Consider the following 54431-nt stretch of genomic DNA (forward strand, 5'->3'; position numbering starts at 1 on the left):
TCCAGAGTCAAGCCGCCGTGCGTCCCCGCCTTTGTGGGAGCGGGCTTGCCCGCGATTCGGTGTTGGTTGAGGGCGATGCGCTGCCATCGCGGGCAAGCCCGCTCCCACACCCAGGTCACCGAGCGCGCCGCGCGCCGGGTCATTACCATGGCCCCATGAAGATCAGCGAACTCGCCCAGGCCACGGGCACCCCGGTCGACACCATCCGCTACTACGAGCGCGAAGGCCTGCTGCCCGCGCCGGCACGCGGCGACAACAACTACCGCGTTTACGGCGCCGAGCACGCCGAGCGCCTGGCCTTCATCCGCCAGGGGCGCGGGCTCGACATGTCGCTGGGCGAAATCCGCACGCTGCTGGCCTGGCGCGACCAGCCCGACGCCGACTGCGGCGCCGTCAACGATCTGCTGGACGAGCACATCGGCCACATCGCCACCCGCATCCGCGAGCTGCGCGCGCTGGAGCGGCAACTGAAGGATCTGCGTGCCCAGTGCCGCCAGGCCAGCGACACGGCGCACTGCGGCATCCTGACGGGCCTGGCGCAGGCCGCCGAGCCACCCCCAGCCCGTGCGCACGACAACCACGTGCACGGCACCCACGGCCGGCCCTGACTGGGCCGGTTCGCCCGTACCATTGCGCCACTTTCCACAAGACGAGGAGCGAGGTATGAGCCTGTTGAGCTGGCAGGAGCGGCCGGCGTCGGCGCTGGCCGATGGCGGGGTGATCGGGCCCGACGAGCGGCTGCCGTGGCCGCAGACGGCGGCCATGGGCGTGCAGCACGTCATCGCCATGTTCGGCGCCACGGTGCTGGCGCCGATCCTGATGGGGTTCGACCCCAACCTGGCGATCTTCATGAGCGGAATCGGCACGCTGATCTTCTACTTCGTCACCGGCGGCAAGGTGCCCAGCTACCTGGGCTCGTCGTTCGCCTTCATCGGCGTGGTGATCGCGGCCACCGGCTATGCGGGCCAGGGGCCCAACGCCAACATCGGGGTGGCGTTGGGCGGCATCATCTTCTGCGGGCTGCTGTATGCGCTGATCGGCGCCATCGTGCAGGCCGTAGGCACGGGCTGGATCGAGCGGCTGATGCCGCCGGTGGTGACCGGCGCGGTGGTGGCGGTGATCGGCCTGAACCTGGCGCACATCCCCATCAAGAACATGGCGGCCAGCAACTTCGACAGCTGGATGCAGCTGGTCACCTTTCTGTGCGTGGCGCTGGTGGCGGTGTTCACGCGCGGCATGGTGCAGCGGCTGCTGATTCTGGTGGGGCTGCTGATCGCCACGCTGATCTATCTGGTGCTGGCCAACGGCCTGGGGCTGGGCAAGCCGATGGACTTCTCGGGCATCGTCAACGCGCCCTGGGTGGGGCTGCCCAAGTTCACCGCGCCGGTGTTCGACACCAACGCCGCCCTGCTGATAGCCCCGGTGGCGCTGATCCTGGTGGCCGAGAACCTGGGCCACATCAAGGCCGTGGCGGCCATGACGGGCCGCAACCTCGACCCCTACATCGGCCGCGCCTTCGGCGCCGACGGGCTCGCCACCATGGTGTCGGGCACCGCCGGCGGCACGGGCGTGACCACCTATGCCGAGAACATCGGCGTGATGGCCGCCACGCGCATCTACTCGACCGCGGTTTTTTTGGTGGCGGCCGTGATGGCGCTGGTGCTGGGCTTCAGCCCCAAGTTCGGTGCCTTCATCCAGGCCATTCCGCTGCCGGTGATGGGCGGCGTGAGCATCGTGGTGTTCGGCCTCATCACCATCGCCGGCGCCAAGATCTGGGTCGACAACAAGGTGGATTTCAGCAACCCCGTCAACCTGCTGGTGGCCGCCATCACGCTGGTGCTGGGCACGGGCGACTTCACGCTCAAGTTCGGCGACTTTGCGCTGGGTGGGATTGGCACCGCAACCTTTGGGGCCGTTCTCCTACACGCGCTGCTGCGGCGCTGAACCTAGCATGGGCGTTTGCCAACCCTGGTCCACAAGGAGAACGCCCCATGCTGAAATCAACCGCTTTGCGCAGCGCCGCGCTGCTGGCCGTGGCCGCCGGCCTGGGCGCCTGCAGCAACATGAAGAACGCCGAGGTGAACCCGCGCACCGTGGCCATCGTCAAGCTCACCTCGGCCGCCGGCGGCACGCCGCAGCCCAACCCGCAGTCGCCGGTGCAGGGCGTGATCAACTTCTCCGAGCTGCGCGGCATCACCAGCGTGACCGGCACCGTCACCGGGCTGAAGCCGAACGCGCCGCACGGCTTCCACGTGCACGAGAAGGGCGACTGCTCGACGCCCGACTTCAGCAGCGCGGGCGGCCACTTCAACCCCACCAACCAGCCGCACGGCGCGCACGGCAGCGGCCTGCACCACCTGGGCGACATGCCGCAGCTGATGGCCGACGCCAGCGGCGCGGCCAAGGTGTCGTTCAACAGCCAGACGCTGAAGCTGCGCGGGGTGAACAGCATCATCGGCAAGTCGGTCATAGTGCACCGCGACCCGGACGACGTGAACCACCAGCCGGTGGGCAACGCCGGGCCGCGCCTGGCGTGCGGGGTGATCATGCAGAACTGAGGCGCGGCCGCGTCTTGAACCCGAGAAAGCGCCTGCGGGCGCTTTTTTGCTGCTGTCTTGATAGCTGCCGGCGCCCGCTCCGTGGGCGCAGAAGGCCGTTTGGACCCCAAAACGCCTGTAGGAGCGGGCTTGCCCGCGATGGCAGCGCATCGCCCACCCTGCACGCCCATCGCGGGCAAGCCCGCTCCCACAAGAGGGCAGCCTCAAGAATAGTTGGGGTATATGGATTTTGCGCCCGTCATTCGGGCGTTAGCAGCATGGATGCATGGGAGTATTTGGATGTGAACACTGCAACCACCCCGTTCCCAGCCCTTCCCAGCGCCTTACCCCGTCCCGCAACGCCGCCCGTGCGATAAGTCACCCCCAGCCCCCGCGTCGCCACCCCGCTTGACCTGCCTCAAGCCCCGCCGTGAACCCGCGCGGCCACCCGTCCTCTACACTAGGGTTAACCCTGATGACCCGCCTGCGCGCGGGCGGCTCGCTTTCAAGGATTCACCCATGCTGACCAACCCCTCCGCCCCCACCTCCCTGGCCGCCGGCCGCATCCAGCACGCCGGCCTGCGCACCAAGCTGATGACCGCCGAGCAGGCCGCCGCCCTGATCCAGCCCGGCTGGAACGTCGGCATGAGCGGCTTCACCGGCGCTGGCTACCCCAAGGCCGTGCCGCTGGCGCTTGCGCACCAGATCGAGGCCGCGCACGCGCGGGGCGACAAATTCCGCATCGGCCTGTGGACGGGCGCCTCCACCGCGCCCGAACTGGACGGCGCGCTGGCCAAGGTCGACGGCATCGACATGCGCCTGCCCTACCAGAGCGACCCCACGGTGCGCGCGCAGATCAACAGCGGCCACATGCAGTACGTCGACATCCACCTCTCGCACGTGGCGCAGTTCGTGTGGTTCGGCTTTCTGGGCCACCTGAACGTGGCGGTGATCGAGGTAGCCGGCATCCTGCCCGACGGCCGGCTGGTGCCCAGCACCTCGGTCGGCAACAACAAGACCTGGATCGACCAGGCCGACCACGTCATCCTGGAAGTGAACCACTGGCAGAACCCCGGCCTGGAGGGCATGCACGACATCTACTACGGCACCGCCCTGCCGCCGCACCGCCAGCCCATCATGATGACCGAGCCTGGCCAGCACATCGGCGAACCCTACCTGCGCTGCGACCCGGCCAAGGTCATCGCCGTGGTCGAGACCAACGCCCCCGACCGCAACAGCAAGTTCGCCGCGCCCGACGCCAACTCGCAGGCCATTGCCGGGCACATCATCGACTTTCTGCAGCACGAAGTGGCCAAGGGCCGCCTGCCCAAGGCGCTGCTGCCGCTGCAATCGGGCGTGGGCAACATCGCCAACGCCGTGCTGGCGGGGCTGAACGCCGGCCCGTTCGACAAGCTGAACGCCTACACCGAGGTGCTGCAGGACGGCATGCTCGACATGCTCAAAAGCGGCAAGCTCGCCACCGCCTCGGCCACCGCGCTGTCGCTCAGCCCCGACGCGGCCAAATACTTCAACGAGCACATCGCCGAGTTCAAGGACCGCATCGTGCTGCGCCCGCAGGAAATCAGCAACCACCCGGAAATCATCCGGCGCCTGGGGCTGATCGCCATGAACGCGATGATCGAGTGCGACATCTACGGCAACGTGAACAGCACGCACCTGATGGGCAGCGCCATCATGAACGGCATCGGCGGCTCGGGCGACTTCGCGCGCAACGCCTACCTCTCCATCTTCATGACGCCCTCGGTCGCCAAGGACGGCGCCATCAGCTGCGTGGTGCCCATGGCGTCGCACGTCGACCACACCGAGCACGACGTGCAGGTCATCGTCACCGAACGCGGCCTGGCCGACCTGCGCGGCCTGGCGCCCCAGCAGCGCGCGCGCCTCGTCATCGACCGCTGCGCCCACCCCGACTTCCGCGACGCGCTGACCGACTACCTGGAGCGCGCCAAAGCCGGCGCCAACGGGCAGCACACGCCGCACCTGCTGGACGAGGCGCTGTCGTGGCACCAGCGGTATTTGAAGCAGGGGAGCATGAAGGCGGGCTGATGCCGCTTCTGGTTTGATAGCTTGCAGCGCATGGTGGGCGGGCGCTGCGGGCCGATTTGGCTTGGAATGTTGTAGACTGGATTAGCGCGGCGCAACCCGGCCACGCACCGAAGAAGAGCGCTGGGTTTCGTTCTTCAGCCCAGCCTACGACCTACACCGCTGAAGGCAGTTTTATACCGAATATCGGTAAACGGTATGCAATGCTCGCAAACCATGGCGGCCCTCTCGTTCAAGTGTCCGGACACGCAGCGCCTGTTCACCAGCGGCAAGACCCGCCGCTTCGCCAACATCCACAGCGTGGCCGAGCGCAAGCTGGCGCAACTGGACGCGGCGCAAACTCTGGACTTCCTGCGCAGCCCGCCCGGCAACCGGCTGGAACCGCTGAGCGGCGACCGCCAAGGCCAGCACAGCATCCGCATCAACGACCAGTGGCGGCTGTGCTTCGTGTGGACCCACCAAAGCGTGGCCGACGTGGAGATCGTCGATGACCACTGAAGCCGCCACCGCAACGCAAGGAGAAACCCATGTTCAAGAACGGCATGCGCCCCATCCACCCCGGCGAAGTGCTGCGCGAGGATTACCTCAAGCCGATGGACATGAGTGCCAACGCGCTTGCCAGGCAATTGCACGTGCCCGCCTCGCGCATCAACGACATCGTGCTGGAGCGGCGCGGCATCACCGCCGACACCGCGCTGCGCCTGAGCCGTTTCTTTGGCGGCGACGCGCAGTCGTGGCTGAACCTGCAAACCGCCTACGACCTGCGCGTGGCCGAACTGGATGAATCGCTGCAGGCGGCGGTGATGACGGTGCATCCGCTGGCCTTGCGTCCTGCTTAACAGCGTAGACGAAAAAATTGTAATCTGACCCCAATTTCCGCCAGTATGCCTCTATGCCCTCCGGGTCGTCCGTCTCAATGACATGAACATGCTCAAGCTCCTCGGGGAGCAGGAGCGAGATCTCTCGACGTCGGCGAGCCGTGTCGTTGGAGCGGCCAATCTTGTAATGCTGCCCGTGCTTAAGCAGGTACACGTAGCCAGTGACGGCTCGGCTGACCGACTTTGCTTCCGGGCCAACTGACGCTTTGCTTTGAGGAATGAGATGCGAAATGTCGGAAATGCCGTTGGCCTGGCAGAACGCCAACGCGACACGTGGCAAGTTGGAGAACGTGCCGCCCGCAACAGTGACAAAGGCCTCATAGCTCGGAAAGGACTTGTCCTTGGCACGAGCAGCCTTGATGTGCCCCTTGGTCGGAAAGCGTCCGATGCCGCGAATCAGCTCCATGAGTGATGCCAGAACGATCTGAGGGTCTGACGCAGGATTTAGCTTGTTCTTACCGAAGCCGGCTGCAACCAACGCATCGCTGTAGCTGGCAAAGCCGGCCGACCAAAGCGCAGAGCGACTCAAACCAGTGCTGGCCAGGAAGAGCTTCTCACCGAGCGGCTTGTGGCCATTCTCGCGAGCAAGTCGCTGAATCTCGCTAGTGACTTCTTCGGGACTCATGAGTGCATCAAAGGCCGTCTAACGTTTCGCTTGAGGGGCGCGGAGACAGCAAGCATAGCTTGCTGGCGGAGCGTCCCTCTCGAAGCGATTGTTAGGCCATAAAACTTCCATTACTCACCGGCATGGGCAGTGAGAAACAGCGACTTTTCAAGTGACGCGAAGAAATCTTGATAGTGTTTTGGATCCTCGATCGGCGTGATGTTGAATTGAGCATTTGCTCTCACCAACATGCGGTCAGTGCCCTTGGGGCGAACCGATACTGTGATTTTAATTTGGTGACCATCAAGCTTGGTGCCGCTGACGCTACCAAGCATTAGGTCTGCACGATCAATGACGAAACCGAGGTCCTGAAGGGTGGAAATTGTTGCTCGTAGAACCTTCTCTTTGTCTGCTGTCTCGAATATACGTGACTGATAGCTGCGCTTCTGAAGTTGGGTTTCATCGCCGGAATCTAAAACACGTTGATTGGTTGTCGCGCATCCGCTAAGAAGTGACAGAGACAGAAGAATTGCAGTGAATAGGTATCTCATATTTTTTGTGCCTCAAGAAAAACGGATTTCGATACACGCTCGTAGAAGTCTTGGTACAGCTCGGGCTCTCGAAGGGTTTGAGCTATTGTGGAATTGTCAGTGCGCCGCACCAATCGCTGAAAGGTGACACGCACAAAATGACTATCAGACATTGCTTTGCCACTGCTGTCGTTAACAGGCCGCACAACAAGTGCAACGCGAATTGTTTGGTCTTTGCTGATTGCCATTGCACCACCGCCAAGAAGAGCAACAATAATTGCTGCTGCAACCTCGCCGCCGTTAGTGGCATCACGTTGTTTGCTGGCAGTTAGAACTCCGAGTTTAGTTTCTGAATTTTCAAGATTGAACCCAAGGTCTTGAAGCACATTTGCACTTGCCGTTATTAAATCGGCTTCTTTGATACCGTCATAACGACGGGTTTCCAATTGCCGTTGCTGTAATAACTCTGGGGTAACAACAAAAGTGTTCGGCGGAACGGTCACGCATCCGGCAAGGAAAAGCGCGCCAATAAGGATTGGTAGCTTTTTCATTTGTTAAAACCTCGAAGTGTGATATGCGAAGTCACGAACTTTGCCGTCCTTATCAAATTTGATGATGACGGTAAGCGTGCGTTGACTTGTTGAAGAAGCTCCTGCCGAAGAACCGCCGCCAACACCGACACCACCTGCGGCACCACCGCCAAAACCAAGGATCAGAGCATTGACACCGCCACTGCTGGACGAATAAGCGCGGTCGGTAGCGATCTTGTCGTATATCCAGACCTCTCGGCGCTCTTCGTCGGTAGATACGATATTGGGCGAACCAAGTGCTTGAGCAACATCAGCACCACTCATTCCGACACGGATTTCCTTTTGTACCTTGCCGACGGTCATACGATCTGTCGAGTTGTCTTGAACATCCGCCCTGTGGAAGGCTGCGGATTGACACCCGGAGAGTAAGGCGGCGGTAAGTATTGCCAGGAAAGAAAAGCTTCTTCGTTTATTGAGCATCTTTGTATCCCCTTTCATAAAAACACGATTAATCATATGCCTACTGGGTTCGATGTAGGCGGCCTAACTTGATTTATCTTGCATATCCGCGCAATAACAGTTAACGCGACAGCGCACGGATGTACGACACAAGAACGTAACCCATTGAGGGAGCTCGAGTTTTCGGGTTCATCTGGATGTAAGCCCGGTATAACCTGCACGCAAGACTCATTCTTTGGCGTTTACCAACCGCTCACTCTTCCAATACACATCATCTCCCACGCTCCCATCCGCCCGATGCCGGTTCAGCACGCGGGCCAGCACGAACATCAGATCGGACAGGCGGTTGAGGTAGCGGCGCGGGGCGGCGCGCACGGCCTCGTGCTGCTCCAGCGCCACCACGCTGCGCTCGGCCCGGCGGGCGACGGTGCGGCAGATGTGGGCCTGGCTGGCGGCGCGGGTGCCGGCCGGCAGGATGAACTCCTGCAGGCGCGGCAGGGTGGCGTTGTGGCGCTCCAGCGCAGCGTCGAGCTGCGCCAGCGCGTCGTCCTTGAGCAGCTCGAAGCCGGGGATGGACAGCTCGCCCCCCAGGTTGAACAGCTGGTGCTGGATGTCGATGAGCAACTCGCGCACGTCGGCCGGCATGTCCTCGCACAGCAGCAGGCCGATGTGCGAGTTGAGTTCGTCCACGTCGCCCATGGCCATGGGGCGCGCGCTGGCCTTGGAGACGCGCGTGTTGTCGCCCAGGCCGGTGGTGCCGTCGTCGCCGGTGCGGGTGGCGATCTGCGTCAGGCGCTTGCCCATGGTCAATTCCTCATTTTTTGATAGCTGCCTGCGCAGCACTGGCGGCGGCCCGCAGCCCCAGAAGGTATGAATCCACACCGAAGCCGCTGATCTGACCCCTGGCAATGTCGGCGATGTAGGACTGCTGGCGGAACGGCTCGCGGGCGTGGATGTTGCTCATGTGCACCTCGACGATGGGGCACTTCAGGATCGCCAGCGCGTCGCGGATGGCGACGCTGGTGTGCGTCCACGCGCCGGCGTTGATGACCACCGCCGCCACGCCATCGCGGTGCGCCTGGTGGATGCGCTCGCACATGGCGCCTTCGTGGTTGGTCTGGAAGCATTCGACCGCCACGCCCAGCTCGCCGGCCAGCGCGTGCAGCGCCGCGTCGATGTCCGCCAGCGTCGCCGTGCCGTATTGCGCCGGGTCGCGCTGGCCGAACATGTTGAGGTTGATGCCGTGCAGGACGAGGAGGTTCATCATGCCCGCCATTACATCAGACCAGCGGCACGGTAAGGCGAGTTAGCGCCTCGCGCGTGTCGGGGCGCACGCCGCGCCACCAGGCGAAGGCTTCGGCGGCCTGCTCGACCAGCATGCCGACGCCGTCGGCAACGCGGGCGGCGCCTGCGGCCTGCGCCAGCTTCAGGAAGGGCGTGAGGCCCTTGCCGTAGACCATGTCGTAGGCCAGCGCGCCAGGGGCGAAGGCGGCGGGCGGCACGGCGGGGGCATCGCCGCCCAGACTGGCCGAGGTGGCATTGATGACGACGTCGAACGGCGCTTCGCCCGCCAGCGCGTCGAAGCCACCGCCGGCCAGCGGCACGCCGCCCAGGTGCGGGGCCAGTTCATGCGCCAGCTCCTCGGCCTTGGCAGCGGTGCGGTTGGCAATGACGATGCGCGCCGCACCGGCGCGGGCGATGGGCAGCACGGCGCCGCGCGTGGCGCCGCCGGCGCCGAGCAGCAGCACGCGCCGGCCTTTCAGCGGCAGGCCCAGGTTCGCCTCGATGTCGCGCACCAGGCCGACGCCGTCGAAGTTGCGCGCCTCGATGCGGTCGCCGTCGAAGCGCAGGGCGTTGGCGGCGCCGGCCAGGCGGGCGTCGTCGCTGGCTTGCGTGGCCGCGGCCAGGGCCTGCAGCTTGAAGGGCAGCGTGACGTTCATCCCCTGGCCGCCCGCCGCGCGGAAGGCGGCCAGCGCGCGGGCAAAGCCGCCCTCATCCGCGCCGCCGTCGATGGCCTCGTAGGTCATCGCCTGCCCAGTGGCCTGCGCGAACAGGCCGTGGATGAGCGGCGACTGGCTGTGGGCGATGGGGTGGCCGATGACGGCGTAGCGGTCGGGCATGGCGTGCGGGTAGTGGATGGCAGACGGGGCCATCACTGTAGCGCAGGGTGGCAGGGGCACGGCTTATGAGCCAAATTGGCCTTCAGCGCCCGTCCAGCAAGCGCTAACAGCTATGCAATCAGGAGTACTCACACCCAAGCCCGCTCCGAGCGCGCTGCGCCCGATCGGCTTAAACTGGCCGATCCCCCGATTGCCGCGGCCGCGCCCGCCTGGAGACACCTGCCATGAACGCCCCCACCCAGCTTGCCCACGTCACGCCCGAGATCAAGCCGCGCCCGGCGCCACCGGCGCTGATCGAGGCGCTGAAGTCGCGCTTCGGCGCGCAGTTTTCCGAAGCCATGGCGGTGCGCGAGCAGCACGGGCGCGACGAGTCGGCCTTCACCACCGTGCCGCCGCCGGCGGGCGTGGTGTTTGCCGAGAACACGACCGACGTGCAGGACGCCATCAAGCTGTGCGCGCAACACAAGGTGCCGGTGATTCCGTACGGCGTCGGCTCGTCGCTGGAGGGCCACTTGCTGGCCGTGCAGGGCGGCATCAGCCTGGACGTGAGCCGCATGAACCAGGTGCTGAGCGTGAACGCCGAGGACCTGACGGTGACGGTGCAGCCGGGCGTGACGCGCAAGCAGCTCAACGACGAGATCAAGAGCACCGGCCTGTTCTTCCCCATCGACCCCGGCGCCGACGCCAGCATCGGCGGCATGGCCGCCACGCGCGCCAGCGGCACCAACGCCGTGCGCTACGGCACCATGCGCGAGAACGTGCTGGCGCTGGAAGTGGTGACGGCGCAGGGCGAGGCCATCCGCACCGGCACGCGCGCCAAAAAGAGCAGCGCCGGCTACGACCTGACGCGCCTGTTCGTGGGCAGCGAGGGCACGCTGGGCGTGATCACCGAGGTCACGCTGCGCATCTACCCGCTGCCCGAGGCGGTGTCGGCGGCGATCTGCTCGTTCCCGACCATCGCCGACGCGGTGACCACGGTGATCCAGACCATCCAGATCGGCGTGCCGATTGCGCGGGTGGAACTGATCGACGGCAACAGCGTGCGCGCCGTGAACCAGTACGCCAAGCTGAGCCTGCGCGAGGAGCCGATGCTGCTGATGGAGTTCCACGGCTCGCCGGCCGGCGTGAAGGAGCAGGCTGAAGTGGTGCAGGAGATCGCCCGCGAGCACAGCGGTGCCGACTTCGAATGGGCCGACACGCCCGAGGAGCGCACGCGCCTGTGGACGGCGCGGCACAACGCCTACTTCGCCGCCGTGCAAAGCCGCCCGGGCTGCCGCTGCATCACCACCGACACCTGCGTGCCCATCAGCCGCCTGGCCGATGCGCTGCTGGACACGGTGGCCGAGGCGGACGAGAGCGGTATCCCCTACTTCCTGGTCGGGCACGTGGGCGATGGCAACTTCCACGTCGGCTACCTGATCGACCCCGACGACGACGACGAGCGCGCCCGCGCCGAGGCGCTGAACCACCGCGTGGTGCAGCGCGCCATCGCGCTGCAGGGCACCTGCACTGGCGAGCACGGCGTGGGGCTGCACAAGATGGGCTTTCTGATCGACGAAGCCGGCGCCGGCGCGGTGGCGATGATGCGCACCATCAAGCAGGCGCTGGACCCGGACAACATCATGAACCCGGGGAAGGTGTTTGCGCTGTAGGCCGTGGGCCCAGCGATTTCAAGCCAAATTGGCCTTCAGGCCAATGCTGGCGAGCGCCAAAAGCTTCTGATTCGATAGCAAACGACGGCTGACGATGCCCTCAGCGCGGCGCCGTCAGTGCCTGGCGCGTGGCCTCGTCGAGCCGGCCGCTGTCCGGCAGCCCGTGGTCGCGCTGGAAGGCGCGCAGCGCCGCCGCGGTGCGGCGCCCGACCACGCCGTCGGCCGGGCCGGCGTCGTAGCCCATGCCGTTCAGCCGCGTCTGCGCGTCGCGCAGCGTGAGGCGCGCGGGGGCGACGACGGGCGCCGGCTCGGGCCGGCCGGGCAGCGGCGCGGTGACCACGCGGCCGTGCGGTGGCAGCAGTTGTGGCGGCGGGGTGATGGGGGCCGGCGGCGGCTGGGCCGGATCGGGCTCGGGGCGCGGCGGTTCGATCGACTGGCAGGCGGCCAGACAGGCGCAGCAAAGCAGTGCGGCAAGGGTGCGGGCGGCGATGGGGCGGTTCATGGCATCGGGGTGGCGGTCGGACGACACCGATGCTATGACGGTTTCATGACCACGGCATGGCGCGCCTTGCCGCCCGATGCGGAACGGCCCATGCAAAAAAACGGCCGCTGACGCGGCCGTGATGGCAGTGGAATCGCCCGCGCGCTAGGCGATCAGCGGCGGCGCTGGGTGCGGCGCGTGGGTGCGGCCTTGCGCGGCGCGTTCTCGGGCGTGTAGGTCTGCGACGGGGCGGCGCCACCGTCCACCCCCAGGCGGCCACCGCCGCCCAGGCCCTGGCCCTGCACGCTTTGCGCGCGGTAGTTGCGCACCGAGCGCACCATCTGGTTGTAGGCGTCCATGAAGGCGGCCGCGATCACCTTGCCCTGCGGCGTGTTCTGGTAGCCGCCCAGCGAGCCCCCGGCGCTGCTGCCGAACAGCTGGCCCATGCCACCGAAGTCGGTCTTGGAGGCACTGCCCTGCGAGGCGCCGACCTGCACGCCCGAGCGGTTGTCCACCAGGGTCAGCATGGCGGCGGCTTCGCGCGTCTTGGTGCCGGCCGAAAGCCCGCCCAGCACCGAGCCGGCGCGCCCGCCGATGATGCCGCCGAGCGCACCGCCCAGGCCACCGGTGTTGCCTTCGCTGAAGACGATCTCGGGCGACAGGCCGTAGTCCGAGGCCACCATCTGGCCGCCACCGAAGTTGCTGCCACCGCGCATCTGGCCGGATTGCATCAGCTCGCGCTCGCGGCTCATGGCGCGCATGCCGGCGGCGCCGCGCTCGACCACGACGAAGCAGTTGGACTGCTGCACCATCAGGCGCAGCAGGTTGGCGGTGGGGGGCAGCCGGTATTCATCGCGCAGGATGGTGTACCAGCCGGCGTTCTGGTTCTCGACCAGCGACACGGTGCCCAGGGGCGAGGCGCATTTCTCAAGCTGCGAGTTCTCGCCGCTGCTGGTGGCGCCGCCGGCGCCGCCGGTGGCCACGGTGTCGGCGCCGCTGCCGCTGCCCATCTTCAGGTTGGTGGTTTCACAGCCGGCCAGCAGCATGGCCGCGCCTGCGGCGGCCAGGACGGCCAGTTTCTTCTTCGACATTGCTTCTACTCCTGGGTATGCCTTCTGCGACGAAGGCCAGACAAAAAAGGCCGCAGGATCGTGCCACGAAGCGGGGGCTATGCCTACCAGCCATCGGTAGGGTGCCCGCGCCTCGCCTCCTCACTCCAATGGGCCGTGCCAAGCGGGCGATGATAAACCCAAGGTGTTACTTGATCTGTCCTACGCTGGGAGTATGCGGGCAGCCACGGCCGGTTTGCCGGGTCAAGCATGAAAAACGGCTGCAGCGCCCGTCAACAGGGCGCCAAAAGCTATCATCAAGATAGCATGTTTGCCGTCAGTTCGGCGCCACGCCCAGCGCGCGCACGGTGTCGACGTCGAGGTAGCCATGCACCGGCAGGCCGCGCGCCTGCTGGTAGCGCGCCACGGCGGCCAGCGTGGGGGCCGCCAGCACGCCGTTGACGGCGCCGGGATCGAAGCCCACCGACTGCAGCGCGCGCTGCACCTCGCGGATCTTGTCGGGGTGCGTGTTGGTCTCGCACATGACTTCGCGCTTTTCCTCGCGCGGCTCGGCCACCTTGACCTGCCAGGTCAGGGTTTCGTACTGCGCCGGCACGTCGACCCAGCGCGTGCTGGCGGGCTGGTCGATGACCTGGCGCGTCTCGGTGCGGTAGACGGCGGGCACCACCTCCTCGCGCACGCCGGCTTCGCGCGTGACGATCTGGCGCGACAGCGGCTGCACCAGCTCGGGCACGGGCACCTGGCGCAGGCTGGCGGGCTGGTCGAGCTCGTAGCGGGTGATGGCCTGCACCTCGGGCGGCACCGGCACGGCGCGCGTGGTTTCGGCGCGGACCAGCACCTGCGTGGGCACCGTCTTGTAGGTGGCGGGCACCACCACGGTTTCGGTGCGGGCGGGCTCGACCATCACGCGGCGCTTGGTGGTGCGGTAGGCGGCGGGCACGTCGACCACGCGCACGGCAGCGGGCTGCTCGGGCACGTAGCGGTTGACGTTGCGGTATTCGGCCGGCACGCGCACTTCGCGCACCCAGGCGTCGCGCCCCAGGGCCAGGTACGAGCGGTCGATCTGCACGCCGGGCTGGTGGGCGATGGCTTCGGCACGCACCAGGCGCTCGCCGCTGGGGGTGGCGATCAGCTCGCCGCTGGGGTCGAACTTGTAGCCCAGCGCGCGGGCACGGTCGAAGTCGACCTCCTGGCGGTACACGCTGTGGTAGACGGCGGGCACCGGCACCACGCGCTGGGTGCCTTCGCGCACCACCACCTGCTTGGTGACGTTCTTGTACTCGGCCGGCACGGCGATGTCGCTGGTGGTGGCGGGGGCCTTGAGCACCTTGCGCTGCACCGTCTGGTACTGCGCCGGCACCTCGACCAGGCACCACACGTCGTCTTCCAGCTGGCGGTTGTCGGCCGGCGTGGCGCCCATGTCGATCACGCCGCGCGAGGCGCCACCCGTGGCCGCCGGCACCAGGCTGCGGCCGGCCACGTTGTAGCCCTTGAACTGGCCCGTCGGGTCGACCACGAAGGCGCGCAGCGGCACCACCTCGATGGCCTGGCCCACCCAGGCGCGGCCGCGGCGCCATTCGCGGTAGGGCTCGCTGATCTTGACCTGCTCGGTGACGATTTCGTAGGCGGCCGGCACCTCCATCTTGCGCACGGTGGCCGGGCGCACCTCCACGGGCTCGACCACCGTCTGCAGCACCGGCGGCACGGCCTCGATGCGGGTGGTGGCCTCGGCGCGCAGGCGGCGCTCGGGCACCTGCTTCATGGGCAGGCGCACCGGCACGTAGCGCACCACCTCGGGGCGCACCAGCACGCGCTCAACCTCGGTGCGGTAGCGCGGCTCGGCCACCTCGGTGCGGGTGGTGTCGGGGCTGACCATCACCGTCTCTTCGACTTCCTTGTAGACGGCGGGCACCACGCGCTGGATGGTGTGCTCGGGCACGTCCACCACGCGCGTCATCTCGGTCCTGTAGACGGGCGGCACCACTTCGACATGCTGTGTCGCCTCGCGCGTCACCATCTGCTCGGTGCTGGCCTTGAAGGTGGGCGGCACCGGCTCGTCGCGCACGCCGGCGGGGCGCACCACCACGTTCTCGGTCACGGTCCTCAGCTCGGCCGGCACGGCGACCTGGCGGCGCGTCTCGGGCTGCACCAGCACCTGCTCGGTCACGGTCTTGTAGGTGGCGGGCACCACCTCTTCACGGCGCGTGGCGGGGGCGATCAGCACCTGCTCGCTGCGCGTTTCGAAGCGCGCCGGCTGCAGGATGTTGGCAAAGCACTGGTTGGGCAGGGGCTGCGGCGGCGCGACGACCTGCTCGGCCACCGTGGGCAGCGGCGGCACCGGGCGCGGCAGGTTGCCGGAGAAGCCGTTGTCGCACTGCGCCATGGTGGCGCGCACCGGCTGGCCGGCGGCGTTGCTGTACAGGTTGAGCGGCATGTCGGGGCTGAACGGCACCCACTTGCCCACCAGCTCGGGCGTGATGTCGGGCCGGCCCTTGACGTGGCGGATGCCCAGGTCGCAGGCGCCGCGGGCGTAGTCGGCGGCGCTGTAGCGCAGGCCGGCGGCCTGGGCGGTGGCGCTGGACAGCTCGCTCAGCCGGATGGTGCGCACGCTGGCCTCGCCCGCCTTGCGGGCCGGCTTGCGGTCGGTGACGGGGCGGTAGAAGCGCGCCGTGCCGGCCTGCACGGCGGCATCGCATTCGGCGGCGCTGTCGTAGCCGACGTTGCCGTGCTGGTCGGTGACCATGCCGGCCTGGGCGGCGCCGGCCAGGACCAGGCTGCCACCGAGCAGCATCGCCTGCCGGATGGATGGTTTGGCGTTCTTCTGAGACGACTTCATGGTGCACTTCCTCGCGCGGACTGGCGGGCACCACGCCCGGCAGGGCGTGGGCATACAGCGTCAAATGGTAACCGCAGGTGACCGGAAAAAGGCCGATACGGCACGCACTTGCGCGCCAAACGCAACACGGAGGATGAAATATGTCGCGTGAAATGCCCGCACTGATGACACACGCGGGCTGGCGGACGCGGCCGGGCAGCCACCGGGTGCCGCCACGCAGGCTGCACCGTGGTCGTGGCGCAGGCCACTTTCATGGCACCTGTCACTTCATTATTGATAGCTGTCCGCGCTTGATGGACGGCGCCTGGAGGCCAGAATGGCTTGCAATGGCAGGCGTCAGTGCGCTGCCGCGCCGTGCCCCAGCACGTCGATGCGCGCCGGCGGCAGGTTGGCCAGCACGCGCTCGCGGGCCTGGCCGACCAGGCCCGCGCCCTGCCACAGCGAGGGCCCGCGCATGGCGTAGGTGAACTGCAGCAGGCGCCCGCCCGGCGCCAGCGCCTGCGCGCCCGCCTGCAGGATGCGCTGGCGCACCGGCAGCGGGATCGACAGCAAGGGCAGCCCGGACACGATGCATTGCACCGGCAGCGGCGCGCCGTCGGCGCCGCGGCAGGGCCAGTCGGCGCCGGCGGCCAGCCGGGCCAGCTCGGCCGCGTCGCCGTGCACCACGTGGATGTGCGGAAAGCGCCGCCGCAGGTGCGCCGCCAGCGCGGCCGACTGCTCGATCACCACCAGCCGCTCGGGCGCCACGCCGCGCGCCAGCAGCGCTGCAGTGATGACGCCGGTGCCCCCGCCCAGCTCGACCACCACGCCGGGCGCGGCCGCATCGACCCAGGCCGCCATGCGCGCCGCCAGCCGGGGCGAGCTGGCGCAGATGGCGCCCACGGTGCCCGGCTGGGTCACCAGCTCGCGCAGGAACAGGGATTGCGGCGAGCGGGCCACGGCGTGGTCCACGGCGCGGCGCACGCGCGCCACGCTGGCACGCGCCGCGCGCACCGCCAGCGGCGGCCCGCCGTTGCGCCGCGCAGCCAGGGCCGTGCGCAGGCGCGCATCACCGTTGCGGAACGCGGAACGGGGCGTGGGCAGGGGCATGGGGAATGGCGGTGGGTGGCGGGGAATGCGCGGGCAAATCCGTGCGAAGGGCGCAGCTTACAACGGCGGACGGCCCTGCACCACAGGCGCTGGCCGCAAATCTGTCACAGGAGGTGCGGGCACGCTGCCCTGCCCGCCCGCGTTCATGCGCCGCGCAGCCGCTCGATCAGGCCGTTCAGCTCGTCCAGCGAGCCGAAGGCGATGGCCAGCTCGCCCGCCTGCTCCAGCCGGCCGCCGCGCTTGGTCTTCTTCTTCACCCGCACCTCGACCTGCGCCAGCAGCAGGTCGGACAGCTCTTCCTCCACCCGGCGCACGTCGCCCGACTTGTCGGCGCCCGCGGCGGGCTTGCGGGGCGAGGTGAGGTTGAACTCGGCGTTCAGCTTGCGCACCAGCGATTCGGCCTCGCGCACCGACATCTTCTTCGCGCTGACCTGGTTGGCCGCGGTGATCTGCGCCGCGCCCTGCAGCGCCAGCAGCGCGCGGGCGTGGCCCATGTCAATGTCGCCGGCCATCAGCATGGTCTGCACCGGCTCGGTCAGCTGCAGCAGGCGCAGCAGGTTGCTGGCGGCGCTGCGGCTCTTGCCCACGGCCTGCGCGGCCTGCTCGTGCGTCAGGCCGAAATCCACCGTCAGGCGGCGGATGCCCTGCGCCTCCTCCAGCGGGTTCAGGTCCTCGCGCTGGATGTTCTCGATCAGCGCCATGGCGGCGGCGGCCTCGTCGGGCACGTCGCGCACCAGCACCGGCACCTCGGTCAGGCCCGCCAGGCGCGCCGCGCGAAAGCGCCGCTCGCCAGCAATGATCTCGTAATGCGCTTCCAAATCAGGAGCTGTCAGCGCTTGCCCCGTGGGCGTTGGCGGCCGATTTGACCCCAAACGCCGCACCAGGATCGGCTGCATGATGCCCTGCGACTTGATGCTCTCGGCCAGCTCGTACAGCGCGCCCTCGTCCATGCGCGTGCGGGGCTGGTACTGGCCGGGCGCCAGCTCGTGCAGCGCCAGCATCATCGGCGTGCCGGCAGGCGTGGCGGGTGCGCTGCCTTCGGCAGTGCCCACGGACAGCGACGGCCCCAGCAGCGCGTCGAGGCCGCGGCCGAGGCCCTTGGGTTTTTTGGTGACCATGCAAATGTCCTATAGAGAGCGCAGCGCCCGCTGGCGCCTGCGCCGCACAAGCCGAAGGACTATACCGAAGGCGATCAGCCCCAGTACCGCCGCCAGCGCGAACGGCCCAACGGCAACCGCCGGACCGCCAACGCCTCAGGCGATGAACGCCACCGGGTGGCGCGTGGGTGATCGCGCCGCCAACGGTGGTGCAGATCGCCGCGCACGATGAAGGTCAGGTGCGACAGGCCGCGGATCACGCCGCGTCTTCCGCTGGCACCAGGGAAAGCAGCAGCACATGCCCTTCTTCCCAATCGCCCAAGCCCGAATCGGCATTGATGTGGCCCTTCGGCCCCAGGCTGACGAAATCCGCGCCCCAGTCGGCCGCCAGGCGGCTGGCGCCCTCCAGGCTGCCGAAGGGGTCGTCGCTGCTGGCCACCAGGATGCTGCGGAACGGCAGGCGCTGGCGCGCCACGGGGGCCCAGCCAGGGATCTGCTGGCGGTTGTCGTAGCGTTCGATGTCGGGCGGCGCCACCAGCAGGGCGCCGGCCACGCGGTCGGTGTGGCGCGAATGCGCGGCCCACCAGGCGGTGAGGATGCAGCCCAGGCTGTGCGCGGCCACCAGCACCGGGCGCCGCTGGGCCAGGATCACCTCTTCCAGCCGTGCCGTCCAGTCGCCGCGCAGCGGGCGCAGCCAGTCGTGCTGCTCCACGCGCTGGTAACCGTGGCGCGTCTCCCAGCGGCTCTGCCAGTGGCCCGGGCCGCTGCCCTGCCAGCCGGGCAGCACGAGGACGATGGAAGGAGCGACCTGGATCACTACTGTTTATATAGCTGGTTGCGCTTGATGGGCGGGCGCTGAAGGCCGATTTGGCTTAAAGAATTCATCCACGCAGACCGCGTTCCACCATCTCGCTGGCGAAGGCGACGAAGGCCTTGCTGCCCTTGGCCGAGGGGTCGAACACCACGCCGGGCAAGCCGTAGCTGGGCGCCTCAGCCAGGCGCACGTTGCGCGGGATGATGGTGTCGAACACCTTGTCGCCGTAGTGCGCCTTGAGCTGCTCGCTGACCTGCTGCTGCAGCGTGATGCGCGGGTCGAACATCACGCGCAGCAGGCCGATCAGGCGCAGGTCGCGGTTCAGGTTGGCGTGCACCTGCTTGATGGTGTTGGTGAGGTCGGCCAGGCCTTCGAGCGCGAAGTATTCGCACTGCATGGGCACGATCACGCCCTGCGCGGCGCACAGGCCGTTCAGCGTGAGCATGCTCAAGGACGGCGGGCAGTCGATCAGCACGAAGTCGTAGTCTGCGCTCACTGCGGCCAGGGCATCCTTCAGCCGGCGCTCGCGGCGCTCCTCGCCCACCAGTTCCACCTCGGCCCCGGCCAGCTCGCGGTTGGCGCCCAGCACGGCGTAGCCGGCGCCGGCTTCCTTCAGCTTGTCGGGCACGGTGGCGGCCTCGGCCACGCTGGCGGATTCGAGCAGCACGTCGTACACCGACAGCGCCATCGCCCGCTTGTCCACGCCCGAGCCCATGGTGGCATTGCCCTGCGGGTCCAGGTCGACCAGCAGCACGCGCTGGCCGATCCTGGCCAGGCCGGCGGCCAGGTTGACCGTGGTGGTGGTCTTGCCGACGCCGCCTTTCTGGTTGGCGATACAGAAGATTTTCATCATTTTTGAATCGCCAGTTTCAGACCAAAGGCGAGCAGCATGGAACCGGCGATTCTATTCAACCACGCCGACGCGCGCGGGTTGGCGCGCAGGCGCTCGGCGGCGAAATGCGTGATCAAGGTGAGGCTGGCGCAATAGCCGAAGGTCAGCACCGCGATGGTGGCCGCCATGACCCCAAAGGTCAGCAGCCCCTGGTGCCGCGCCGGATCGACGAAGAGCGGGAAGAAGGCCATGTAGAACACGATGGCCTTGGGATTGAGCAGCGTGATCAGAAGAGACTGCCTGAAGTAATGGTGCGGCTGGATATCGAGCACCGGCGCACCCCCCGGTCTGGCGCGCAGCATCTGAAAGCCCAGCCACGCCAGATAGGCTGCGCCGGCGTACTGCACCGCCGCGAACACCGCCGGGTTGGCCTTGAGCAGCGCCGCCACCCCGGCCACGGCCAGCCACATCAGCACCTGATCGCCCGCGATGATGCCGAAGGTGGCCGCCAACCCACCCCGGATGCGCCCCTTGCCGGTAGAAGTGATGACCGCGAAGTTGCCCGGCCCCGGAATGGCCAGGAACACGATGACGGCCGCAACAAAGGCCCCATAGTCCTGGATGCCGAACATGCTTATACGTACTCCTTTGGGCGCAGCCACAGCAGGCAGCGCTCGGCGTCCAACCCCGGCACCTCCAGTTGTTCCACGTGAAACACTTCCACGTCAGCCGGCAGGGCGGCCAGTTCGTCGTCGGGGTGCTTGCCCTTCATCGCCATCCAGACGCCCCGCTGGCCCAACGCCTGGCGCGACCAGGCGGTGAAATCGCCCAGCGAGGCAAACGCGCGCGAGGCAATCACGTCGTAGGGACCAGTCAGCGCTTCGACCCGCGCGTGAATGCCGCGCAGGTTCTGCAAGGCCAATGCGCCGGCCACCTGCTGGATGAAGGCAGCCTTCTTGCCCACGGTGTCGACGCAATCGACCTGGGCTTCCGGGCAGCAGATGGCGATGACCGCACCCGGCAGACCACCGCCGGCGCCGACATCCAGCAGGTGGATCGCCCCGCCCCCGGTGTGTCGGTGCAGCGGCGCGATGACGGAGAGGCTGTCCAGCAGATGGTGCGTCAGCATTTCGTCCGGATCGCGGACGGCCGTCAGGTTGTAGACCTTGTTCCATTTGGCCAGCAGGTCGAGGTAGGCCAGCAGCTTCTGCTGTTGCTCTGCCGACAGCGCCAGCCCCAACACCTGCAGGCCCGCTGCCAGACGACTGGCCTGGGGGTGGTGGCTCATGCCGCTTCGGCAGCGCGCGGAGAGGCGGCGCCGTCGAAACCCTTGAACCCACCCTTCTTCAGGTGGACCAGCAGCAGGGAAATGGCGGCCGGTGTCACGCCGCTGATGCGGCCGGCCTGGCCGAGCGTGGCGGGCCGCTGCGCCTGCAACTTCTGCCGCACTTCGATGGACAGCGCGCCAATCTGCAGGTAGTCCAGCTCAGGCGGCAGGCGCAGGCTTTCGTAATAGGCAGCGCGCTCCACTTCGTCGCGCTGGCGATCGATGTAGCCGCTGTACTTGGCGGCAATCTCCACCTGCTCGATCACCGGATCGGTCAGGTCGCCCAGTGTTTCAGGTGAAACGTCGGTGCCGGCATGCTTGCCGCCGTCCAGGCTGATGAGGCTGGCGTAGCTCACCTCCGGGCGGCGCAGCAGGTCGAACAGGTTGTGCTCGTGCTCGATGGCCTTGCCCAGCACCCGCTCGGACTCGGCCGCCGGCAGGTTGCGCGGGTTGACCCAGGTGGACTTGAGGCGCTGTGTTTCACGTGAAACAGCATCGCGCTTGCGGCTGAACGCGTCCCAGCGCGCATCGTCCACCAAGCCGAGCGCGCGGCCGGTTTCCGTCAGGCGCATGTCGGCGTTGTCTTCACGCAGTTGCAGGCGGAACTCGGCGCGGCTGGTGAACATGCGGTACGGCTCGGTCACGCCCTTGGTGATCAGGTCGTCGACCAGCACGCCCAAATAGGCCTCGTCGCGGCGCGGCAACCACGCGCCGCCAAAGTCGTCGGCCCGGCCATCGAGCTGGCGGCATTGCAGCGCGGCGTTGATGCCGGCGAACAGGCCTTGCGCCGCCGCCTCCTCGTAGCCGGTGGTGCCATTGATCTGGCCGGCGAAGAACAGGCCCTGCACGTCGCGTGTCTCGAAACTGCTTTTCAGCGCGCGCGGGTCGAAGTAGTCGTACTCGATGGCGTAGCCGGGGCGCAGGATGTGGGCGTTCTCCAGCCCCTTCATGCTGCGCACCAGTTCCAGCTGGATGTCGAACGGCAGGCTGGTGGAGATGCCGTTGGGGTACACCTCGTGCGTATCCAGCCCTTCCGGCTCCAGGAAGATCTGGTGGCTTTCCTTGTCGGCGAACCGGTTGATCTTGTCTTCCACGCTCGGGCAGTAGCGCGGCCCCACGCCCTCGATCTTGCCGGTGAACATGGGGCTGCGGTCGAAGCCTGAGCGGATGATGTCGTGCGTGCGCGCGTTGGTGTGCGTGATCCAGCACGGCAGTTGGCGCGGGTGCATGTCGGCGCGGCCGATGAAGCTGAACACCGGCATGCGCGGGTTCTGCCCGCCCGGCATGCCGTCGCCGGGTTGTTCCTCGCAGGCCGCGAAGTCGATGCTGCGCCCGTCCAGCCGCGGCGGCGTGCCGGTCTTCAGGCGCCCCTGCGGCAGCTTCAGCTCTTTCAGCCGCGCCGAGAGCGATACCGCTGGCGGGTCGCCCGCGCGGCCCGCCTGGTAGTTGTCGAGCCCGACGTGGATGCGCCCGTCCAGAAAGGTGCCGGCCGTCAGCACCACCGTGCGGCCGCGGAAGGCGATGCCCACCTGCGTGACGGCGCCGACCACGCGCCCGCCCTCCAGCAGCAGGTCGTCCACCGCCTGCTGGAACAGCCACAGGTTCGGCTGGTTCTCCAGCCGGCGGCGGATGGCGGCCTTGTACAGCACGCGGTCGGCCTGCGCCCGGGTGGCGCGCACCGCCGGGCCCTTGCTGCTGTTGAGGATGCGGAACTGGATGCCCGCCTCGTCGGTGGCCAGCGCCATGGCGCCGCCCAGGGCATCGACCTCCTTCACCAGGTGGCCCTTGCCGATGCCGCCGATGCTGGGGTTGCAGCTCATCGCGCCCAGGGTTTCGATGTTGTGCGTCAGCAGCAGCGTCTGCGCGCCCATGCGCGCGGCGGCCAGCGCCGCCTCGGTGCCGGCGTGGCCGCCACCGACGACGATGACCTCGAAATGCTGCGGATGGGTGTAGGTGGGTGAAGGCACGCTGGTTCGCTTGCGAAAGCCTGCCATTCTAAGGCTGAATCAGCCTTCTGTCAGCGCCCATACTGCGCGAGCAGCTATATTTTTAATAGCTACCACCCAGTCGTGGGCATGCCCTGGCCTGCCGGAGCCCGGTGCTATGCTGCACCGTCAGGGTGCGCGGCCCCTTGCCTGCCGCGCGCCGACGCTTCCACGACAAGGAGACCCATGCCCCGCACCCCATCCAAGAGCGGCGCGCCCGCCGCCAGCGCCCACGCCCTGCCCTCGTACCTCGACCCGAACCACCTCGGCCCCTGGGGCATCTACCTTCAGCAGGTGGACCGCGTCACGCCCTACCTGGGCCCGCTGGCGCGCTGGGTCGAGACGCTCAAGCGCCCCAAGCGCGCGCTGATCGTCGATGTGCCGATCGAGTTGGACAACGGCACCGTCGCCCACTTCGAAGGCTACCGCGTGCAGCACAACACCAGCCGCGGTCCGGCCAAGGGCGGCGTGCGCTTTCACCAGGACGTGACGCTGTCCGAGGTGATGGCGCTGGCCGCGTGGATGTCGATCAAGAACGCCGCCGTCAACGTGCCCTACGGCGGCGGCAAGGGCGGCATCCGGGTCGACCCGCGCCAGCTGTCGATGAAGGAACTGGAGCGCCTGACCCGGCGCTACACCTCCGAGATCGGCATCATCATCGGCCCGACCAAAGACATCCCCGCGCCCGACGTCAACACCAACGAGAAGGTGATGGCCTGGATGATGGACACCTACTCGATGAACATCGGCGAGACCGCCACCGGCGTCGTCACCGGCAAGCCCGTCGACGTGGGCGGCTCGCTGGGCCGGCGCGAGGCCACCGGGCGCGGCGTGTTCACCATCGCCTGCGAAGCGGCGGCGCAGATCGGCCTGAGCATCGAGGGCGCGCGCGTGGCCGTGCAGGGCTTCGGCAACGTGGGCGGCACCGCCGGCAAGCTGTTCGCCGAGGCCGGCGCGCTGGTGGTCGCCGTGCAGGACCACACCGGCGCCATCGCCAACGACAAGGGCCTGAACGTGCCCAAGCTGCTCGAGCACGTGGCCAAGACCGGCGGCGTGGCCGGCTTCAAGGGCGGCGAGCCGATCAAGCCCGCCGAGTTCTGGGGCACCAAGTGCGACATCATGATCCCCGCCGCGCTGGAAGGCCAGGTCACGAAAGACAACGCCGGCAAGATCAAGGCCCGCATGCTGATCGAGGGCGCCAACGGCCCGACGACGCCCGAGGCCGACGACATCCTGAACGACAAGGGCGTGCTGGTGGTGCCCGACGTGATCGCCAATGCCGGCGGCGTGACGGTGAGCTACTTCGAGTGGGTGCAGGACTTCTCCAGCTTCTTCTGGAGCGAGGACGAGATCAACGCGCGCCTGGTCAAGATCATGAAGGATGCCTTTGCCGGCGTGTGGCACACGGCGCAACAGCACCAGGTGAGCCTGCGCACCGCCACCTTCATCGTCGCCTGCACGCGCATCCTGCATGCGCGCGACCTGCGCGGGCTGTACCCCTGAAAGCAGGAAAGCCGCCCTCGGGCGGCTTTCCTGGCTTGGACGGGCAGCGCCCTTACAAGTTCTTGCTGACCGCCTTGCCGCCCATCAGCGCCAGCACCAGCATCACGGCGGCGACGATGAGGAACAGCACGAACAGGATCTTGGCAATGCCCGCGGCCCCCGCGGCCACGCCGCCAAAGCCCAGCACACCCGCCACCAGCGCGATCACGGCAAAAATAATGGCCCATTTCAGCATGTCTATCTCCTTCTCGAAAGTGGTCTGTCTGAATGCAGTGCCAGCGGTCAAAGCCTTCGGCCGTTTTGGTCAGTCGCCCTGGGGGCCGTCACTGCATGGCTTCATGGTCGCCCCGGTCGCGGCCAGCCGCCGTCATCCACACCGGCACAAGCGCGTAGGACAGCGCAACCCCGCTGCGGCGGCCATCCGCTCGCTCGCTATGATTATGAAAGCATATGACGCTTGACCCACCTGCGCTGCAGCCCGATCCGGCACCTGACCAGGCGCTGGCCTGCCGCCCCGGCTGCGGTGCCTGCTGCATCGCCCCGTCGATCAGCTCCGCCATTCCCGGCATGCCGCACGGCAAGCCGGCCGGCGTGCACTGCGTGCAGCTGGACGACGCCCTGCGCTGCCGCGTTTTCGGCCAGCCCGGTCGCCCGGCGGTGTGCCGCCAGTTGCGGCCGGCGCTGGAGATGTGCGGCCCCGTGGCCGACAACGGCGTGCACGCCATGCGCTACCTGGCGCAGCTGGAGCGCGCCACCCGCACCCGCCCCGCCTGAGCCGCCTGCAAGGTTGCTCGGCTTTTGATATGCTGATCGGCGCGGCAACAGATGCTATTCTTTAGATAGCTGTTCGCGCAATCAGGACGGGCGCTGGAGCCCGATTCGACCCATAAAACAAAGGATGCATCCATGAAGCTCTACTACTCTGCCGGCGCCTGCTCGCTGTCGCCCCACATCGCGCTCGAGGAAGCCGGCCTGCCCTACGAAGCCATCTCTGCCCCCACCAAGACCAAGCAGCTGCCCGACGGCAGCGACTTCCGCCAGGTCAACCCGCTCGGCTACGTGCCCTATCTGGTGCTCGACGATGGCACCGGCCTGAGCGAAGGTCCGGCCATCGTCCAGTACATCGCCGACCAGGCGCCGGCCAAGAAGCTCGCCCCCGCCAACGGCACCCTGGCACGCTACCAGCTGCAAAGCCTGCTCAACTTCATCGGCACCGAGCTGCACAAGAACTTCGGCCCGCTGTTCGACCCCGGCATGCCGGCCGAGGCCAAGGAGCGCTTCAAGGCCAAGCTGGCCGACCGCCTGCAGCACGTGGACGGCCTGCTGGCCGGCAAGACCTGGCTGATGGGCGACGACTTCACCGTGGCCGACGGCTACCTGTTCACCGTCACCAACTGGGCCCAGCCGATGCAGATCGACCTGTCGCCCTACCAGAACCTCACGGCCTACCGCCAGCGCGTGGCCGCCCGCCCGGCGGTGCAGGCGGCGATGAAGGCCGAAGGCCTGATCTGATCGACCGGGCCTGAGCGCCCGCGCGCCGTCAGAACACCGGCGGCGCCGGCTGCTTGTTGGGGTTGCGCCAGGCGTCCAGCGTCATGTGGTCCACCTTCAGGCCCGCGGCCTCCGCCAGCTGCCTGGCTTGCGGGCCGCTCACCACCTTGGCCAGCGCGCGGTCCACCGCGTCGACAAACGCCGCATCGCCCTTGCGCATCACCAGCGCATAGGGCTCCACCGTCAGCTGGTCGCGCCGCAGGGCGATCTCTGCGTCGCGCGGGATCAGCAGTTCGTCGGCCACCAGCGTGTCGATGGCGCCGCCCTTGAGCAGCTTGGCGCCCTCGTCGTAGCTGGCGAAGGGCTTCACCGGGCCCAGCGCCAGCGTGCTGGCCTTCTTGGCGGCGTACACCTGCATCAGCGTCTGCGCCGTAGAGCCCTGCAGCACGCCCGTGCGGCCGAACTCGCGCGCCGACGCGAATTTGGCGTCCTGCTTGCGGTGCGCCGCCACCACCCGCGACACGAAGAAGGTGTTGGAGAAATCCACCGCCTTGGCGCGCTCCGCCGTGTTGGCCGTGCTGCCGCAGTGCAGGTCGATCCGGCCCTGCTTGAGCAGATCGAACGATTCACCCAGCGTCACCGGCTCGAACTTCACCGCGATCGGCGTCTTCAGCTCGGCCGACAGCTGCTGCACGATGGCCTGGCACAGCGCCCAGCTGAAGCCGGCCGGCTTGCCCGCGGCATCGATGTACGAAAAGGGCGCGGCGTTCTTGCGCACGCCCAGCGTGATGGTCTTGCTGGCGCTCAGCTTGGCCAGCGTGTCGGCCAGCGCGGGCGACTGCGCGAAGGCCGGCAGCAGGGCCAGCGAAGCCGCCGCGATCAGCGTGCGGCGGGCAAGGGAATGGGCGTTCATCATGCGCATGGGAGTCTTTCGGGTGAAGTGCCGACCGCCCTGTCCGCGACAGCCAGCCGGCGGGCGCGATTCTGGCGCCGGGCCGCGCCGGCGTGCGCCTGCAGTTGCCGAAATCAACCACTTGTGTGCACTTGTCCCCAGCCGGCGCCACAGCGGCGCGACAAACATCACACACCCATGCAGTGTGCGGGCGGGGTTCAGGCCAGCGGCTTCTGGCGCCAGGCCAGCCATGCGCCCAACCACAGCGCCGCGGCCGAATACACCAGCCCGCGCGCCAGCCCGCCCGGGCCGTCGGCCACCCAGCCAACCACCGTGGGCCCCACGATCTGCCCGAAGGCGAACAGGATGGTGAAGGCGCTGATGCCGGCCGCCCACTGCGCCTGCGGCAGGTTGTGGCGCACGAAAGCGGTGGTCGACGCCACCACCGACAGGAACACCGCCCCGAACAGCAGCCCCGACGCCAGCACCACCGGCCACGCGCCGGTGAGCGCCGGCAGGATGGTGGCCACGCCCAGCAGCGCGTTCAGCAGCGCCAGCGCGCCGCCGCCCTGGGCGCGCTGCAGCAGGCCGGCCCAGATGCGCGCCGACGCCACCACCGCCAGCCCCAGCAGCGTGTAGAACAGCGTGATGGCCCCGGCGCCCACGCCCTGCTCGCGCAGCAGGGCGATCACGAAGGTCATGTAGCCGATGTAGCCCACACCGAACAGCGTGTAGCCCGCCAGCGCCGGCAGCATGCGGCGCCAGGGCAGCGGATCAGGCATAAAATCGGGCTTTTGCGCAGTACTGGCCTGCGTTGACAGCTCTTCTTTATGTAGCAATCTGGCCGGCCACACCAGCACCGCCGTGGCCACCAGGCAGGCCAGCGCCAGCCCCCACCAGGCCCAGGTCCAGCCGTGCGGCACGCCTTGCGCCGCCTGCAGCAGCGCCGGCACGCCCAGCGCCGACACCGCGATGCCCCAGCCCGTGCCGCCGTAGTACAACCCCAGCAGCAGCCCGGCGTGCGCCGGCAGGCGCGCGCCCAGCCGCGCCGCCAGCAGCCCGCCGGCCACGAACACGAAGGCGCTGGCCACGCCCGCCAGCAGGCGCTGCAGCAGCAGCGGGTTGGCCGCGGTGAAGAAGCCCGACGCCGCCATGAACAGGCTGGCCAGCAGCGCCCCGCCCAGCAGCACCGCCGCCGCGCCAAAGCGCCGCATCAGCCACGGCGTGGCCAGCGCGCCCAGCAGGTAGCCGGCGGCGTTGGCGGTGTTCATGCCGCCGGCCAGCGTGTAGCTCCAGGCCAGGTCGTCGCGCATCACCGGCAGCAGCAGCCCATAGGCGAAGCGCGTGATGCCCAGCGACACCGCCGCGCCCAGCGACAGCGCCAGGGCAATAAGCACCAGCCGGCGCAGGCGGGGTGTTTCGGGCGTGGACATGCGCACATTGTGTGCGACACCGGGCGCCTGCGGCACGCCCCGCGCTTGGCGCAAAATCACGGGCGTCAACGCAAGGATCGACCATGCCCAGCCCACTGTTTTCACCCACCCGCGCCGGCGCCATTGACCTGGCCACGCGCATCGTCATGGCCCCGCTCACGCGCAACCGCGCGCCCGGCGCCACCCCCACGCCGCTGATGGCCGAGTACTACGCCCAGCGCGCCAACCCCGACACCGGCGCCGGCCTCATCATCAGCGAGGCCACCGCCATCAGCCCCCAGGGCCAGGGCTATGCCGACGTGCCCGGCCTGTACGGCACCGAGCAGCTCGACGGCTGGAAGAAGGTGACCCAGGCCGTGCACGCGCAGGGCGGCAAGATCGTCTGCCAGCTGTGGCACGTGGGCCGCGTGTCGCACCACATCCTGCAGCCCGGCAACGCCGATCCGGTGGCGCCCTCGGCCATCCGCGCCGAGGCCAAGACCTACGTCTTCAACGAACAGGGCCAGGGCCACTTCACGCCGGTCAGCGCGCCGCGCGCCCTGCACCGGCACGAGATCCCGCAGATCGTGCACGACTGCGCCGCCGCCGCGCGCAACGCCGTCAAGTCGGCCGGCTTCGACGGCGTCGAGATCCACGGCGCCAACGGCTACCTGCTGGACCAGTTCCTGAAGACCGGCGCCAACCAGCGCACCGACGACTACGGCGGCAAGATCGAGAACCGTGCCCGCCTGATGCTGGAAGTGACCCGCGCCGTGATCGATGCCGTGGGCCACGACCGCGTGGGCATCCGACTATCGCCCGTCACGCCCGCCAACGGCATCGACGACGCCGAGCCGCAGCCGCTGTTCGATTACCTCATCCGCCAGCTCGCGCCGCTCGGCCTGGCCTACATCCACGTCATCGAAGGCGCCACCGGCGGCCCGCGCGAGGTGCCCGGGCGCCCGTTCGACTATGCCGCCATGAAGGCCGCCTACCGCCAGGCCGGCGGCCGCGGCGCGTGGATGGTGAACAACGGCTACGACCCGGTGCTGGCCGAAGACGCTGTCGCCTCCGGCCGCGCCGATCTGGTGGCCTTCGGCAAGGCCTTCATCAGCATGCCCGACCTGGCCGCCCGCATCCGCCACGGCGGGCCTTACCAGGGGCTGGACAAGGCCACCATGTACGGCGGTGGCGCCCAGGGCTACACCGACTACCCGACGCTGGGCGGCTGAGGCCGCGTCCTTCAGGGCCGCCTACAACCAAAGTGGGGTGGCCCTGGCCCAATGGCTGATGGTGCACAGCACGTGACTGCGCTCCAATGGGCCTCGTTGCTCTGGGGGAGGCACCATGACCACACAACAAGCGCTCGCCATCGTTTTCGCCAGTCTGCTCATCGTGGGCGTGCTGTACGCCGGCCTGGCGCCACCCCACGGCCCACCCGCGGCATCCCCCGCCGCGCCGACGACCGCGCCCGCCGTGGAACCCCTCGGTATCAGCGCTCCGGGCGCAGTGCCCGCGCGTGGTGCGCCAGGTGATCGGCCATGAAGCTGGCGATGAAGTAGTAGCTGTGGTCGTAGCCGGGCTGCATGCGCAGCGTCAGCGGGTGGCCGGCCTTGTCGCACGCGGCCTGCAGCAGCTCGGGCCTGAGGTGCTCGGCCAGAAACTCGTCGGCATCGCCCTGATCGACCAGCAGCGGCAGGCGCTCGGTGGCACCGGCAATCAGCGCCACGGTGTCGTGCTGCTTCCACGCCGCCGGGTCGTCGCCCCGATACGCCTTCAGCGCCTTCTGCCCCCACGGCACCTGCGACGGCGCCACGATGGGGCTGAACGCGCTCACGCTTTTGTACTTGCCGGGATGGCGCAGCGCCAGCGTCAGCGCGCCGTGGCCGCCCATGCTGTGGCCGAAGATGCCGCGCGCGGCGCTGGCCGGAAAGTGCTGCTCGATCAGCGCCGGCAGCTCCTGCACCACGTAATCCTCCATGCGGAAGTGCGGTGCCCACGGCGCCTGCGTGGCGTTCAGGTAGAAGCCCGCGCCCTGACCCAGGTCGTAGGCGTCGTCGTTGGCCACGCCTTCGCCCCGCGGGCTGGTGTCGGGCGCGACGAGGATTAGGTTGTGCTCGGCCGCGAACTGCTGCGCGCCGGCCTTGGTGATGAAGTTCTGCTCGGTGCAGGTCAGGCCCGAGAGCCAGTACAGCACCGGGCACTGCTCGCCCTTCAAGGCGGCAGGCGGCAGGTAGACACCGACCTTCATGTCGGTGCCCGTGCTGGTGCTGGCGTGCTGCCAGACTTCCTGGCGGCCGCCGAAGCTGGCGTGGTGTTCGGTGCGTTGCATGGTGGACTCCTGTAGAGGGATCGGTTCAGGGCGGGGTCTCATCCGCTGCGAACTGCGCTGGCAAATCGCGCGCGCCATGCAGAATGCGCACGACGACGATCTCGCTGGCCGATGCGATAAAAAAAACCATGTAGCGGCCGTGCGCACAAGAGCGGATGCCTTCGCCCAATTCGGGACGCAGCCGGTAGCCGGTCGGGTTGCGCTTGATGCGTTCGCATTGTTGGCGCAACTCCCGCACGAAGCTGGCGGCCCGGCGTGGGTTGTCGGTGGCGATGTAGTCGGCGATCGACACCAGATCCTGCTCCGCCAGCGGCGTGAAGCCGAGGCGCATCAGCGCGCCCGGTCGGCGAATCTGGTCTCGGCGCGCGCGAAAACCTCCTCCGCAGGCCGCGGAGCGCCACTGGCCAAACCGGCGGCGATCTCGGCCCGCAGCGCGTCCAATTCCAGTTGCCGGCGCTGCTCGCTTTCTTCGAGCAGGCGCAAGCCGGCACGCACGACTTCGCTGACGTTGTTGAATCTGCCGCTCTGCACTTGCTCGCGGGCGAAAACCTCGAAATGACTGCCAAGCGCAACGCTGGTGGGCATGGGATTTCTCCTATCTGTTGTTAATAGATATTAAATCCGAGGCAGGAGCAGATCAAGCACGGGGGCATTCAAGCGTAGTGCACCACGCTCCGGATCGACTTGCCCTCGTGCATCAGGTCGAACGCGGTGTTGATCTCCGTCAGCGGCATGGTGTGCGTGACGAAGGGCGCCAGCTGAATCCGCCCCGCCATCGCATCGTCCACCATGCCCGGCAACTCGCTGCGCCCCTTCACGCCGCCAAACGCCGTGCCCATCCACTTGCGGCCGGTGACGAGCTGGAACGGCCGGGTCGAAATCTCCTGCCCCGCGCCGGCCACGCCGATGATCACGCTCTGGCCCCAGCCGCGGTGCGCGCATTCGAGCGCGGCGCGCATCACCTGCACGTTCCCGATGCACTCGAAGCTGTGGTCGACGCCCCAGGTGGTCATCTCCACGATCACCTGCTGGATCGGCTTTTCGTGGTCTTTCGGGTTCACGCAGTCGGTGGCGCCGAAGGTGCGTGCCAGGTCGAACTTGCCCGGGTTGGTGTCGATGGCGATGATGCGGCCCGCACTGGCCAGCTTGGCACCCTGGATCACCGCCAGGCCGATGCCGCCCAGGCCGAACACGGCCACGCTGTCGCCCGGCTGCACCTTGGCGGTGTTCTTCACCGCGCCCAGGCCCGTGGTCACGCCACAGCCCAGCAGGCAGACCTGTTCGGGGTTGGCATCGGGGTTCACCTTGGCCAGCGACACCTCGGCCACCACGGTGTATTCGCTGAAGGTGGAACAGCCCATGTAGTGGTAGATGGGCTGGCCGTTGTATGAAAAGCGCGTGGTGCCGTCGGGCATCACGCCCTTGCCCTGCGTGGCGCGCACCGAGACGCACAGGTTGGTCTTGCCGCTCTTGCAGAACAGGCATTCGCCGCATTCGGCGGTGTAGAGCGGGATCACGTGGTCGCCTGGCTTCACGCTGGTCACGCCCTCGCCACACTCCACCACGATGCCCGCGCCCTCGTGGCCCAGCACAGCGGGGAAGATGCCCTCGGGGTCGTCACCGCTCAGCGTGAAGGCGTCGGTGTGGCAGACGCCGGTGTGGGTGATCTTGATGAGGACTTCGCCCTTCTTCGGCGGGGCGACGTCGATCTCGACGATCTCAAGCGGTTGGCCAGCGGCAAAGGCAACGGCGGCGCGGGATTTCATGGGCGTGTCTCCTGGTGAACGGGTTTACTTGAGGTACGAGCGCACGAGCGACGAAATCTCGTCGATGGCCTCGTGCGTGCGCGCATGGGCGGGGTCTTGCAATGCTTCGATGCTGCAGTCGGCGTGGCCGAAGGATTCGCGCAGGTGGCCCTCCAGCACGTCGGCCATCAGACCGTTGACGGCGCCGCGCATGGCGGCCAACTGCTGCAGCACGGGGCCGCAGTCGGCGCCGTCGGCAATGCTGCGCTCCAGCGCCTCGGCCTGGCCGCGGATGCGGCGCAGGCGCGTGATGGCGCGCTTCTTGTCGTCGGGTGAATGGGGCATGGCAGGTACTCACGGCCAGTCTACGGGATACTGGGGTGCAGTACAAACGCCGGGCGGCAAAAAGGCCGCGCGGTGGCGGCCTTTTCAGGTTCAGGGCAGGGGCCGTCAGCCGCCGCCCAGTCCGATGGGCGCGGGCGCGTTCATCACGATGCGGGTGAACAGCGCCTCGTAGGCCGGGTCGGGCTTGTACTTGCCGGTCAGTGGGTCGCAGTTCTTCTCGAACTCGGCGTCCAGCAGTGCCCAGTCAGCCTCGGTCAGGTGCTTCTCGGCGGCGGGCAGCACTTCCTGCTCTTCCAGCTGCATGTGCGCCAGGTACAGATTGACGTAGCGGGTGAACCCGTCCACGAAGGCCTGGCGGCGCGATTCGCCCATGTATTCCCACGCCATCAGCAGGTGCTGGATATCGCGCACGGCCTTCTCGGTGTACTCGTGGTCGCGGTCGAGCCGGGCAATGGCCACGCCCACCTCGGGCGCGGCGGCAGCCACGCGGGGGAACAGCAGTTCCGTCTCCTTCGGGTGGTGCAGGCGCTCGGGAAACTCGTCGATGTAGAACAGCATGGCACGCAGCACGTCGAAGAAGTTCTTCGGGTCGTCGCCGGGCCCGCGGTCCACCAGCATCCGCATGGACTGCAGCATGGCGGCAAGCGACGAATGCTCGTCGCGGATGATCTCCAGACTCCGGTGTTTCAAATCAGTCTCCTCTCCGCTTGGCGGGCGTGAAATGCGAGCATGCCACAACTGCCCGCGCAGGCGCGAACGCTGGCCATCCAACCCGGTTCGAAGTTGATGCGCATCAAGCAATCACGGTCGGTTTCCGCGCCGACCGCATCAGCCATGGACGCCTCCCGTCAGGCCTTGACCAGCTCCACCCGCCGGTTGCGCGCACGGCCCTCGTCGGAGCTGTTGTCGGCCACCGGCTGGGTGTCGCCGAAGCCCTGCGCCGTCAGCCGAGCGGCTTCGATGCCTTGGCCGTTGAGGGCCGACACCACGGCCCGGGCGCGGCCTTCGGAGAGCGCCTGGTTGTGCGCGGCGTCGCCCCGGTTGTCGGTGTGACCGTTCACCGACAGGCGCAGCGCCGGGTCGTCCTTCAGCAACTGCAGCACCTGATCGATCTGCGGCTGCGAACTGGGCAGGATGGAGGTCTTGTCGGTATCGAAGTTGACGGCGATGGTGACCTTGCCGGCGCTGTCGAGCTGCTTTTTCAGCTCGCCGGCGGGCAGCAACTGGGCGCTGGGCTGGAAGGCCTTTTCCTGCCCAAGGGTCATCCACCCCTGTTCGTTGTTCTGCCCGAAGTGCACCCAGATGTTGCCGTCGTCGCGGCGCACCACATAGGTAGTGACGGGACGGTTCCACACATCACCCAGTCCGTCGATGAAGCCCTGGGTGATCTCGTCACCCCAGCTGTTGGCGGTTTCGGCCGGGAGCTTGCCCTCGCTCACCTTCACGCCGCCAAGTTGCTGCACCATGCTCTCCACGTTCTTGGCTACTTCCGGCGGTGAATACTGCGCCCCTGGCTGGGCGCTGAAGCGCCATTCATGAAACCGCCCTTCCACCCAGTGCGCCGCGCCGTTGACCCAGAACGGAAAACGGGCAAACGCCTTGGTGCGGTTGGCGCGCCCCTCGGCGATATAGCCGTCGGGAAGCCCCAGGTATGGCCATTCGCCCAGCGTGACCTGGCTCAGCGGCAGCTTGGCGATATCGAAGGCGGCCTGCGGCGCGCTGGCGGCGGGCACGGGCACGGGCACGGGCACAGGCGCCGGCGCGGGGGCCGAGCCCGGCTGGGGATGGGCCGGAGCCGGCACAGATTCAGTAGCGGATGGCTTGCACCCCGTGACAAGCAGTACAGCCAGCAGGGTCGTAGCCAACAAGGCGGAATGGAAGCGCATGGCGGACGTTCTTCGGCAGTCGGACACGCCGCGCAGTCTAACGGTCCACCGCGACTTATTTCACACTTTAGTCCCCACGGCCGGTGGTGGCACTGGCCGCCGGACGCCAGCGCCTCAGCATCAGGGCGTTCGTCGTGACGCTGACCGAAGACAGTGCCATGGCCGCGCCGGCCAGCACCGGGCTCAGGTAGCCCAGCGCGGCCAGCGGAATGCCGGCCACGTTGTAGATGAAGGCCCAGAACAGGTTCTGGCGGATCTTGGCCACCGTGCGCTGCGAGATGTCCAGCGCCGCCGGCACCAGGCCGACGTCGCCGCGCATCAGCGTGATGCCGGCCGCGTGCATGGCCACGTCGGTGCCGCTGCCCATGGCCATGCCCACGTCGGCTGCCGCCAGCGCGGGCGCGTCGTTGACGCCGTCGCCGACCATGGCGACGACGTGGGGCTTGCGCCCTCTCCCGCGGGCGGGAGAGGCTGGGGGCGAGGGCCGCGGCGCCTGATCGGCAACCGTGCCGTGCGAAGGCTCCCCACCCTCACCCCAGCCCTCTCCCCCACCGGGAAGAGGGAGCGTACCGGGGTGAAGATTCGGCTGTTCACCCCTTCCCCCGCTGGGGGAAGGTGGGGATGGGGGCTGCGCCATTTGATCCACCGCAGCGTCATCGCCAGCGTGGCCAGCCCCCACCCCAGCCCTCCCCCAGCGGGGGAGGGTGCCGCGCTTCAACGCCTGCACGGCATCCGCCTTGTCGCCCGGCAGCACCTCGGCCAGCACCTCACCGTCCTCGGGCTTCAGGCCCAGCCGGCGCGCCATGGCCTCGGCGGCGGCGCGGTTGTCGCCGCTGATCATCACGGCGCGGATGCCGCGCGCGTGCAGCGTGTCGATGGCCGCGCGCGCACCGGCTTTCGGCTCGTCACCGAAGGCCAGCAGCGCCACGGCACGTGGTGCTGCGCCCTCGCCCGTGCGCACGGCAACTATTGAAATAGTAGCGTCCTGCGCTTGCTGCGCCTGCGCTGTAGCCTCAAAAGGCTTCAAATCCACGGCCAGCTCCCGCATCCAGCGCTGGCTGCCGATCAGCACGCCGTGGCCGGCCACCGTGCCTTCGGTGCCGCGGCCCGGCACGGCGCGCACGTCCTGCGGCGCATCGAAGGCCACGCCGCCATCGCGCGCCGCCGCCAGCACGGCGCGCGCCAGCGGGTGTTCGCTGCCCGACTGCAGGCTGGCCGCCGTCTGCAGCGCCGCCGCCTCGTCCACACCCGGCGCCGGCAGCAGCGCCAGCAGGCGCGGCTGGCCCTGCGTCAGCGTGCCGGTCTTGTCGAAGGCCACCGTGTCCACGCGGTGCGCCACCTCCAGCGCCTCGGCGTCCTTGATCAGGATGCCGAACTTCGCCGCCACCCCCGTGCCCGCCATGATGGCCGTGGGCGTGGCCAGCCCCAGCGCGCACGGGCAGGCGATGACCAGCACGGCCACGGCGCGGATGATGGCCGTCTCCAGCCCCGTGCCGCCCCACAGCCACCAGCCCAGAAAGGTGCCCAGCGCGATCACGATCACCACCGGCACGAACACCGCCGCCACCTTGTCCACCAGCCGCTGCACCGGCGCCTTCACCGCCTGCGCGTCCTGCACCAGGCGGATGATGTGCGCCAGCACGCTCTCGCTGCCGGCCGCCGTCACCTGCAGCAGCACGCGGCCGTCGCCGTTGATCGAGCCGCCGGTCAGCGCGTCGCCCACGGCCTTGCTCACGGGCAAGGGCTCGCCCGTCAGCATCGATTCATCCACCTGCGTGGCACCTTCCGTCACCGTGCCATCGGCCGGCACGCGCTCGCCGGGGCGCACGGCCAGCCGGTCGCCCGTGCGCAGCTCATCCACCGGGATGTCCTTCTCGCTGCCGTCCCAGTCGATCAGGTGCGCCACCTCGGGCCGCAGCGCATGCAGCGCGCGGATGGCGGCGGTGGTCTGGCGCTTGGCGCGCTCTTCCAGCCACTTGCCCAGCCGCACCAGGGTGACGACGACCGCGGCACTCTCGAAGTACAGGTGCGGCACGTGCCCATCGGCGTGCGGCTTGCCCAGCCACAGCCACACCGACAGCAGCCACGCCGCCGTGGTGCCGATCGACACCAGCAGTTCCATGTTGCCGCTCTTCGCCTTGATCGCGCCCCAGGCCGACTTGTAGAAACGCGCCCCCAGCCAGAACTGCACCGGCGTGGCCAGCACGAACTGCACCCACGGCGGCGGCATCCAGTGCCAGCCGAAGGGCATGCCCAGCATCGGCAGCACCAGCGGCGCGCACAGCAGCAGGCCCACGCCCACCGGCCAGAAGCCGGCCCACGGCCCGGCATCGGCGGCGTCGATGGCGGCATCGGCCGCGCGCGGCTCGTAGCCGGCGTCGCGCACGGCGCGGCGCAGCACGGCGGCCATGTCATCGCCGCCGGCATAGGTCACGCGGGCCGATTCGGTGGCCAGGTTCACGGCCGCGTCCTGCACGCCGGGCACCTTCTTCAAGGCGCGCTCGACGCGCGACACGCAGCTGGCGCAGGTCATGCCGCCCACGCCGAGGTCCAGCGTGGCGGTGGTGGCGATATCGTTCATGCGCCCAGTGTGAGGCTTCACCCCATGTCAAGGTCAAGCGGGCGGTCTTTTGCCCCCGGCGGGCGCCGCCTTCAGGCCGCGGTGCAGGCGTACATCACGCTGTCGATCAGCGCGCCGTCCTTGGTCACGCTGTGGCGCAGCACGCCCTCGCGCACGAAGCCGGCCTTCTCCAGCACGCGCATCGACGCCGGGTTCCACGCGAACACGCCCGCCTGCAGCCGCGCGAAGCGGCCCGAGCGCAGCAGATGCGCCTTGAACGCCAGCACCGCCGCGCTCGCCAGCCCGCGGCCCCACAACGCCTCGCCCAGCCAGTAGCCGAAATCGGCCGTCGCCACCGCGATGCCGCTGCCCGCGATGGCGCCGATGCCGCCGATCACCTCGTCATCCAGCGCAATCGCCAGGTGCAGGCTGCGTGCATCGGCTTGCGCCGTCACGATCCAGCTGTCGGCATCGGCGCGCGTGTACGGGTGCGGAAACATGCCCGTCAGGTTGCGCCACACCGCGCGGTGGTTGGCATGGCGCACCAGCGCGTCCTGGTCACCCTCGCGCCAGGGGCGCAGCGTGCAATGCGGGATGCTGGTGGAGATCGGGGCGACGGTCGGGGTCATGGCGAAGCTGTTTGGAACAGGGAAGGGCGGGCATTCATGTTGGCATCTTCGGTGGGCATCTGACCCGGCTTTGGGGTTGAAGCATGAACATACTCCCAATCCATATAACCACCAGCGCTTATCCATCCAGCGCTGGCAATCGATACTCCCATTAGCTACTTGATCTAGGACTTGGATACCAGCCCCGTCCCTTCCACCCGAACAACCCGCGCGCGGCCACCGCCTACGCTACCGCAAGCCCCTTGACCTTCCCACGGTGGCAAGCCTCAGGCTATGCTTTTGTCACCCATCCATTCTTCAAGGAGACCCGAACCATGTCCCAGCAATTCACCGTCACCGGCATGACCTGCGGCCACTGCGAGGCGGCCGTCACCCGCGCCATCAAGCAGATCGACGGCGGGGCCGAGGTCAAGATCGACCGTGCCAACAATCTGGTCGAGGTGCAGTCGACCCAGCCGCGCGAGACCATCGCCGCCGCCATCAGGGAAGAAGGCTACAGCGTCGACGAATGAGCACCGCCACCAGCCCGGTCGCCATCGGCGAGGCGGCCCGTGCCTCGGGCGTGTCGGCCAAGATGGTGCGCCACTACGAGGCGCTCGGCCTGCTGGGCGCCGTGGCCCGCACCGACGCCGGCTACCGCCAGTACACGCCGGCTGACGTGCACACCCTGCGCTTCATCAAGCGGGCGCGCGATCTGGGCTTCTCGATGGCCGAGATCGCCGAACTGGTGAGCCTGTGGCACGACCGCCAGCGCGCCAGCGCCGACGTCAAACGCATCGCCACGCGCCATGCGGATGAGCTGCAAAAACGCATCCAGGCCATGCAGGACATGCGCAAGACGCTACAAAATCTATTGCATCACTGCCACGGCGACGACCGACCGGAGTGCCCGATCCTCGACAACCTGGCAGGCCACTGAGGCGCCGCCAGCGGCAGAAATTTCACCCATCTTTACAAACCGACATGCGCCGCTGATGGGCGCGATACACGCGGCGCGCAAACTTCCTTTCAAGCCGGCGCCAGGCCTTTCAGCCCACCGCCAGCCACGCATTGATCCCGAGTCCCGATCCTGAAAGGAAGCACACCATGGCTCAGACCCCGAAACGCCTCTTCATCGCCGCCGTGCTGGCCGCCACCGGCGCCTTCGCCGTCGCTCAAACCCCCGCCCCCGCAACGCCCGCCGCGGGTGAAACCACCGCCGTGCAGCAGCGCGGCCGCATGGACCCGGCCGAGTTCCAGAAGCGCATGGAGCAGCGCCAGCAACGCATGGCAGAGCGCCGCGCCCAGCGCATGGCCGATCTGAAGGCGCAGCTGAAGATCACCCCGGCGCAGGAAGCCGCCTGGACCGCCTACACCGGCGCCATGCAGCCACCGGCCAATATGCGCGGCCCTGGTCAGCGCATGGACCGCGCCGAGTTCGCCCAACTCAGCACGCCGCAGCGCATCGACCGCATGCAGCAACGGGCCGACGAGCGCCACGCGCAAATGAAGCAGCGCGGCGATGCCGTCAAGACCTTCTACGCCCAGCTCACACCCGAGCAGCAGAAGATCTACGACGACCGCGCCATGCGCGGTGACAAGGGCGGCAAGCGTGGCGGGCCTGGCCATGGCCCGCGCGGTGGCATGGGCTGGCGTTGACCCGCTGACCCTTGAATAAGCGGCACCCAAAACGCGGTGCCGCCTCGGCCGGCAGGTGCCTCAAGGTGCCCGCCGGCCATTTTTTTTCCTGCCACCAGGTCGGCCTGGGCACCGGTTTCTCTCCGCTGAAACCCGGGGGTGTTACCGTATGCGTACGGGCTACGGGCTGGCACCGCCAGTCTGCCCGTCATACCAACGCACGGAAGGAACACCACATGACTGCATCGCTGACCCGCCTGATCGCCCTGGGCGCGCCGCTGGCCCTGCTGGCCGCCTGCGCCTCCGAGCCGACCACCACCGCCACACCCCAACCCGCACCAGCGCCGGTGACGGCGCCGGCCGAGCCTGCCCCCGCACCCGCGGTCACCGCGCCGGCCGCCGAGCAGGGCCCGGTGCGCCTGACGGTGCGCCAGGCCCAGCAGCGCCTGCTGGACAAGGGCTACGACCCCGGTACGGTCGATGGCATCTCCGGCCCGCGCACGGCCAACGCGCTGCGCCAGTTCCAGCGCGACGAGGGACTGATGGCCACCGGCCGCCTGGACAGCGAGACCATGAACGCGCTGGGCCGCTGAGCCATCAACCTTCATCCAACCAACCGCCTTCGGGCGGTTTTTACATGCCCAATCGGACTCAAACGCTTATCAGACAAGCGCTAGAAGCTCCTGATAGTGTAGTGATCTCAGCGTCTGTCCGTGTCCTGAAGCCACCCACCGCACAAGACCTCACAAGGCACCCAAGCGACGCACACAGCTATACTTTTGATAGAAATCGACCGCATCGGCACTCTGGCGCCGGCGCCGGAACGGCCTTAAGCTGCGCACCGTGCCCTACACCGCTCCTCCCCCTCCTCCGCTGCCGCCCCGTCCGCCGCGCGGCACCCTGAAACTGCCGGCCGTGCGCCAGGTCGAGCTGACGGCGCCGCTTGGCTGGCTCGGCCAGGGCTGGCGCGACCTGTGGCGCTGCGGCACCTGCAGCCTGGTGCACGGCGTGGCCATGGCAGTGTTCGGTCTGCTGCTGCTGTGGCTGGCGGGTGATCGTTTCTGGCTATTGGCCGGCGCGTTTTCGGGCTTTCTGGTGGTGGCGCCGGTGCTGGCCACCAGCCTGTACGCGCTGAGCCGCGCGCTGGAGCGCGGCGAGCCCGCCGGCTGGCGCACCATCCGGAAGACCTGGACGCGCTGGCAATACTCGCGCTACGCCGTGCACGGCGGCTACTGGAGCCTGGTGCGCTTCGGCCTGCTGCTGTCGCTGGCGGGCACCGGCTGGGTGCTGACCTCGGCCGCGCTCATCACCCTGATGGCGCCGCAGCCGGTGCACACGCCGATGGACTTCGTGCGCCACGTGGTGCTGGCGCCCGGCGGCCACCTGTTCGAGCTGTGGCTGACCATGGGCGCGCTGATGGCGGCGCCGCTGTTCGCCTCCAGCGTGGTCAGCATGCCGCTGCTGCTGGACCGCCGGGTCGATGTGCTGCAGGCCGTTTTGACCAGCTGGCAGACGGTGATGACCAACCCCGGTGCCCTGGCATTGTGGGCCGCGCTCATCATGGGGCTGACGCTGCTGGGCATGGCCACCGGGCTGCTGGGTCTGATTGTCATCCTGCCCTGGCTCGGCCATGCCAGCTGGCACGCCTACCGGGCGCTGGTGGACGCCGCCAGCCTGCCCGAGCGCCTGCCACCGGAAGGGATGAAATGAGCGTCGTCCCGCCCTCTCTTGTTTTGTCTGCGCCGCCCGTGCAACGCGGCGCTGTCGGGTACTGACATGTTCGGCTTCAACGAAGAGCAGATCGCCTGGTTCGGCCTCACCATCGGGGTCGGCGCCTTCATGCTCTACATGATCTTCATCGTCGCGCAGCTGGCCTGGGAGGCCAAGGCCGGCAAGTTCGGCACCTTCGTGCTGTTCCTGGCGCTGGCTTTCGGCATGGTGGGCTTCATCGCCAAGGGCATCATCCAGTGGATCATCGACAAATAAGGCCGGGGGCGGCCTGAGTCGCCCCTGCGGACAAGCCTGTGGACAGTGCTGGCACAACCGGCGCCTTATCCACAGAACCCGCGGCGGCCGCCAAGTTGTCCCTGCCCGACCCCTCCATCCCGCCCGTCTTGCCCACAGACCGCGACCGCCGGCAAACCCTTGCCGCTGCAGGCTTTGGCGGCTTTGTCCACAAAAGTGCAGGGCACCTACTACGACTACTACGCTTATATAAAAGACCTAAGAGACAAGACAGCGGAGCGCTGAACACACCCGGGCACCCTGTTACACCGCCGTACGTTTGCCGGCGTTTGCAGTGCAGTGCGGCTGGTAAGATCGCTCGGCTTTGACGTCCGCGCCGCGGACCGCCTTCACCGACGCTTTCTGCGACCATGTCCGTTGCCCTTGCCGGCCGCAGCCCTTCCACCTTCGACATCAAGAGCGCCAACCTGCCGCTGCTGGCGCTGCGCCTGAAATCAAGCGAACTGGACGTGCTGGCCGACGAACTGCAGGCGCAGTACGGCGACATGCCCGACTTCTTCGAGGACGACGGCGTGGTGCTCGACCTGGCCCTGCTGCCGGCCGAGCAGGCCGAGGCCAGCATCGACTTCCAGCGCGTGGGCGAGTTGCTGCACGAACGCCGCCTGCGCCTGCTGGCGGTGCGCGGCGGCAGCGCGCAGCAGCAGGCCGATGCGCAGGCGCTGGGCCTGCTGCTGGCGCCCGAGGCACGGGGACCCACCCCGCCCGCTGCAGACGCCACGCTGCCCACCGCCGACAGCGCCGCCACCGCGCCGGAGCCACCGCCGCCCGGCGCGCTGGTGATCGACCGGCCGCTGCGCTCGGGCCAGCAGGTGTATGCGCGCGGGCGCGACCTGGTGCTGCTGGCCATGGTCAACCCGGGTGCCGAGGTGATTGCCGACGGCCACATCCACGTCTACGCGCCGCTGCGCGGCCGCGCCATTGCCGGCGCACGCGGGTGGGCCGAGGCGCGCATCTTCGCGCGCGACATGCGGCCTGACCTGGTGTCCATCGCCGGCGTCTACCGCACCGGCGACGACCCCCTGCCCGACACCGTGTGGGGCCGCGCTGCCAGTGTGCGACTGGCCTCCAGCGAGGCCGGCGACAAACTCATTTTCGAACCGATCGAATGAAGCACGCCCCTGAGTCGCTCACGCGCCTTCCCCCCTCTGCTGCGCGAGGGGGGACAACGCCAGTGCCCGGCGCAGGTCCGGGCACGGCGTTGCCTGGCTCGGCCTGCTCCGCGGCCATCGGAATTTTTGACCTAGCCCATCCACGTTCTTCGTGCGCTGTTGCGCGCGATGGGAGCAATTGACATGACCAAAATCGTTGTGGTGACCTCCGGCAAGGGGGGCGTCGGCAAGACGACCACCAGCGCCGCCTTCTCCACCGGCCTGGCCCTGAAGGGCCACAAGACCGCCGTCATCGACTTCGACGTCGGCCTGCGCAACCTCGACCTCATCATGGGCTGCGAGCGCCGCGTGGTGTACGACTTCGTCAACGTCATCCAGGGCGAGGCCAACCTGACGCAGGCCCTCATCAAGGACAAGCAGTGCGAGAACCTGTACGTGCTGGCCGCCAGCCAGACGCGCGACAAGGACGCGCTGACGCAGGAAGGCGTGAAGAAGGTGCTGGACGACCTGGCGGCGATGGACTTCGATTACATCGTTTGCGACTCGCCCGCCGGCATCGAGACCGGCGCCCTGCTGGCCATGCGCTACGCCGACGAGGCGCTGATCGTCACCAACCCCGAGGTGAGCAGCGTGCGCGACTCCGACCGCATCCTGGGCATGCTGGGCAGCAAGACGCAGCGCGCCATCGACGGCAAGGAGCCGGTGAAGGAGCACCTGCTCATCACCCGCTACAACCCCAACCGCGTGGCCGACGGCCAGATGCTGAGCCTGGAGGACATCCAGGACATCCTGCGCATCAAGCTGATCGGCGTGATCCCCGAGAGCGATGCGGTGCTGCAGGCTTCCAACCAGGGCCTGCCGGCGGTGCACCTGAAGGGCACCGACGTGGCCGGCGCCTACACCGACGTCATCGAGCGCTTCCTGGGCGCCGACATTCCGCTGCGCTACATCGAGGCCGAGAAGCCGGGCTTCTTCAAGCGCCTGTTCGGGGGCAAGTGAACATGTCCTTCCTCTCATTCTTCCTGGGCGAGAAGAAGAAGACCGCCAGCGTCGCCAAGGAGCGCCTGCAGATCATCCTGGCGCACGAGCGCGGCGGCCGCGCCGCCTTCGAGCCCGACTACCTGCCCGACCTGCAGCGCGACCTGATCGCCGTCATCAGCAAGTACGTCAAGATCGATCCGAAGGACATCAAGGTCAACCTGGAGCGGCAGGACGACCTGGAAGTCCTCGAAGTCAAGATCGAATTGCCAGAAAAATCGGCGACCCCCTGAGGCGCTGACGCGCCTTCCCCCTGGAAGGGGGACAACGCTGGTGGCCGGGGGGACCCCGGCCACGGCGTTCCCGCATGGCCTGCTCCGCGGCCGTTGGGTGGGCTGGCCGCGCAGCCCAGCGTCCGGACAGCTCCCTCTCCCTCTGGGAGAGGGCAGGGGTGAGGGCCGGCAGCGTCTCGCGCACCGCGGACATCCCGATAATCCCCCACGTGACCAAGCCCCGCATCCTGGTTGTCGAAGACGAACCCGGCATCGCCGACACCATCCACTACGCGCTGGCCAGCGACGGCTTCGAGCCGCGCGTGTGCGGCACGGCGCGCGAGGCGCTGGAGCACTTCACGGCGGCCCTGCCCGCACTGGCCATCCTCGACGTCGGCCTGCCCGACATGAACGGCTTCGAGCTGTTCCGCCGCCTGCAGGATCTGCCGGGCGGCAGGCAGGTGCCGATGCTGTTCCTCACCGCCCGCTCGGCCGAGATCGACCGCGTGGTGGGGCTCGAACTGGGCGCCGACGACTACGTGGCCAAGCCCTTCTCGCCGCGCGAGCTGGTGGCGCGCGTGCGCACCATCCTGCGGCGCAGCGGGCGGGCTGCCGCCACTGATTCAGATAAAAAAACGCCTCCAGCGCCCACTGCACAAGCGCAGGAAGCTATTGATTCAGGAGTAAAAAAGTCTGTTCGGCATGGGCCGCTGCTGCTCGATGAAGAGCGCCGCCTGATCCGCTACCACGGCCAGCCGCTGGAACTCTCGCGCTACGAATACGGCCTGCTGGCCGCGCTGATGCAGCGCCCCGGCCGCGTGTACACGCGCGACGAACTGCTGGAGCGCGTGTGGGACGATCCCGGCGAGAGCTTCGACCGCACGGTGGATGCGCACATCAAGACCCTGCGCGCCAAGCTGCGCGCCGTGCGCGACGACGAAGACCCGATCCGGACATTGCGAGGCGTTGGTTATGCGCTGCGAGAAGAACACTGAAGGTCGGCGCGCCAGGCCCTGCGCCGGCCAGATCGTCTGGGTGGTGATGTTCGCCGTTGTGGTGGCGCTGGCGGTGGGTGCCATGCTCTCCATTTGAAGGGGAGTATGCATCGACAGCGCCCTATTGTCGGGCGCTGGGGGATATCTATAAGGGGAGTATATGTTGCGTGGAGCTGCGTGCTGCCGGGCGCACCCAGCCTGCCCGTGCGGCGCGCCGGGCCCTGACTATCATCGCGCCCATGTCGCGCCGCACCCGCATCCTGCTCGCGCTGATCGCGGTGTACGCGATCGGCATGGCGGCGCTGCTGTACCAGTTGCTGGCCGACCTGGACCCGCGCTACCGCGAGTCGGCCGAAGAAGGGCTGATCGAGACCGCGCAGCTCATGGCCACGGTGATCGAGCAGGAGGTGGAGCACGGCGCCCTGCCCACCGACCGCATCGGCGCGCTGTTCCGCGACCTGTACGCGCGGCGCTTCTCGGCGCAGATCTTCCAACTGCACAAGACGCGCGTGGAGCTGCGCGCCTATGTCACCAACCGCCACGGCGTGGTGGTCTACGACTCGACTGGGCGCGACCTGGGCAAGGACTACGCCGGCTGGCGCGACGTGCGCAACACGCTGCGCGGCGAGTACGGCGCGCGCACCACGCGCGACGTGGCGCAGGACGCCGACAGCGCCGTGATGTACGTCGGCGCGCCGATCCGCTGGCAGGGCGAGATCGTCGGCGCCGTCAGCCTGGGCAAGCCGGTGCAGAGCTTCGGCCAGTTCGTCTCGGCCGCGCGCAGCAACATCCTCTACTTGGGGCTGATGTCCGGCCTGTCGGCCCTGGTGCTGGCGCTGGTGCTCTCCTTTCTGCTGATTCGCCCGCTGGGCATCACCACCGACCTGCTGGCCGCGCTGCGCACCGCGTTGTGGCACGACGCGCAGGGCCGCCGCCGCTTCAGCCCGCGCCGCGCGGGGCGCGCGCTGCGGGCGCAGGCGCGCGCCGCCTACCAGGAAGTGCGCGATGCCGTGGCCGGGCGCAACTACGTGCAGGACTACGTGCAGCAGCTCACGCACGAGCTGAAGAGCCCGTTGTCGGCCGTGCGCGGAGCGGCCGAGCTGTTGCAGGAACCCAGCCTGCCCCCAGCGCAGGCCGCGCGCTTCGCCGCCAACATCGAGCGCGAGTCGCTGCGCATGCAAGAGGTGGTGGACCGCATGATGGAGTTGACCGCGCTGGAAAGCCGCCGCCTGCTGCAGGACCAGCAGCGCGTGGCGCTGGCGCCGATGCTGCACGAGCTGGCCGCCGCCGCCCGCGCCAGAGCGCCGGCGCTGCGCATCGACGTCGTGGCGCCCGATGACGTGGCGGTGGAGGGCGACCCTTTCCTGCTGCGCCGCGCCATCGGCAACCTGCTTGACAACGCGGTCGACTTCACCAGCGCGGGTGATGGCAACGTGCCCGACATCGTGCTCACGCTGGCGCGCGAAGGGCGTTGGGCGCACATTGCCGTGCGCGACCACGGCCCCGGCCTGCCCGCCTACGCCGAAGACAAGGTGTTCGACAAGTTCTTCTCGCTGGCGCGCCCCGGCTCGCAAAAACGCAGCACCGGCCTGGGCCTGTCCTTCGTGCAGGAGATCGCCGTGCTGCACCAGGGCAGCGTGTCGCTGCGCAACGCCGTGGCGCGGCGCGAACCCACGCTGGTGCCCGAGCGCGCCACGCAGGGCGCGCTGGCCACGCTGCGCCTGCCGGCGGTTAAACCTAGAAACGGCAGTTGACCGCTCGCTATCCTTGGGCAACCCGCATGAATGCTGACTTTCACGGCTTCGGTCGCGTTCACCTGTTGGGTGAGCGCGCTATGCACCCGATCGCACCGCGCTGGTCGCGCCATGCGGCGTTGCTCGTCCTCCCAGGCACGGGCCTGCCGCGTCCTCACGCCTTGCCTGACGCGCCCATCACGGCACGCTCGGGCGCATCCAACTGCCGTTTCTAGGTTCAATGAAAAACGGCCCCAAAGGGCCGTTCGTCGAAGCGGATTCGGCAGGTGCCGATCAGGCGGCCTTCCAGCTGCCGCCATCCTGCTTGAACACGATCTTCTCGGGCAGGGCCGACAGCGTGCCCTTGTAGACCTCGGCACCGTTGGCCGTCACCGCGAAGTTCTCTTCGTCCACCAGGAAGAAGGCCTGGCCCGTGGGGGCGGTTTGCAGTTCTGAACAGCCGGTGGCCTTCACGGTCACACCGCCCACGCCCTGACCGGAACCATCGACGAACTCGACGCGCACTTTCTTGGCACCCATTGATTTTCTCCTTGCCCTGGTTCGGGCTCTCAGACGTTGGTTGAAAAAACGAGCCTCCAATGTGCCATCGCCCCACGATGTGTGTGCAGGCGTGACAAAGGCTTGCGCGACAAATTGCACGCTTGCCGTGCACCGTGCCGCGCCGGCGTGAGATACCTGCCACGACATATTTCACAGTCGCATGAACCAAACATGTACATGATTAACATGTGATTCGAATAGGGCTCTAACGCTGGAAAATACGGCGCGGTCAGCTCCTGATTTTGTAGCTTTCAGCAGCGCCTGAAGTCGTTCGCCACGCGGCACTTCACGGCGATTTCACGCGCACTTCACAGAGCGCGTGCGTTCTTCTCGCGCACTTCATCGCGCCTTCCCGTGGCGATTCCACAGTGGCGGTCATGCGGCGGCCGGGATGTGAGGGCCGGCGCCGCAGCCCCGCCACCTCACCACTTGAAGAAGGAAGAACACCATGCGCGCCTTTCCATCCACCAATGCGCTGACCGCGCTGCGCGAGTTGCCCGCCGCCGCGCTGCGCAGCGCGCCACCCTTGTTGCAGGCCCCGCTGCGGCGCACGCTGCGCAGCGGCCAACGTGCCGGCCAGGTCGCGCAGCGCATGGCCTGGTATGCGCTGCTGTCGGCGCTGGTGCTGCTGGCGCCGCCCACCCGCGCGCAGAACGCGCCAGAAGGCACCCAGGCCGAGAGCCCCTACTTCTTCGTGCAGGGCGCGCAGCCCGGCGTGGAGGCGCTGCCGCTGAAAAGCACCGACGTGCGCGTCGACATCAGCGGCGTCATCGCCGATGTGGTGGTGACGCAGCGCTACAAAAACGAGGGCACGGTGCCCATCGAAGCGAAGTACCTGTTCCCCGGCTCGACGCGCGCGACCGTCAACGGCCTTCAAGTCCGCATCGCCGACCGGCTGATCACCGCGCAGATCCGCGAGAAGCAGCAGGCTCGCATCGAATACGATCAGGCCAGGAAGGAAGGCAAGACCGCCGCGCTGCTGGAGCAGCACCGCCCCAACGTGTTCCAGATGAATGTCGCCAACATCCTGCCCGGCGACGACGTGCTGGTGGAGCTGCGCTACAACGAGCTGCTGGTGCCGCAGGACGGCAACTACCAGTTCGTGTACCCGACGGTCGTCGGCCCCCGCTACGCGGGCACCGCGTCGAACGCACCCAGCGAAACGACCAGCGGCAGCACGCCCGCGCACGCCCAGGCCTTCCCTGCCCAGCCCGTGCTGCGCCAGGGCGAAGTCAGCCCCAGCGCGTTCAACCTGAAGGTCAACCTGGCCAGCCCGATCGGCATCCAGGACATCCGCTCGCCCAGCCATGCCATCGACACGGCCATGGACGCGGGCACCGCATCGAAACGCGCCAGCGTGCAGCTGGCCGCAGCGGCCAGCCGCGTGGCCAACAACCGCGACTTCATCCTCGACTACCGCCTGGCCGGCAGCGCCATCCAGTCCGGCGTGCTGCTGCACCGGGGCGAGAAGGAAAACTTCTTCCTCGCCATGGTGCAGCCGCCCCAGGCTGTGCCGCAGGCGGCCATCACGCCGCGCGACTACGTGTTCGTGGTCGACATCTCGGGCAGCATGCACGGCTTTCCGCTCGACACCGCCAAGTCGCTGATGCGGCAGCTGCTGGGCAACCTGCGGGCCAGCGACACCTTCAACGTGCTGCTCTTCTCGGGCTCCAACCGCATGCTGGCGCCGCACTCGGTGCCGGCCACGCCGGCCAACGTCAACGCGGCCATCCGCACCATCGAGCAGATGGGCGGCGGCGGATCGACCGAGCTGCTGCCGGCGCTGCGCCGCGTCTATGCCGAGCCCAAGGCGCCCGAGCTGGCGCGCACCGTGGTCGTGGTGACCGATGGCTACGTCACGGTGGAAAGCGAAGCCTTCGCGCTGGTGCGCCAGCACCTGGGCCAGGCCAACGTGTTCGCCTTCGGCATCGGCAGCTCGGTCAACCGACACCTGATGGAAGGCCTGGCGCGCGCCGGCATGGGCGAGCCCTTCATCGTCACCCGGCCCGACGAAGCCAAGGCGCAGGCCGAGCGCTTTCGCAAGCTGATCGAATCGCCGGTGCTGACCAGCGTGAAGGCGCGCTTCGAGGGCATCGACGTGTACGACGTCGAGCCGCAGCAGCTGCCCGACGTGCTGGCCGAGCGCCCGGTGATCGTGTTCGGCAAGTGGCGCGAGCACGCCGGCACCACGCCGCCGAACCTGATCGTGGAAGGCCGCGCCGCGCACGGCCCCTACACGCAGACGCTGCCCATCGACGTGGCGGCCGACGGGCCAGGGACCGGCGCGCTTCGCCTGCTGTGGGCACGCCACCGCATCGCTGCGCTGAGCGACGAAGAGGCACTGACCGGCGGCGAGGCGCAGAAGGCCGCCATCACCAAGCTCGGCCTCGACTACAGCCTGCTGACGCAATACACCAGCTTCATCGCAGTCGACAAGGTGGTGCGCAACCCGGGTGGACGAGGCGCGACGGCGAACCAGCCCAGCCCGCTGCCCGAAGGCGTGAGCAACCTCGCCGTGGGCGAGGCCAGCGCCCTGGGCGCGGCGGTGAGCAGCACGCCCGAGCCCGAAACCTGGGCCGCGATGCTGGTGGTGCTGGCCGTGCTGGGCGCCCAGGCTGCGCGCCGCCAGCGCCGCCAGCCGTTCACGGCCTGAGTGCCTTCTCCCTCTCCCGCCTGCGGGAGAGGGTTGGGGTGAGGGTGTCTCCCCCCCCTCCCCCGCTGGGGGAGGGCTGGGGTGGGGGCCGACCGCGCATCCATTGCAACGCCGCCGCCCCTCACCCCAGCCCCCGGATCAAGTCCGGGGCAGGCGCTCTCCCCAAAGGGGCGAGGGAGCCAGTCCCCGGACCACTTTGCTCCAGTATCAATAGCTTCCAACGCTTGCCAGATCAGCGCTACAGGCCAAAAAAACCTCAGATCATGTCCATCACCTTCCTCACCCGCTCCCCCCGCCTGCTGTCCGCTGCCATGCGCCTCGACCGCGCGCCGGCCCTCGCGTGGATCGCGCTGCAGACCGCCGCGCTGTGGCCCACCTGGCGCTGGATGGCGGCGCGCATGGCCGATGGTTCGGACGACCCGCTGGGGCTGCTGGCGCTCGCCGCCCTGGCCGCGCTGCTGGTGGCGGTGCGCGGGCAGCTGCGCAGCGCACCGCGCCTGCCGTGGCTGGCAATGGCGCTGGCGGGCACGCTGGCCGCCACGGCGCTGCACGGCCACGTCGCACCGCTGCTCGGCAGCCTGCTGGCCATCGTCGCCTGGGCGGGCGGCCTGCTGGCGTTTCTGCCGGACGAACGCCGCGGTGCCATGCAGGTGCGCGACGGCGTGCTGCACGCCGCGCCGCGCTTTCCCATCGCCGCCCTGCCGGTGCTGGGCCTGGCGGTGCTGGCGCTGCCGCTCATCGCCTCGTTGCAGTTCTATGCCGGCTACCCGCTGCGCGTGCTCACCGCCGAGGTCAGCCGCTGGCTGCTGCTGCCGTGGTTCCACGTGCTGCGCGAGGGCAGCAGCCTGAACGTCGACGGCCTGCTGGTCATCGTCGATGCGCCTTGCTCGGGCGTGCAGATGGCGTGGGCCGGCTACTTCACCGCCTGCGCCGTGGCGCTGTGGGCCGGGCGCGGCGACCGCGCCTTCGCGCTGCGCCTGCCGCTGGTCGGCGCCGCCGTGCTGTTGGGCAACGTGCTGCGCAACACCGCGCTGGTGGCGCTGGAGGCCACGGGGCGTGGCACGCCGGCCTTGCATGAAGGCATCGGGCTGGTGGCATTGGCAGCCGTATGTGGCGCCGTGGCGTGGGCGATGGCGCGCGGCACATCCTTGTGGGAGCGGCCTTGGCCGCGATGAGCGCCAACCCGGCGTGCGACAGCCCCATCGCGGCCAAGGCCGCTCCCACAGTTGAAAACCGCTGATCGCCACTGCCGACGCACAAGGCCCGCCTTCTTGAAAACCCTGGAGAACACCATGCCCTGGATGCTCAACACTTTCGCCCACCGCGTGCTCGGCAAGAGCCTGTTCGGCGCTGCCATGCTGGCTTGTGCGTTGTGGGGCGCTGGCAGTGACGCAGCCATCCCCGCGCCCAGCCATGCCGCCACCGAACTGCCCGCGCACTGGCAAGGCCAGCCGGTGCGTCCGCTGGCGATGAGCGCCGTGGAGCAGCGCTTTGCCGAGCGCTTTCCCGGCACCATCGCGCGCCTGACCGACGGCCGCCAGATCGTGGTGCTGCGCGACGTGGCCGTGCCCACGCGCATGCTGCACCCGGCGGCCGACTGCTACCGCGCCATCGGCTACCGCATCGAGGGCGAGCGGCTCGAACGAACGGCGGAACACGCCGATGCGCCCGTGCAGCGCTGCTTCACCGCGCGCAAGGGCGACGTTCAGCTTCGCGTGTGCGAGCAGATCGAGGACGCGCACGGCCAGCGCTTTGCCGACACCTCGGCCTGGTACTGGGCGGCGGCGCTGGGCCGCAGCCAGGGGCCGTGGCGCGCCGTCACGGTGACGCGGGCGCTGTCCGCCGGATCCACATAAAAAACGCTTGCAGCGCCCGTCCATCCAGCGCGATCAGCTATCAAATTCATATTCATCACGCCGTTTCAGGAGAGCCGCCATGACCCGTGCCGAATCCTTCCAGCGCCTGCTGCGCCGCTTCGTGCGCGGCCTGCTCATCGTCGGCGTCGCCCTGCTGCTGGCGCTGGGCGCGCTGTGGGCCACGCTGCGCATCGCGCTGATGCCGGCGGCGGGCGACTGGGCCACCGAGATCGGGCGCGGCCCGCTCACGCTGCGGGCCAGCGTGCCGCAGCTGGTGTGGCTGGCCACCACGCCGAGCATCGGCCCGCTGCTGCACGGCCTGCGCGTGCACAGCCCGATGGGGCCCGTCACCTTGGGCTGGATCGCCGCCGGCCAGGAAGGCCCCGAGCCGGTGCTGACCCTGCACTGCGAGCCCTGCACCCTGCCCCTGCCTGCCGCCGTGGGGCAGCACCGGCTGGCGGTGCCGGCGGTGCAGCTCGCGCTGTCGCGCCATGAGGTGCAGCACCTGCGCGGCACGCTGCTGCTGGGCGCGCACGACCCGCAGGGTGATGACGCCGTCATCACCGCCCGCTGGCAGGCGCGCCGCCAGGGTGCCGGCTGGAACGTGCGCCTGCAGGGGCCCGACGCCCCCGCGCGCCACTGGCTGGCGCTGCTGGCGCCCGGCCTGCCCGAACTGGCCGTGGCGCGCATCGACGGCCGCATCGGCGCAGATGCCGAACTGCGACTGCCCGCGCGCACGCTGCAAGTCACGCCGCGCGTGCAGGGCCTGGCCGTCAGCGGCCTGGGCACCGAGCGCTGGGCGCACGCGCGCTCGTCCTGCGGGCCGCACCGCGTGCACGATGCGCGCGGCTGGCTGGCGCGCGCCGTGCTGGCGGCCGAGGACCAGCGCTTCTTCGAGCACCCCGGCTACGACCTGGCCGAGCTGCTCGCCGCGCTCGACGCCAACCAGCAGCACGCCGCCATCCGGCGCGGCGGCAGCACCATCACGCAGCAGGTCGCCAAGCTGATGGTGGCCGGGGACGAGCGCACGCTGGCGCGCAAGCTGCGCGAACTGCTCTACGCGGTGGAGATCGAGCAAACCCTGGGCAAGGCGCGCATCCTGCAGCTGTACCTGAACCTGGCGCCCTGGGGCGAGGATGCGCAGGGCCGCCTGCTGTGCGGCGCCGACGCCGCTGCGCGCCACTACTTCGACGTGCCCGCGCGCCGCCTCAGCCCGCGCCAGGCTGTCACGCTGGCGGCCATGCTGCGCAACCCGCAGCGCGAGGCCGCGCGCTGGGCGCAAGAAGGCAGCGTGGACCGCGACCGGCTGGCCTGGATCGCCCAGCAGGTGCGTGGCGTGCCGGTGCGCCAGCGGCGCGGGCTGGTGGCGCAGCTGCAGGCCGAGTCGTCACCGCAGGCCGTCACGTCTGTGCCAGCGGACCGTACCGCGATGATCGTGGACGGGCTGTGAATTCAGGGATATGTGGGAGTATATTACTTTAGCGCCCGACTGGCGGGCGCTGCAGAGAACCATATTGGGGAGTATGCGGCGGGCGGGGCGCCGCGCATTCAGGGCGCGGCCTTGCACTCAGACCGGCATGGCGGCGAACTCGGCGATGCGCTGCGCCAGATTGCGCGGGTTGATGGCCCAGCGCTCGGCGTCGTCGTATTCGAAATCCGCACCCACCTCGCCGTTGCTGCCGATGCGCAGCAGGCACGCAAGCCACGGCCGGCCGGTGGGGCTGGCGGCGGTCATGGCCTCGTGCAACTGCTCCAGCAAGTCCAGCGACTCGCCGCCGCGCGGCGAGGTGGCTTTCCATTGGCCCGACAGGTCAAAGCTGTACCCCGCCATGCCCGCGCTGCCACCATCCATCTCACCCACCATGATCAACTTGGACCAGCCGGGCTGGCGCTCGGTTTCCGCCAGGAGGGTCTTGCACAGCGCAACGAGCAGTTCGTCTTGGTTCATGGGCGAAGCTGTCACACGGGCATCGCCGCGTATTCCTGAATGCGCTGCTTGTAGTTGTCGGGTGTGTGGCTCCAGCGCTCGGGGTGCAGGGGCAGGTGCGCACGGAGTTTCGCAAGCTGCTGGATGGCTTTCGCCAGATCGAAAAGCAGTTCGGCCTACCGCCGAACGACGTGGCCAGCGCCGTGGCGGCCTTTCTGGCCGGCAGCTACATGGGTTACCGTAACGCCAACTTTCCCGATGAGCACTTCAAGCCGCTGGTCGCGCCCATGCGCGAGGCCCTGGCGACCGATGCGCGCTTTGCGCAAACGGGGCATGCCGAACGGCAGGACATGTTCGAGCAACTGGCCACGCTGGGCATGCTGATGGCCACCACGCAAATCGGTCTGCAGCGCCAGCCGGATGCCGGTATCGAGGCGCGCATGCGCCAGACCGGCAAGGCCTATCTGGAGGCGTTCCTGAAAACCGGCGCCGAGCGGGTGCGCCTGACCGCGGCTGGCCTGCGCGTCGACTGATTCCAATTCCGGATCAAAGCTGCAATAGCTCGTAATTCCGGCGCAAGCCGGAATCCAGACGGCGTGCGCGGAGAAACATGGATCGCGGCCTTCGCCGGGATGACGGTGATCGACGCATTGAATTGGAAATGGAATGAGCTGGCGGCTACGCCGCGGCGGCGGCTCGCCGCAGCCTGTCGCGCCGTGGCAGGCGGTGCCAGTCGGCCCAGCGGTCGCGCCCGAGCCGGAACTGCGCCGCCTGGTGGCCGTTGTAAGGCGCCAAGCCCGTGCCCTCGAAGCCCAGCACGCGCAGGCAGTGGGCGGCCGAACGGTTGGCCGGGTCGCAATAGCCGAACACGCGCTCGCGCCCCAGGCCGTCGAAGGCGCGCCGCAGCAGCCACTCGCCACCATCCAGCGCCAGAGTGCCGCCCCAGGCGTCGGGCCGCAGGCGGGCGCCGATCTCGAGCTCGTCCGGGTCGTCGATGACGTGCAC

59 protein-coding genes (1 of these 59 only partly in view) are annotated in these 54431 nt (G+C 68.5%); 27 read left to right on the forward strand and 32 right to left on the reverse strand.

Features of this window, described 5'->3' with window-relative positions:
- Window positions 1–155: 155 nt before the first annotated feature.
- The 6 genes from cadR (at window position 156) to ACFSCU_RS01045 (ending at window position 5440) form a co-directional block, all read left to right on the forward strand.
- Window positions 156–608, forward strand: coding sequence for a Cd(II)/Pb(II)-responsive transcriptional regulator (gene cadR / locus ACFSCU_RS01020; protein ID WP_333706302.1), 453 nt, complete (start codon window positions 156–158; stop codon window positions 606–608).
- Between the two features lie 55 nt (window positions 609–663).
- Window positions 664–1944 (forward strand): solute carrier family 23 protein, encoded by a 1281-nt coding sequence (locus ACFSCU_RS01025; protein ID WP_377559568.1) that lies wholly within the window; start codon window positions 664–666, stop codon window positions 1942–1944.
- A gap of 47 nt (window positions 1945–1991) precedes the next feature.
- A complete protein-coding gene (locus ACFSCU_RS01030; protein WP_180550391.1) occupies window positions 1992–2558 on the forward strand; it encodes a superoxide dismutase family protein in 567 nt (188 codons plus the stop codon).
- Between the two features lie 573 nt (window positions 2559–3131).
- The gene (locus ACFSCU_RS01035; protein ID WP_377559743.1) at window positions 3132–4604 is read left to right on the forward strand and encodes an acetyl-CoA hydrolase/transferase family protein; all 1473 of its coding nucleotides are present in this window, start codon (window positions 3132–3134) and stop codon (window positions 4602–4604) included.
- 213 nt (window positions 4605–4817) lie between these two features.
- Entirely contained in the window at window positions 4818–5099 is a 282-nt protein-coding gene (locus ACFSCU_RS01040) for a type II toxin-antitoxin system RelE/ParE family toxin (RefSeq protein ID WP_180551769.1), read from the forward strand.
- 29 nt (window positions 5100–5128) lie between these two features.
- A complete protein-coding gene (locus ACFSCU_RS01045) occupies window positions 5129–5440 on the forward strand; it encodes a HigA family addiction module antitoxin (protein WP_180550390.1) in 312 nt (103 codons plus the stop codon).
- 774 nt (window positions 5441–6214) lie between these two features.
- On the opposite strand, the gene ACFSCU_RS01050 is transcribed toward ACFSCU_RS01045, so the two are convergent.
- The 6 genes from ACFSCU_RS01050 to aroE all read right to left on the reverse strand — a co-directional run bounded on the left by ACFSCU_RS01050 (window position 6215) and on the right by aroE (window position 9722).
- Complete coding sequence (locus ACFSCU_RS01050) at window positions 6215–6634, reverse strand: hypothetical protein (RefSeq protein ID WP_180550389.1); 420 nt, start codon at window positions 6632–6634, stop codon at window positions 6215–6217.
- On the reverse strand, window positions 6631–7164 hold the full coding sequence (locus tag ACFSCU_RS01055; protein ID WP_377559570.1) for a hypothetical protein: 534 nt from the start codon (window positions 7162–7164) through the stop codon (window positions 6631–6633). Before ACFSCU_RS01055 ends, ACFSCU_RS01050 begins: the two co-directional genes overlap by 4 nt.
- Window positions 7165–7167: 3 nt before the next feature.
- Window positions 7168–7659, reverse strand: a complete 492-nt coding sequence (locus ACFSCU_RS01060; protein ID WP_257645738.1) for a hypothetical protein — start codon at window positions 7657–7659, stop codon at window positions 7168–7170.
- 171 nt (window positions 7660–7830) lie between these two features.
- Entirely contained in the window at window positions 7831–8406 is a 576-nt protein-coding gene (locus ACFSCU_RS01065; protein WP_377559572.1) for a cob(I)yrinic acid a,c-diamide adenosyltransferase, read from the reverse strand.
- Between the two features lie 10 nt (window positions 8407–8416).
- Window positions 8417–8869, reverse strand: coding sequence for a type II 3-dehydroquinate dehydratase (gene aroQ, locus ACFSCU_RS01070; RefSeq protein WP_180550387.1), 453 nt, complete (start codon window positions 8867–8869; stop codon window positions 8417–8419).
- Window positions 8870–8882: 13 nt separating this feature from the next.
- Window positions 8883–9722, reverse strand: a complete 840-nt coding sequence (gene aroE / locus ACFSCU_RS01075) for a shikimate dehydrogenase (protein WP_180551767.1) — start codon at window positions 9720–9722, stop codon at window positions 8883–8885.
- A 224-nt stretch (window positions 9723–9946) separates the two neighbouring features.
- Here aroE and ACFSCU_RS01080 point away from each other — a divergent pair, with 224 nt between their 5' ends.
- The gene (locus ACFSCU_RS01080) at window positions 9947–11374 is read left to right on the forward strand and encodes an FAD-binding oxidoreductase (protein WP_377559575.1); all 1428 of its coding nucleotides are present in this window, start codon (window positions 9947–9949) and stop codon (window positions 11372–11374) included.
- Between the two features lie 100 nt (window positions 11375–11474).
- On the opposite strand, the gene ACFSCU_RS01085 is transcribed toward ACFSCU_RS01080, so the two are convergent.
- From ACFSCU_RS01085 to mnmG, 10 genes are all read right to left on the reverse strand, one after another.
- A complete protein-coding gene (locus ACFSCU_RS01085) occupies window positions 11475–11876 on the reverse strand; it encodes a peptidoglycan-binding domain-containing protein (RefSeq protein ID WP_377559576.1) in 402 nt (133 codons plus the stop codon).
- A 152-nt stretch (window positions 11877–12028) separates the two neighbouring features.
- Window positions 12029–12946: a CsgG/HfaB family protein gene (locus tag ACFSCU_RS01090; protein WP_377559577.1), complete on the reverse strand. Its 918-nt coding sequence runs from the start codon at window positions 12944–12946 to the stop codon at window positions 12029–12031.
- Window positions 12947–13241: 295 nt separating this feature from the next.
- Complete coding sequence (locus ACFSCU_RS01095) at window positions 13242–15761, reverse strand: peptidoglycan-binding domain-containing protein (RefSeq protein ID WP_377559578.1); 2520 nt, start codon at window positions 15759–15761, stop codon at window positions 13242–13244.
- Between the two features lie 336 nt (window positions 15762–16097).
- Window positions 16098–16850, reverse strand: a complete 753-nt coding sequence (locus ACFSCU_RS01100) for a class I SAM-dependent methyltransferase (protein WP_180550385.1) — start codon at window positions 16848–16850, stop codon at window positions 16098–16100.
- A 143-nt stretch (window positions 16851–16993) separates the two neighbouring features.
- Window positions 16994–17968: a ParB/RepB/Spo0J family partition protein gene (locus ACFSCU_RS01105; protein ID WP_333706775.1), complete on the reverse strand. Its 975-nt coding sequence runs from the start codon at window positions 17966–17968 to the stop codon at window positions 16994–16996.
- 235 nt (window positions 17969–18203) lie between these two features.
- Window positions 18204–18764: an RBBP9/YdeN family alpha/beta hydrolase gene (locus tag ACFSCU_RS01110; protein WP_308645823.1), complete on the reverse strand. Its 561-nt coding sequence runs from the start codon at window positions 18762–18764 to the stop codon at window positions 18204–18206.
- A 64-nt stretch (window positions 18765–18828) separates the two neighbouring features.
- Window positions 18829–19614, reverse strand: a complete 786-nt coding sequence (locus tag ACFSCU_RS01115) for a ParA family protein (protein ID WP_377559579.1) — start codon at window positions 19612–19614, stop codon at window positions 18829–18831.
- On the reverse strand, window positions 19611–20225 hold the full coding sequence (locus tag ACFSCU_RS01120) for a LysE family transporter (protein WP_377559580.1): 615 nt from the start codon (window positions 20223–20225) through the stop codon (window positions 19611–19613). Before ACFSCU_RS01120 ends, ACFSCU_RS01115 begins: the two co-directional genes overlap by 4 nt.
- 2 nt (window positions 20226–20227) lie before the next feature.
- Window positions 20228–20881, reverse strand: a complete 654-nt coding sequence (gene rsmG / locus ACFSCU_RS01125) for a 16S rRNA (guanine(527)-N(7))-methyltransferase RsmG (protein ID WP_377559581.1) — start codon at window positions 20879–20881, stop codon at window positions 20228–20230.
- Window positions 20878–22887: a tRNA uridine-5-carboxymethylaminomethyl(34) synthesis enzyme MnmG gene (gene mnmG, locus ACFSCU_RS01130; protein ID WP_308645822.1), complete on the reverse strand. Its 2010-nt coding sequence runs from the start codon at window positions 22885–22887 to the stop codon at window positions 20878–20880. Before mnmG ends, rsmG begins: the two co-directional genes overlap by 4 nt.
- 204 nt (window positions 22888–23091) lie before the next feature.
- On the opposite strand from mnmG, the gene ACFSCU_RS01135 reads away from it, so the two are divergent.
- A complete protein-coding gene (locus ACFSCU_RS01135; RefSeq protein WP_377559583.1) occupies window positions 23092–24408 on the forward strand; it encodes a Glu/Leu/Phe/Val family dehydrogenase in 1317 nt (438 codons plus the stop codon).
- Between the two features lie 52 nt (window positions 24409–24460).
- Here the strand turns inward: ACFSCU_RS01135 and ACFSCU_RS01140 are convergent, their stop codons facing one another.
- A complete protein-coding gene (locus ACFSCU_RS01140; RefSeq protein ID WP_180551764.1) occupies window positions 24461–24643 on the reverse strand; it encodes a DUF1328 domain-containing protein in 183 nt (60 codons plus the stop codon).
- 215 nt (window positions 24644–24858) lie between these two features.
- On the opposite strand from ACFSCU_RS01140, the gene ACFSCU_RS01145 reads away from it, so the two are divergent.
- Together ACFSCU_RS01145 and gstA are read left to right on the forward strand one after the other, a co-directional pair.
- Window positions 24859–25182, forward strand: a complete 324-nt coding sequence (locus ACFSCU_RS01145) for a YkgJ family cysteine cluster protein (protein WP_180550382.1) — start codon at window positions 24859–24861, stop codon at window positions 25180–25182.
- A gap of 132 nt (window positions 25183–25314) precedes the next feature.
- Window positions 25315–25920: a glutathione transferase GstA gene (gene gstA / locus ACFSCU_RS01150; protein WP_377559584.1), complete on the forward strand. Its 606-nt coding sequence runs from the start codon at window positions 25315–25317 to the stop codon at window positions 25918–25920.
- A gap of 28 nt (window positions 25921–25948) precedes the next feature.
- On the opposite strand, the gene ACFSCU_RS01155 is transcribed toward gstA, so the two are convergent.
- Together ACFSCU_RS01155 and ACFSCU_RS01160 are read right to left on the reverse strand one after the other, a co-directional pair.
- Window positions 25949–26821: a transporter substrate-binding domain-containing protein gene (locus ACFSCU_RS01155; RefSeq protein WP_180550380.1), complete on the reverse strand. Its 873-nt coding sequence runs from the start codon at window positions 26819–26821 to the stop codon at window positions 25949–25951.
- A gap of 188 nt (window positions 26822–27009) precedes the next feature.
- Window positions 27010–28224 carry a YbfB/YjiJ family MFS transporter gene (locus ACFSCU_RS01160; protein WP_180550379.1) on the reverse strand — a complete coding sequence of 405 codons (1215 nt, stop codon included), beginning with the start codon at window positions 28222–28224 and terminating at the stop codon, window positions 27010–27012.
- 83 nt (window positions 28225–28307) lie between these two features.
- Between ACFSCU_RS01160 and ACFSCU_RS01165 the strand changes: the two genes are divergently transcribed.
- Window positions 28308–29435 carry an alkene reductase gene (locus ACFSCU_RS01165; RefSeq protein ID WP_377559587.1) on the forward strand — a complete coding sequence of 376 codons (1128 nt, stop codon included), beginning with the start codon at window positions 28308–28310 and terminating at the stop codon, window positions 29433–29435.
- A 260-nt stretch (window positions 29436–29695) separates the two neighbouring features.
- Here ACFSCU_RS01165 and fghA read toward each other — a convergent pair whose 3' ends face one another.
- The 10 genes from fghA to ACFSCU_RS01215 form a co-directional block, all read right to left on the reverse strand.
- A complete protein-coding gene (gene fghA, locus ACFSCU_RS01170) occupies window positions 29696–30535 on the reverse strand; it encodes an S-formylglutathione hydrolase (protein ID WP_180550378.1) in 840 nt (279 codons plus the stop codon).
- Between the two features lie 25 nt (window positions 30536–30560).
- Entirely contained in the window at window positions 30561–30866 is a 306-nt protein-coding gene (locus ACFSCU_RS01175; protein WP_377559588.1) for a type II toxin-antitoxin system RelE/ParE family toxin, read from the reverse strand.
- Window positions 30866–31120 carry a type II toxin-antitoxin system ParD family antitoxin gene (locus ACFSCU_RS01180; protein WP_180550377.1) on the reverse strand — a complete coding sequence of 85 codons (255 nt, stop codon included), beginning with the start codon at window positions 31118–31120 and terminating at the stop codon, window positions 30866–30868. Before ACFSCU_RS01180 ends, ACFSCU_RS01175 begins: the two co-directional genes overlap by 1 nt.
- Before the next feature lie 68 nt (window positions 31121–31188).
- Window positions 31189–32301, reverse strand: a complete 1113-nt coding sequence (locus tag ACFSCU_RS01185; RefSeq protein WP_180550376.1) for an S-(hydroxymethyl)glutathione dehydrogenase/class III alcohol dehydrogenase — start codon at window positions 32299–32301, stop codon at window positions 31189–31191.
- A 24-nt stretch (window positions 32302–32325) separates the two neighbouring features.
- On the reverse strand, window positions 32326–32625 hold the full coding sequence (locus ACFSCU_RS01190; protein ID WP_180550375.1) for a metal-sensing transcriptional repressor: 300 nt from the start codon (window positions 32623–32625) through the stop codon (window positions 32326–32328).
- 105 nt (window positions 32626–32730) lie between these two features.
- Complete coding sequence (locus tag ACFSCU_RS01195) at window positions 32731–33315, reverse strand: hemerythrin domain-containing protein (RefSeq protein WP_333706760.1); 585 nt, start codon at window positions 33313–33315, stop codon at window positions 32731–32733.
- A complete protein-coding gene (locus tag ACFSCU_RS01200) occupies window positions 33312–33461 on the reverse strand; it encodes a hypothetical protein (RefSeq protein WP_180550374.1) in 150 nt (49 codons plus the stop codon). The genes ACFSCU_RS01195 and ACFSCU_RS01200 overlap by 4 nt, the downstream gene beginning before the upstream one ends.
- 12 nt (window positions 33462–33473) lie before the next feature.
- Entirely contained in the window at window positions 33474–34364 is an 891-nt protein-coding gene (locus ACFSCU_RS01205; RefSeq protein WP_377559589.1) for an OmpA family protein, read from the reverse strand.
- Window positions 34365–34578: 214 nt separating this feature from the next.
- On the reverse strand, window positions 34579–37092 hold the full coding sequence (locus ACFSCU_RS01210; protein WP_377559592.1) for a heavy metal translocating P-type ATPase: 2514 nt from the start codon (window positions 37090–37092) through the stop codon (window positions 34579–34581).
- A 71-nt stretch (window positions 37093–37163) separates the two neighbouring features.
- On the reverse strand, window positions 37164–37700 hold the full coding sequence (locus ACFSCU_RS01215) for a GNAT family N-acetyltransferase (RefSeq protein WP_377559594.1): 537 nt from the start codon (window positions 37698–37700) through the stop codon (window positions 37164–37166).
- 314 nt (window positions 37701–38014) lie between these two features.
- On the opposite strand from ACFSCU_RS01215, the gene ACFSCU_RS01220 reads away from it, so the two are divergent.
- The 11 genes from ACFSCU_RS01220 to creC all read left to right on the forward strand — a co-directional run bounded on the left by ACFSCU_RS01220 (window position 38015) and on the right by creC (window position 46450).
- Window positions 38015–38212 (forward strand): heavy-metal-associated domain-containing protein, encoded by a 198-nt coding sequence (locus ACFSCU_RS01220; protein ID WP_180550372.1) that lies wholly within the window; start codon window positions 38015–38017, stop codon window positions 38210–38212.
- Window positions 38209–38619 (forward strand): Cu(I)-responsive transcriptional regulator, encoded by a 411-nt coding sequence (cueR, locus tag ACFSCU_RS01225; protein ID WP_180550371.1) that lies wholly within the window; start codon window positions 38209–38211, stop codon window positions 38617–38619. Before ACFSCU_RS01220 ends, cueR begins: the two co-directional genes overlap by 4 nt.
- A gap of 167 nt (window positions 38620–38786) precedes the next feature.
- A complete protein-coding gene (locus ACFSCU_RS01230; RefSeq protein ID WP_377559597.1) occupies window positions 38787–39338 on the forward strand; it encodes a Spy/CpxP family protein refolding chaperone in 552 nt (183 codons plus the stop codon).
- Window positions 39339–39553: 215 nt separating this feature from the next.
- On the forward strand, window positions 39554–39910 hold the full coding sequence (locus tag ACFSCU_RS01235; RefSeq protein WP_180550368.1) for a peptidoglycan-binding domain-containing protein: 357 nt from the start codon (window positions 39554–39556) through the stop codon (window positions 39908–39910).
- Window positions 39911–40160: 250 nt separating this feature from the next.
- Complete coding sequence (locus ACFSCU_RS01240; RefSeq protein WP_377559599.1) at window positions 40161–41027, forward strand: DUF2189 domain-containing protein; 867 nt, start codon at window positions 40161–40163, stop codon at window positions 41025–41027.
- Window positions 41028–41093: 66 nt separating this feature from the next.
- Window positions 41094–41303 (forward strand): DUF2788 domain-containing protein, encoded by a 210-nt coding sequence (locus ACFSCU_RS01245; protein WP_180550367.1) that lies wholly within the window; start codon window positions 41094–41096, stop codon window positions 41301–41303.
- A 389-nt stretch (window positions 41304–41692) separates the two neighbouring features.
- Window positions 41693–42451 carry a septum site-determining protein MinC gene (minC, locus tag ACFSCU_RS01250; protein ID WP_377559601.1) on the forward strand — a complete coding sequence of 253 codons (759 nt, stop codon included), beginning with the start codon at window positions 41693–41695 and terminating at the stop codon, window positions 42449–42451.
- A 183-nt stretch (window positions 42452–42634) separates the two neighbouring features.
- A complete protein-coding gene (gene minD / locus ACFSCU_RS01255; RefSeq protein ID WP_377559603.1) occupies window positions 42635–43450 on the forward strand; it encodes a septum site-determining protein MinD in 816 nt (271 codons plus the stop codon).
- Window positions 43451–43452: 2 nt separating this feature from the next.
- Complete coding sequence (gene minE, locus ACFSCU_RS01260; RefSeq protein WP_333706749.1) at window positions 43453–43722, forward strand: cell division topological specificity factor MinE; 270 nt, start codon at window positions 43453–43455, stop codon at window positions 43720–43722.
- Between the two features lie 209 nt (window positions 43723–43931).
- Entirely contained in the window at window positions 43932–44696 is a 765-nt protein-coding gene (gene creB / locus ACFSCU_RS01265) for a two-component system response regulator CreB (protein ID WP_377559606.1), read from the forward strand.
- A 239-nt stretch (window positions 44697–44935) separates the two neighbouring features.
- Complete coding sequence (gene creC / locus ACFSCU_RS01270) at window positions 44936–46450, forward strand: two-component system sensor histidine kinase CreC (protein WP_377559608.1); 1515 nt, start codon at window positions 44936–44938, stop codon at window positions 46448–46450.
- A 273-nt stretch (window positions 46451–46723) separates the two neighbouring features.
- Here the strand turns inward: creC and ACFSCU_RS01275 are convergent, their stop codons facing one another.
- A complete protein-coding gene (locus ACFSCU_RS01275) occupies window positions 46724–46969 on the reverse strand; it encodes a hypothetical protein (RefSeq protein ID WP_180550366.1) in 246 nt (81 codons plus the stop codon).
- A gap of 613 nt (window positions 46970–47582) precedes the next feature.
- Between ACFSCU_RS01275 and ACFSCU_RS01280 the strand changes: the two genes are divergently transcribed.
- The 4 genes from ACFSCU_RS01280 (at window position 47583) to ACFSCU_RS01295 (ending at window position 52949) form a co-directional block, all read left to right on the forward strand.
- Window positions 47583–49643: a VIT and vWA domain-containing protein gene (locus ACFSCU_RS01280; RefSeq protein WP_377559745.1), complete on the forward strand. Its 2061-nt coding sequence runs from the start codon at window positions 47583–47585 to the stop codon at window positions 49641–49643.
- Between the two features lie 263 nt (window positions 49644–49906).
- Entirely contained in the window at window positions 49907–50818 is a 912-nt protein-coding gene (gene xrtQ, locus ACFSCU_RS01285; RefSeq protein ID WP_377559610.1) for an exosortase Q, read from the forward strand.
- A gap of 117 nt (window positions 50819–50935) precedes the next feature.
- Window positions 50936–51499 (forward strand): hypothetical protein, encoded by a 564-nt coding sequence (locus ACFSCU_RS01290; protein WP_180551761.1) that lies wholly within the window; start codon window positions 50936–50938, stop codon window positions 51497–51499.
- Window positions 51500–51578: 79 nt separating this feature from the next.
- Window positions 51579–52949, forward strand: a complete 1371-nt coding sequence (locus ACFSCU_RS01295; RefSeq protein ID WP_377559613.1) for a biosynthetic peptidoglycan transglycosylase — start codon at window positions 51579–51581, stop codon at window positions 52947–52949.
- A gap of 117 nt (window positions 52950–53066) precedes the next feature.
- On the opposite strand, the gene ACFSCU_RS01300 is transcribed toward ACFSCU_RS01295, so the two are convergent.
- The gene (locus tag ACFSCU_RS01300) at window positions 53067–53447 is read right to left on the reverse strand and encodes a hypothetical protein (RefSeq protein WP_180550364.1); all 381 of its coding nucleotides are present in this window, start codon (window positions 53445–53447) and stop codon (window positions 53067–53069) included.
- A 65-nt stretch (window positions 53448–53512) separates the two neighbouring features.
- Here ACFSCU_RS01300 and ACFSCU_RS01305 point away from each other — a divergent pair, with 65 nt between their 5' ends.
- Entirely contained in the window at window positions 53513–53959 is a 447-nt protein-coding gene (locus tag ACFSCU_RS01305; RefSeq protein ID WP_377559616.1) for a DUF6683 family protein, read from the forward strand.
- Window positions 53960–54104: 145 nt separating this feature from the next.
- On the opposite strand, the gene ACFSCU_RS01310 is transcribed toward ACFSCU_RS01305, so the two are convergent.
- Window positions 54105–54431, reverse strand: partial view of a GNAT family N-acetyltransferase gene (locus ACFSCU_RS01310; protein WP_377559618.1) — the 3' portion only. 369 nt of this gene lie beyond the right edge of the window; the window shows 327 of its 696 coding nt (coding positions 370–696); its start codon lies beyond the right edge, outside the window; the stop codon is at window positions 54105–54107.

It is taken from the genome of Ottowia beijingensis, assembly GCF_042680925.1.
Lineage (GTDB): Bacteria > Pseudomonadota > Gammaproteobacteria > Burkholderiales > Burkholderiaceae_C > Ottowia > Ottowia beijingensis.

Bases quoted from the DNA above. Each gene is read 5' to 3' on its own strand.
- ACFSCU_RS01235 (WP_180550368.1), top strand. From the start codon at position 39,554: ATGACTGCATCGCTGACCCGCCTGATCGCCCTGGGCGCGCCGCTGGCC.
- fghA (WP_180550378.1), bottom strand. From the start codon at position 30,535: ATGCAACGCACCGAACACCACGCCAGCTTCGGCGGCCGCCAGGAAGTC.
- ACFSCU_RS01200 (WP_180550374.1), bottom strand. From the start codon at position 33,461: ATGGCTGATGCGGTCGGCGCGGAAACCGACCGTGATTGCTTGATGCGC.
- ACFSCU_RS01085 (WP_377559576.1), bottom strand. From the start codon at position 11,876: ATGAACCGCCCCATCGCCGCCCGCACCCTTGCCGCACTGCTTTGCTGC.
- ACFSCU_RS01065 (WP_377559572.1), bottom strand. From the start codon at position 8,406: ATGGGCAAGCGCCTGACGCAGATCGCCACCCGCACCGGCGACGACGGC.
- aroE (WP_180551767.1), bottom strand. From the start codon at position 9,722: ATGCCCGACCGCTACGCCGTCATCGGCCACCCCATCGCCCACAGCCAG.
- ACFSCU_RS01120 (WP_377559580.1), bottom strand. From the start codon at position 20,225: ATGTTCGGCATCCAGGACTATGGGGCCTTTGTTGCGGCCGTCATCGTG.
- ACFSCU_RS01180 (WP_180550377.1), bottom strand. From the start codon at position 31,120: ATGCCCACCAGCGTTGCGCTTGGCAGTCATTTCGAGGTTTTCGCCCGC.
- ACFSCU_RS01135 (WP_377559583.1), top strand. From the start codon at position 23,092: ATGCCCCGCACCCCATCCAAGAGCGGCGCGCCCGCCGCCAGCGCCCAC.
- ACFSCU_RS01275 (WP_180550366.1), bottom strand. From the start codon at position 46,969: ATGGGTGCCAAGAAAGTGCGCGTCGAGTTCGTCGATGGTTCCGGTCAG.
- ACFSCU_RS01230 (WP_377559597.1), top strand. From the start codon at position 38,787: ATGGCTCAGACCCCGAAACGCCTCTTCATCGCCGCCGTGCTGGCCGCC.
- ACFSCU_RS01220 (WP_180550372.1), top strand. From the start codon at position 38,015: ATGTCCCAGCAATTCACCGTCACCGGCATGACCTGCGGCCACTGCGAG.
- creC (WP_377559608.1), top strand. From the start codon at position 44,936: ATGTCGCGCCGCACCCGCATCCTGCTCGCGCTGATCGCGGTGTACGCG.
- ACFSCU_RS01080 (WP_377559575.1), top strand. From the start codon at position 9,947: ATGAACGCCCCCACCCAGCTTGCCCACGTCACGCCCGAGATCAAGCCG.
- ACFSCU_RS01145 (WP_180550382.1), top strand. From the start codon at position 24,859: ATGACGCTTGACCCACCTGCGCTGCAGCCCGATCCGGCACCTGACCAG.
- ACFSCU_RS01105 (WP_333706775.1), bottom strand. From the start codon at position 17,968: ATGGTCACCAAAAAACCCAAGGGCCTCGGCCGCGGCCTCGACGCGCTG.
- ACFSCU_RS01185 (WP_180550376.1), bottom strand. From the start codon at position 32,301: ATGAAATCCCGCGCCGCCGTTGCCTTTGCCGCTGGCCAACCGCTTGAG.
- cueR (WP_180550371.1), top strand. From the start codon at position 38,209: ATGAGCACCGCCACCAGCCCGGTCGCCATCGGCGAGGCGGCCCGTGCC.
- ACFSCU_RS01100 (WP_180550385.1), bottom strand. From the start codon at position 16,850: ATGCCCCTGCCCACGCCCCGTTCCGCGTTCCGCAACGGTGATGCGCGC.
- ACFSCU_RS01290 (WP_180551761.1), top strand. From the start codon at position 50,936: ATGCCCTGGATGCTCAACACTTTCGCCCACCGCGTGCTCGGCAAGAGC.
- ACFSCU_RS01060 (WP_257645738.1), bottom strand. From the start codon at position 7,659: ATGATTAATCGTGTTTTTATGAAAGGGGATACAAAGATGCTCAATAAA.
- aroQ (WP_180550387.1), bottom strand. From the start codon at position 8,869: ATGATGAACCTCCTCGTCCTGCACGGCATCAACCTCAACATGTTCGGC.
- ACFSCU_RS01050 (WP_180550389.1), bottom strand. From the start codon at position 6,634: ATGAGATACCTATTCACTGCAATTCTTCTGTCTCTGTCACTTCTTAGC.
- minC (WP_377559601.1), top strand. From the start codon at position 41,693: ATGTCCGTTGCCCTTGCCGGCCGCAGCCCTTCCACCTTCGACATCAAG.
- ACFSCU_RS01155 (WP_180550380.1), bottom strand. From the start codon at position 26,821: ATGCGCATGATGAACGCCCATTCCCTTGCCCGCCGCACGCTGATCGCG.
- ACFSCU_RS01165 (WP_377559587.1), top strand. From the start codon at position 28,308: ATGCCCAGCCCACTGTTTTCACCCACCCGCGCCGGCGCCATTGACCTG.
- ACFSCU_RS01045 (WP_180550390.1), top strand. From the start codon at position 5,129: ATGTTCAAGAACGGCATGCGCCCCATCCACCCCGGCGAAGTGCTGCGC.
- ACFSCU_RS01030 (WP_180550391.1), top strand. From the start codon at position 1,992: ATGCTGAAATCAACCGCTTTGCGCAGCGCCGCGCTGCTGGCCGTGGCC.
- ACFSCU_RS01190 (WP_180550375.1), bottom strand. From the start codon at position 32,625: ATGCCCCATTCACCCGACGACAAGAAGCGCGCCATCACGCGCCTGCGC.
- xrtQ (WP_377559610.1), top strand. From the start codon at position 49,907: ATGTCCATCACCTTCCTCACCCGCTCCCCCCGCCTGCTGTCCGCTGCC.
- minE (WP_333706749.1), top strand. From the start codon at position 43,453: ATGTCCTTCCTCTCATTCTTCCTGGGCGAGAAGAAGAAGACCGCCAGC.
- ACFSCU_RS01140 (WP_180551764.1), bottom strand. From the start codon at position 24,643: ATGCTGAAATGGGCCATTATTTTTGCCGTGATCGCGCTGGTGGCGGGT.
- ACFSCU_RS01040 (WP_180551769.1), top strand. From the start codon at position 4,818: ATGGCGGCCCTCTCGTTCAAGTGTCCGGACACGCAGCGCCTGTTCACC.
- ACFSCU_RS01245 (WP_180550367.1), top strand. From the start codon at position 41,094: ATGTTCGGCTTCAACGAAGAGCAGATCGCCTGGTTCGGCCTCACCATC.
- ACFSCU_RS01215 (WP_377559594.1), bottom strand. From the start codon at position 37,700: ATGACCCCGACCGTCGCCCCGATCTCCACCAGCATCCCGCATTGCACG.
- ACFSCU_RS01175 (WP_377559588.1), bottom strand. From the start codon at position 30,866: ATGCGCCTCGGCTTCACGCCGCTGGCGGAGCAGGATCTGGTGTCGATC.
- ACFSCU_RS01280 (WP_377559745.1), top strand. From the start codon at position 47,583: ATGGCCTGGTATGCGCTGCTGTCGGCGCTGGTGCTGCTGGCGCCGCCC.
- cadR (WP_333706302.1), top strand. From the start codon at position 156: ATGAAGATCAGCGAACTCGCCCAGGCCACGGGCACCCCGGTCGACACC.
- gstA (WP_377559584.1), top strand. From the start codon at position 25,315: ATGAAGCTCTACTACTCTGCCGGCGCCTGCTCGCTGTCGCCCCACATC.
- ACFSCU_RS01160 (WP_180550379.1), bottom strand. From the start codon at position 28,224: ATGTCCACGCCCGAAACACCCCGCCTGCGCCGGCTGGTGCTTATTGCC.
- minD (WP_377559603.1), top strand. From the start codon at position 42,635: ATGACCAAAATCGTTGTGGTGACCTCCGGCAAGGGGGGCGTCGGCAAG.
- ACFSCU_RS01055 (WP_377559570.1), bottom strand. From the start codon at position 7,164: ATGAAAAAGCTACCAATCCTTATTGGCGCGCTTTTCCTTGCCGGATGC.
- ACFSCU_RS01295 (WP_377559613.1), top strand. From the start codon at position 51,579: ATGACCCGTGCCGAATCCTTCCAGCGCCTGCTGCGCCGCTTCGTGCGC.
- ACFSCU_RS01035 (WP_377559743.1), top strand. From the start codon at position 3,132: ATGACCGCCGAGCAGGCCGCCGCCCTGATCCAGCCCGGCTGGAACGTC.
- ACFSCU_RS01090 (WP_377559577.1), bottom strand. From the start codon at position 12,946: ATGTCGAAGAAGAAACTGGCCGTCCTGGCCGCCGCAGGCGCGGCCATG.
- ACFSCU_RS01210 (WP_377559592.1), bottom strand. From the start codon at position 37,092: ATGAACGATATCGCCACCACCGCCACGCTGGACCTCGGCGTGGGCGGC.
- ACFSCU_RS01115 (WP_377559579.1), bottom strand. From the start codon at position 19,614: ATGATGAAAATCTTCTGTATCGCCAACCAGAAAGGCGGCGTCGGCAAG.
- rsmG (WP_377559581.1), bottom strand. From the start codon at position 20,881: ATGAGCCACCACCCCCAGGCCAGTCGTCTGGCAGCGGGCCTGCAGGTG.
- ACFSCU_RS01095 (WP_377559578.1), bottom strand. From the start codon at position 15,761: ATGAAGTCGTCTCAGAAGAACGCCAAACCATCCATCCGGCAGGCGATG.
- ACFSCU_RS01300 (WP_180550364.1), bottom strand. From the start codon at position 53,447: ATGAACCAAGACGAACTGCTCGTTGCGCTGTGCAAGACCCTCCTGGCG.
- ACFSCU_RS01025 (WP_377559568.1), top strand. From the start codon at position 664: ATGAGCCTGTTGAGCTGGCAGGAGCGGCCGGCGTCGGCGCTGGCCGAT.